This window comes from Pseudalkalibacillus decolorationis, assembly GCF_024609785.1.
Lineage (GTDB): Bacteria > Bacillota > Bacilli > Bacillales > Fictibacillaceae > Pseudalkalibacillus > Pseudalkalibacillus decolorationis.
Genome location: NZ_JANHJQ010000012.1, coordinates 57672 through 115342 on the forward strand (window position 1 = coordinate 57672; position 57671 = coordinate 115342).

General features: G+C 40.1%; 65 protein-coding genes, 1 tRNA gene and 1 pseudogene (2 of these 67 cut by a window edge). 52 read left to right on the top strand and 15 right to left on the bottom strand.

Features of this window, described 5'->3' with window-relative positions; genetic code table 11:
- On the top strand, positions 1-185 hold the 3' end of the coding sequence (locus NON16_RS12935; RefSeq protein ID WP_257349556.1) for a TetR/AcrR family transcriptional regulator. The gene continues 400 nt to the left of window position 1, outside the view; 185 of the gene's 585 nt are visible here — the last part of the coding sequence; its start codon lies off the left edge, out of view; its stop codon occupies positions 183-185.
- A 62-nt stretch (positions 186-247) separates the two neighbouring features.
- Here NON16_RS12935 and NON16_RS12940 read toward each other — a convergent pair whose 3' ends face one another.
- Both NON16_RS12940 and glpX read right to left on the bottom strand, forming a co-directional pair.
- Positions 248-520 carry a DUF3055 domain-containing protein gene (locus tag NON16_RS12940; protein ID WP_257349558.1) on the bottom strand — a complete coding sequence of 91 codons (273 nt, stop codon included), beginning with the start codon at positions 518-520 and terminating at the stop codon, positions 248-250.
- Between the two features lie 12 nt (positions 521-532).
- Positions 533-1501, bottom strand: coding sequence for a class II fructose-bisphosphatase (gene glpX, locus NON16_RS12945; RefSeq protein WP_257349561.1), 969 nt, complete (start codon positions 1499-1501; stop codon positions 533-535).
- A gap of 299 nt (positions 1502-1800) precedes the next feature.
- On the opposite strand from glpX, the gene NON16_RS12950 reads away from it, so the two are divergent.
- The 4 genes from NON16_RS12950 (at position 1801) to NON16_RS12965 (ending at position 4103) form a co-directional block, all read left to right on the top strand.
- Positions 1801-2370 (top strand): EAL domain-containing protein, encoded by a 570-nt coding sequence (locus tag NON16_RS12950; RefSeq protein ID WP_257349564.1) that lies wholly within the window; start codon positions 1801-1803, stop codon positions 2368-2370.
- The gene (locus NON16_RS12955; protein ID WP_257349566.1) at positions 2297-2740 is read left to right on the top strand and encodes an EAL domain-containing protein; all 444 of its coding nucleotides are present in this window, start codon (positions 2297-2299) and stop codon (positions 2738-2740) included. Before NON16_RS12950 ends, NON16_RS12955 begins: the two co-directional genes overlap by 74 nt.
- A 27-nt stretch (positions 2741-2767) precedes the next feature.
- Positions 2768-3214 (top strand): DUF86 domain-containing protein, encoded by a 447-nt coding sequence (locus NON16_RS12960; RefSeq protein WP_257349568.1) that lies wholly within the window; start codon positions 2768-2770, stop codon positions 3212-3214.
- A gap of 118 nt (positions 3215-3332) precedes the next feature.
- A complete protein-coding gene (locus NON16_RS12965; RefSeq protein ID WP_257349570.1) occupies positions 3333-4103 on the top strand; it encodes a TIGR01457 family HAD-type hydrolase in 771 nt (256 codons plus the stop codon).
- 214 nt (positions 4104-4317) lie between these two features.
- Here the strand turns inward: NON16_RS12965 and NON16_RS12970 are convergent, their stop codons facing one another.
- Entirely contained in the window at positions 4318-4830 is a 513-nt protein-coding gene (locus NON16_RS12970; RefSeq protein WP_257349571.1) for a phosphatidylglycerophosphatase A family protein, read from the bottom strand.
- A 322-nt stretch (positions 4831-5152) separates the two neighbouring features.
- On the opposite strand from NON16_RS12970, the gene yutH reads away from it, so the two are divergent.
- On the top strand, positions 5153-6172 hold the full coding sequence (gene yutH, locus NON16_RS12975; protein WP_257349572.1) for a spore coat putative kinase YutH: 1020 nt from the start codon (positions 5153-5155) through the stop codon (positions 6170-6172).
- Between the two features lie 116 nt (positions 6173-6288).
- Positions 6289-7269: a 2-hydroxyacid dehydrogenase gene (locus NON16_RS12980; RefSeq protein WP_257349574.1), complete on the top strand. Its 981-nt coding sequence runs from the start codon at positions 6289-6291 to the stop codon at positions 7267-7269.
- 345 nt (positions 7270-7614) lie between these two features.
- Here the strand turns inward: NON16_RS12980 and NON16_RS12985 are convergent, their stop codons facing one another.
- Positions 7615-7842: a NifU family protein gene (locus NON16_RS12985; protein ID WP_257349575.1), complete on the bottom strand. Its 228-nt coding sequence runs from the start codon at positions 7840-7842 to the stop codon at positions 7615-7617.
- Between the two features lie 120 nt (positions 7843-7962).
- Entirely contained in the window at positions 7963-9603 is a 1641-nt protein-coding gene (locus NON16_RS12990; RefSeq protein ID WP_257349578.1) for an FAD-dependent oxidoreductase, read from the bottom strand.
- Between the two features lie 243 nt (positions 9604-9846).
- On the opposite strand from NON16_RS12990, the gene NON16_RS12995 reads away from it, so the two are divergent.
- From NON16_RS12995 to NON16_RS13005, 3 genes are all read left to right on the top strand, one after another.
- Positions 9847-10083: a YuzB family protein gene (locus NON16_RS12995; protein WP_257349579.1), complete on the top strand. Its 237-nt coding sequence runs from the start codon at positions 9847-9849 to the stop codon at positions 10081-10083.
- 321 nt (positions 10084-10404) lie between these two features.
- Positions 10405-10527: a hypothetical protein gene (locus NON16_RS13000; protein ID WP_257349580.1), complete on the top strand. Its 123-nt coding sequence runs from the start codon at positions 10405-10407 to the stop codon at positions 10525-10527.
- A gap of 162 nt (positions 10528-10689) precedes the next feature.
- Positions 10690-11445, top strand: coding sequence for a reverse transcriptase domain-containing protein (locus NON16_RS13005; RefSeq protein WP_257349581.1), 756 nt, complete (start codon positions 10690-10692; stop codon positions 11443-11445).
- A gap of 44 nt (positions 11446-11489) precedes the next feature.
- On the opposite strand, the gene NON16_RS13010 is transcribed toward NON16_RS13005, so the two are convergent.
- From NON16_RS13010 to NON16_RS13020, 3 genes are read right to left on the bottom strand one after another with little or no spacing between them, the layout of a single operon-like run.
- Positions 11490-12503: a site-specific integrase gene (locus NON16_RS13010; protein WP_257349582.1), complete on the bottom strand. Its 1014-nt coding sequence runs from the start codon at positions 12501-12503 to the stop codon at positions 11490-11492.
- Positions 12490-13476: a tyrosine-type recombinase/integrase gene (locus NON16_RS13015; RefSeq protein WP_257349584.1), complete on the bottom strand. Its 987-nt coding sequence runs from the start codon at positions 13474-13476 to the stop codon at positions 12490-12492. The genes NON16_RS13010 and NON16_RS13015 overlap by 14 nt, the downstream gene beginning before the upstream one ends.
- Positions 13469-14704 carry a site-specific integrase gene (locus tag NON16_RS13020; protein WP_257349585.1) on the bottom strand — a complete coding sequence of 412 codons (1236 nt, stop codon included), beginning with the start codon at positions 14702-14704 and terminating at the stop codon, positions 13469-13471. The genes NON16_RS13015 and NON16_RS13020 overlap by 8 nt, the downstream gene beginning before the upstream one ends.
- Positions 14705-14853: 149 nt before the next feature.
- Here NON16_RS13020 and NON16_RS13025 point away from each other — a divergent pair, with 149 nt between their 5' ends.
- From NON16_RS13025 to erpA, 6 genes are all read left to right on the top strand, one after another.
- Positions 14854-15471 (top strand): reverse transcriptase domain-containing protein, encoded by a 618-nt coding sequence (locus NON16_RS13025; protein ID WP_257349587.1) that lies wholly within the window; start codon positions 14854-14856, stop codon positions 15469-15471.
- 873 nt (positions 15472-16344) lie between these two features.
- Complete coding sequence (locus NON16_RS13030) at positions 16345-17562, top strand: NupC/NupG family nucleoside CNT transporter (RefSeq protein ID WP_257349589.1); 1218 nt, start codon at positions 16345-16347, stop codon at positions 17560-17562.
- Positions 17563-17792: 230 nt separating this feature from the next.
- Positions 17793-18023 carry a hypothetical protein gene (locus tag NON16_RS13035; protein ID WP_257349590.1) on the top strand — a complete coding sequence of 77 codons (231 nt, stop codon included), beginning with the start codon at positions 17793-17795 and terminating at the stop codon, positions 18021-18023.
- Positions 18024-18041: 18 nt separating this feature from the next.
- Positions 18042-18917: a diaminopimelate epimerase gene (gene dapF / locus NON16_RS13040; protein WP_257349592.1), complete on the top strand. Its 876-nt coding sequence runs from the start codon at positions 18042-18044 to the stop codon at positions 18915-18917.
- A 123-nt stretch (positions 18918-19040) separates the two neighbouring features.
- Complete coding sequence (locus NON16_RS13045; RefSeq protein WP_257349593.1) at positions 19041-19220, top strand: aspartyl-phosphate phosphatase Spo0E family protein; 180 nt, start codon at positions 19041-19043, stop codon at positions 19218-19220.
- 56 nt (positions 19221-19276) lie between these two features.
- Entirely contained in the window at positions 19277-19648 is a 372-nt protein-coding gene (erpA, locus tag NON16_RS13050) for an iron-sulfur cluster insertion protein ErpA (protein WP_372508802.1), read from the top strand.
- Between the two features lie 388 nt (positions 19649-20036).
- Here the strand turns inward: erpA and NON16_RS13055 are convergent, their stop codons facing one another.
- Complete coding sequence (locus tag NON16_RS13055; RefSeq protein WP_257349594.1) at positions 20037-21032, bottom strand: NAD(P)/FAD-dependent oxidoreductase; 996 nt, start codon at positions 21030-21032, stop codon at positions 20037-20039.
- Positions 21033-21444: 412 nt separating this feature from the next.
- On the opposite strand from NON16_RS13055, the gene NON16_RS13060 reads away from it, so the two are divergent.
- The 5 genes from NON16_RS13060 to NON16_RS13080 all read left to right on the top strand — a co-directional run bounded on the left by NON16_RS13060 (position 21445) and on the right by NON16_RS13080 (position 24937).
- Entirely contained in the window at positions 21445-22644 is a 1200-nt protein-coding gene (locus tag NON16_RS13060) for an NAD(P)/FAD-dependent oxidoreductase (RefSeq protein WP_257349595.1), read from the top strand.
- Between the two features lie 195 nt (positions 22645-22839).
- On the top strand, positions 22840-23322 hold the full coding sequence (locus NON16_RS13065) for an NUDIX hydrolase (RefSeq protein WP_257349596.1): 483 nt from the start codon (positions 22840-22842) through the stop codon (positions 23320-23322).
- 140 nt (positions 23323-23462) lie between these two features.
- Positions 23463-23600 carry a YuiA family protein gene (locus NON16_RS13070; RefSeq protein WP_257349598.1) on the top strand — a complete coding sequence of 46 codons (138 nt, stop codon included), beginning with the start codon at positions 23463-23465 and terminating at the stop codon, positions 23598-23600.
- 158 nt (positions 23601-23758) lie between these two features.
- Positions 23759-24082 carry a YuiB family protein gene (locus tag NON16_RS13075; protein ID WP_257349600.1) on the top strand — a complete coding sequence of 108 codons (324 nt, stop codon included), beginning with the start codon at positions 23759-23761 and terminating at the stop codon, positions 24080-24082.
- A 156-nt stretch (positions 24083-24238) separates the two neighbouring features.
- Positions 24239-24937: a 3D domain-containing protein gene (locus tag NON16_RS13080; protein WP_257349601.1), complete on the top strand. Its 699-nt coding sequence runs from the start codon at positions 24239-24241 to the stop codon at positions 24935-24937.
- Positions 24938-25084: 147 nt separating this feature from the next.
- Here the strand turns inward: NON16_RS13080 and NON16_RS13085 are convergent, their stop codons facing one another.
- Positions 25085-25903, bottom strand: coding sequence for a cobalamin-binding protein (locus NON16_RS13085; protein WP_257349603.1), 819 nt, complete (start codon positions 25901-25903; stop codon positions 25085-25087).
- 16 nt (positions 25904-25919) lie between these two features.
- Positions 25920-26417, bottom strand: coding sequence for a divergent PAP2 family protein (locus tag NON16_RS13090; protein WP_308216609.1), 498 nt, complete (start codon positions 26415-26417; stop codon positions 25920-25922).
- A gap of 87 nt (positions 26418-26504) precedes the next feature.
- Between NON16_RS13090 and NON16_RS13095 the strand changes: the two genes are divergently transcribed.
- The 3 genes from NON16_RS13095 (at position 26505) to NON16_RS13105 (ending at position 30030) form a co-directional block, all read left to right on the top strand.
- Complete coding sequence (locus tag NON16_RS13095; protein WP_257349606.1) at positions 26505-26891, top strand: DUF309 domain-containing protein; 387 nt, start codon at positions 26505-26507, stop codon at positions 26889-26891.
- 102 nt (positions 26892-26993) lie between these two features.
- On the top strand, positions 26994-28499 hold the full coding sequence (locus NON16_RS13100; protein WP_257349608.1) for a leucyl aminopeptidase: 1506 nt from the start codon (positions 26994-26996) through the stop codon (positions 28497-28499).
- Positions 28500-28707: 208 nt separating this feature from the next.
- Positions 28708-30030, top strand: coding sequence for a Na+/H+ antiporter family protein (locus NON16_RS13105; protein ID WP_257349611.1), 1323 nt, complete (start codon positions 28708-28710; stop codon positions 30028-30030).
- Between the two features lie 161 nt (positions 30031-30191).
- On the opposite strand, the gene NON16_RS13110 is transcribed toward NON16_RS13105, so the two are convergent.
- Complete coding sequence (locus tag NON16_RS13110; protein ID WP_257349612.1) at positions 30192-31376, bottom strand: CapA family protein; 1185 nt, start codon at positions 31374-31376, stop codon at positions 30192-30194.
- Positions 31377-31475: 99 nt separating this feature from the next.
- Between NON16_RS13110 and NON16_RS13115 the strand changes: the two genes are divergently transcribed.
- Positions 31476-31769: a hypothetical protein gene (locus tag NON16_RS13115; protein ID WP_257349614.1), complete on the top strand. Its 294-nt coding sequence runs from the start codon at positions 31476-31478 to the stop codon at positions 31767-31769.
- Positions 31770-31848: 79 nt separating this feature from the next.
- Here the strand turns inward: NON16_RS13115 and NON16_RS13120 are convergent, their stop codons facing one another.
- Complete coding sequence (locus tag NON16_RS13120) at positions 31849-32709, bottom strand: alpha/beta fold hydrolase (RefSeq protein WP_257349616.1); 861 nt, start codon at positions 32707-32709, stop codon at positions 31849-31851.
- Positions 32710-32881: 172 nt separating this feature from the next.
- Between NON16_RS13120 and NON16_RS25480 the strand changes: the two genes are divergently transcribed.
- From NON16_RS25480 to yugI, 6 genes are all read left to right on the top strand, one after another.
- Positions 32882-33304, top strand: a complete 423-nt coding sequence (locus tag NON16_RS25480; protein WP_308216610.1) for a hypothetical protein — start codon at positions 32882-32884, stop codon at positions 33302-33304.
- Positions 33305-33562: 258 nt separating this feature from the next.
- Positions 33563-33838, top strand: a complete 276-nt coding sequence (locus tag NON16_RS13130) for a hypothetical protein (protein ID WP_257349618.1) — start codon at positions 33563-33565, stop codon at positions 33836-33838.
- An 88-nt stretch (positions 33839-33926) separates the two neighbouring features.
- Positions 33927-35309, top strand: a complete 1383-nt coding sequence (locus tag NON16_RS13135) for a class II fumarate hydratase (protein ID WP_257349620.1) — start codon at positions 33927-33929, stop codon at positions 35307-35309.
- 185 nt (positions 35310-35494) lie between these two features.
- Positions 35495-35650 carry a hypothetical protein gene (locus tag NON16_RS13140; protein ID WP_257349621.1) on the top strand — a complete coding sequence of 52 codons (156 nt, stop codon included), beginning with the start codon at positions 35495-35497 and terminating at the stop codon, positions 35648-35650.
- 373 nt (positions 35651-36023) lie between these two features.
- Positions 36024-37934, top strand: a complete 1911-nt coding sequence (gene asnB, locus NON16_RS13145; RefSeq protein ID WP_257349622.1) for an asparagine synthase (glutamine-hydrolyzing) — start codon at positions 36024-36026, stop codon at positions 37932-37934.
- Positions 37935-38120: 186 nt separating this feature from the next.
- Complete coding sequence (gene yugI / locus NON16_RS13150; protein ID WP_257349624.1) at positions 38121-38519, top strand: S1 domain-containing post-transcriptional regulator GSP13; 399 nt, start codon at positions 38121-38123, stop codon at positions 38517-38519.
- A 98-nt stretch (positions 38520-38617) separates the two neighbouring features.
- Here yugI and NON16_RS13155 read toward each other — a convergent pair whose 3' ends face one another.
- Complete coding sequence (locus tag NON16_RS13155; protein WP_257349627.1) at positions 38618-38848, bottom strand: DUF378 domain-containing protein; 231 nt, start codon at positions 38846-38848, stop codon at positions 38618-38620.
- 221 nt (positions 38849-39069) lie between these two features.
- On the opposite strand from NON16_RS13155, the gene NON16_RS13160 reads away from it, so the two are divergent.
- The 5 genes from NON16_RS13160 (at position 39070) to NON16_RS13180 (ending at position 45719) form a co-directional block, all read left to right on the top strand.
- Positions 39070-40233 (top strand): iron-containing alcohol dehydrogenase, encoded by a 1164-nt coding sequence (locus NON16_RS13160; RefSeq protein ID WP_257349629.1) that lies wholly within the window; start codon positions 39070-39072, stop codon positions 40231-40233.
- 117 nt (positions 40234-40350) lie between these two features.
- A complete protein-coding gene (locus tag NON16_RS13165; RefSeq protein ID WP_257349740.1) occupies positions 40351-41973 on the top strand; it encodes an SLC13 family permease in 1623 nt (540 codons plus the stop codon).
- Between the two features lie 234 nt (positions 41974-42207).
- Positions 42208-43398: an MFS transporter gene (locus NON16_RS13170; protein ID WP_257349631.1), complete on the top strand. Its 1191-nt coding sequence runs from the start codon at positions 42208-42210 to the stop codon at positions 43396-43398.
- Between the two features lie 139 nt (positions 43399-43537).
- Positions 43538-44884 (top strand): glucose-6-phosphate isomerase, encoded by a 1347-nt coding sequence (locus NON16_RS13175; protein ID WP_257349633.1) that lies wholly within the window; start codon positions 43538-43540, stop codon positions 44882-44884.
- A gap of 430 nt (positions 44885-45314) precedes the next feature.
- Positions 45315-45719 (top strand): YugN-like family protein, encoded by a 405-nt coding sequence (locus NON16_RS13180; protein ID WP_257349636.1) that lies wholly within the window; start codon positions 45315-45317, stop codon positions 45717-45719.
- Here the strand turns inward: NON16_RS13180 and NON16_RS13185 are convergent.
- Positions 45716-46471 (bottom strand): ion channel, encoded by a 756-nt coding sequence (locus tag NON16_RS13185; protein WP_257349637.1) that lies wholly within the window; start codon positions 46469-46471, stop codon positions 45716-45718. The two genes, NON16_RS13180 and NON16_RS13185, sit on opposite strands and share 4 nt — an antisense overlap.
- 88 nt (positions 46472-46559) lie before the next feature.
- Here NON16_RS13185 and NON16_RS13190 point away from each other — a divergent pair, with 88 nt between their 5' ends.
- From NON16_RS13190 to NON16_RS13265, 16 genes and pseudogenes are all read left to right on the top strand, one after another.
- On the top strand, positions 46560-46868 hold the full coding sequence (locus NON16_RS13190) for a YggT family protein (RefSeq protein ID WP_257349638.1): 309 nt from the start codon (positions 46560-46562) through the stop codon (positions 46866-46868).
- A gap of 249 nt (positions 46869-47117) precedes the next feature.
- A complete protein-coding gene (locus NON16_RS13195; RefSeq protein ID WP_257349742.1) occupies positions 47118-47198 on the top strand; it encodes a hypothetical protein in 81 nt (26 codons plus the stop codon).
- A gap of 74 nt (positions 47199-47272) precedes the next feature.
- Positions 47273-47980, top strand: a complete 708-nt coding sequence (gene chbG, locus NON16_RS13200) for a chitin disaccharide deacetylase (protein ID WP_257349640.1) — start codon at positions 47273-47275, stop codon at positions 47978-47980.
- Between the two features lie 84 nt (positions 47981-48064).
- Positions 48065-48141: transfer RNA gene (locus tag NON16_RS13205), tRNA-Ala, on the top strand.
- Between the two features lie 402 nt (positions 48142-48543).
- Positions 48544-49233: an N-acetylmuramoyl-L-alanine amidase family protein gene (locus NON16_RS13210; RefSeq protein ID WP_257349642.1), complete on the top strand. Its 690-nt coding sequence runs from the start codon at positions 48544-48546 to the stop codon at positions 49231-49233.
- Positions 49234-49536: 303 nt separating this feature from the next.
- Positions 49537-50225: pseudogene (locus NON16_RS13215) on the top strand (N-acetylmuramoyl-L-alanine amidase family protein).
- A gap of 123 nt (positions 50226-50348) precedes the next feature.
- Positions 50349-51221, top strand: a complete 873-nt coding sequence (locus NON16_RS13220; protein ID WP_257349643.1) for a PHP domain-containing protein — start codon at positions 50349-50351, stop codon at positions 51219-51221.
- A gap of 3 nt (positions 51222-51224) precedes the next feature.
- Positions 51225-51380, top strand: coding sequence for a hypothetical protein (locus NON16_RS13225; protein ID WP_257349645.1), 156 nt, complete (start codon positions 51225-51227; stop codon positions 51378-51380).
- A 178-nt stretch (positions 51381-51558) separates the two neighbouring features.
- Positions 51559-52260, top strand: a complete 702-nt coding sequence (locus NON16_RS13230) for a GntR family transcriptional regulator (protein ID WP_257349647.1) — start codon at positions 51559-51561, stop codon at positions 52258-52260.
- A 106-nt stretch (positions 52261-52366) separates the two neighbouring features.
- Positions 52367-52792 (top strand): phosphonate C-P lyase system protein PhnG, encoded by a 426-nt coding sequence (gene phnG / locus NON16_RS13235; RefSeq protein WP_257349649.1) that lies wholly within the window; start codon positions 52367-52369, stop codon positions 52790-52792.
- A gap of 14 nt (positions 52793-52806) precedes the next feature.
- A complete protein-coding gene (phnH, locus tag NON16_RS13240; RefSeq protein ID WP_257349650.1) occupies positions 52807-53403 on the top strand; it encodes a phosphonate C-P lyase system protein PhnH in 597 nt (198 codons plus the stop codon).
- Positions 53403-54536, top strand: coding sequence for a carbon-phosphorus lyase complex subunit PhnI (locus NON16_RS13245; protein WP_257349652.1), 1134 nt, complete (start codon positions 53403-53405; stop codon positions 54534-54536). The genes phnH and NON16_RS13245 overlap by 1 nt, the downstream gene beginning before the upstream one ends.
- Entirely contained in the window at positions 54533-55396 is an 864-nt protein-coding gene (locus tag NON16_RS13250) for an alpha-D-ribose 1-methylphosphonate 5-phosphate C-P-lyase PhnJ (protein WP_308216611.1), read from the top strand. Before NON16_RS13245 ends, NON16_RS13250 begins: the two co-directional genes overlap by 4 nt.
- Positions 55393-56238, top strand: coding sequence for an ATP-binding cassette domain-containing protein (locus NON16_RS13255; RefSeq protein WP_257349653.1), 846 nt, complete (start codon positions 55393-55395; stop codon positions 56236-56238). The genes NON16_RS13250 and NON16_RS13255 overlap by 4 nt, the downstream gene beginning before the upstream one ends.
- A gap of 61 nt (positions 56239-56299) precedes the next feature.
- Positions 56300-57511 (top strand): phosphonate metabolism protein PhnM, encoded by a 1212-nt coding sequence (gene phnM, locus NON16_RS13260; protein WP_257349654.1) that lies wholly within the window; start codon positions 56300-56302, stop codon positions 57509-57511.
- Between the two features lie 10 nt (positions 57512-57521).
- Positions 57522-57671, top strand: the 5' end (the start) of a protein-coding gene (locus tag NON16_RS13265) for a phosphonate C-P lyase system protein PhnL (protein ID WP_257349656.1). Its footprint extends 555 nt past the window's final position; 150 of the gene's 705 nt are visible here — the first part of the coding sequence; it begins with the start codon at positions 57522-57524; its stop codon lies beyond the right edge, outside the window.

Genomic DNA, 57671 nt, shown 5'->3' on the forward strand with positions numbered 1-57671 from the left:
ATAAAGCCATAAAAGATAATGAAATAATCAATGACATTAATGTGAGATCAACTTCAAGGATCATTATAAATCTGGTTGAAAATGCTGCAGAACGATTTTATATTAGTCAAGAGCAAAACGAATCTCTCATAGAATTTAAGGCAGAAATATTCGCCTTTCTAAAGAGATCGCTGTTAAGGACATAAAAATTGTATGGGGACAACACATGTAAAATAAAAACCACCCGTTATCACGGATGGTTTTTATTTTAAGAAAGCACTTCCTCTTCAAGAAATTCACACAATTCTTGAGCGTCTTCCTCATTAATATTATAAGCATGTTCGAGATATCCTGGTTCTTCAAGATCGTCGCTTCCGATTATAGCGAATCTTCCACTTTGGATGTCTAAGACGAGACACTTACCGAAATGCCGATCTGTTTTGATAACAACTAAATCGAACCTCTGATTCTCACCCATAAAGCTTACAAAACGTGTTTTTGTTTGTTCTGTGTCATCGTATAAATAAAATCGTTCTGACATTTAATGTCCCTCCTATTCCATTACTAAATTTGGCTTATGTTCTAAGTGATGTTGAGCCTTTATTGATCGAATCGTTTTTGTCTTAGCACGCATGACGATAGAGTCTGTTTCAACATGATCTCCTGAAAGGAAGCGGACGCCTTCTAAAAGTTCCCCAGTTGAGACACCAGTTGCCGCAAAGATTGCATCATCACCGCGTACGAGGTCATCAAGTGTAAGTAACTGAGTAGGGTCTTCTAATCCCATACGAATACAACGTTCTCTTTCTTCATCATTATCTGGTACAAGCTTAGCCTGCATTTCCCCGCCAAGGCATTTGATCGCAGCGGCTGAAATAACACCTTCTGGTGCACCACCTGTTCCAACAAACAAATCGATTCCCGTGTGTGGAAGAGCAGCTGCGATCGCAGCACTGACATCTCCATCACCAAACAGTTTAACACGAGCTCCCTTTTGTCGAATCCGTTCGACTAACTCTTCATGTCTCGGTCTCTCCTGAATAATTACCGTCAAATCGTGCAATCGTTTGTTGTTAGCCTCTGCGACAATATCCATTGTTTTTTCAATCGGGTCGTTTATACTAATCTTGCCTGCCGCCGCTTTTCCTACCACTAGCTTTTCCATATACATGTCAGGGGCATGTAAAAGAGTCCCTCGGTCTGCAATTGCGATGACTGCCATTGCATTAGGGTGTCCTTTTGCGACGATGTTCGTGCCTTCCAATGGATCCACAGCAATATCAACTTCTGGCCCATAACCAGTGCCAACTTCTTCCCCAATGTAAAGCATTGGAGCTTCGTCAAGTTCACCTTCGCCAATGACAACGGTTCCCTTTAAGTTTACAGAATCAAACATAGCACGCATAGCTGTTGTTGCTGCATGATCTGCCTCATTTTTTAGGCCGCGCCCCATCCATTGTGCCGATGCCAAGGCAGCTGATTCAGTTACTCGAACAATTTCTAGTGCTAACTCTCTATCCATTTTTCTCCCCCTATGTTTTTAATTGCTTTGTTTTTTTAAAAAAATTAGCGCTTTTCCTAAATAAGATGAATAATTCATCGATTAACAATAAGCCGTATAACACATAGCTTTCTATATGATAACAATAATTTGTCGAATAGAAAAATATTATCCGAATGAAAGGATTTCCAATTTTTTATGATAAACTAAAAGTGTACGGAATTGGTGCATGCAAAGGTAGGTGATTGGTTTGTTTACTGAATCGAAAAATCGAATGTTGCAATGGAAGTACCTATTTTCGTCGAATCGAAAGCTAGTGAGTGGACGTAATTAGTATCACTGAACGATACATAAGCGAGATCCAGAAGTATATCACGGCACATCTACACATTCCGGGAAATGAGTTTGAAGGTGATTATTTTCAAGCCGGGTATATGGTGTTGGAACTCAATTCAGAAACCCCGATTCAGTCATTACAAGATACATATCAGAAAGCACTTGCAATGGCGAAAAAGAGTCGCCAAACAAATTATAATCAAATGGTTCACGAAATTAGCGAAATCATCCGTACCGAAAATATCTCACTCCTTTCACAACCGATCATCAATGTAGAGGACCAAACGATCAGCGCAATGGAAGTTCTGACAAGAGGCCCGACTAATAGCCCGTACGAACACCCTTTACATTTGTTTAGTATGGCAAGGCAGACCAACCTTCTATATCCGTTAGAATTGATTGTCATCAAAAAAGCGCTTAACCAAATGGGAGAAACCGATATAACTTTTATTAACACATCACCACAAACGGTCGCCCATAATGATTTTCCTTCTGACATGGATTATATATTTAGCCAATTATCCGTCATTGGATCCTTCGCAATTAGTACTTGAAATAACGGAGTGGGAGTCTGTTCATCAATTCCCTCAGTTAAAAGAAAACTTGAAGAAGTTGCGACGAAAAGGCATACGTATTGCTTTAGATGATACGAGAGCAGGCTATGCAAGTCTAAATTCGATTTCTTTCGTCCTGCCTGATATTATTAAGGTAGATCGCTCATTGATTTCAGATATAAATGGGAATAAACTTAAGGAATCGATGCTGCAGGGATTACTACATATTGCGAAGGAAGCGAATGCATTAGTTGTTGCGGAGGGAATTGAAACCGCGGAAGAGGCATCTGTAATGGAACGGAATGGTGTCCATATGGTTCAAGGTTTCTTTTACGCCCGCCCTAGTTTAATTCCAGTTTCAGTGTTCTAAAGACATCATTAAAGTTAGGTGAATAGTATGTATTTTGTTGACCGAAAGAAAATTGAGGAATTAATTAGTTATCTGGAGACCAATTTACAAATTTTAAAAAATGAACCGTTCGGTGAAAATGCCAAAGAATCTCTCGCACTTGAGCGTCTGGCACATATGATTATAGAAACAATGATTGACACAGGAAATAAAATGATCGATGGATTTATTATGAGAGATCCGGGAAGCTATGAAGACATAATTGATATTCTTGAAGACGAAAAGGTTATCAAGGTAGAAGAAGCGATGGGGTTAAAAAGAGTAATTTCGCTACGTAAAGAACTTGTGCAAAATTATACGAACCTAAATCACAAGCATATAAAATTAGTTTTGAGTGATCATATAAATGAGTTGAACGCATTCCCAGATCGGATTCGTCGGTATTTAACCGAGGAGCTAGGTCCTGTTTCAGCATTTCTACCGAAAAACGATTAAAAGAAAGCTGCCCATTAGGTGGCTTTTTCTCATTTTACATATCTAATGGATCGTGTAAATTATGATGATTTACTGAGTTCTCTTTTGAAGACGTGAATAAGAAAAGGAAGTGTAAGCAATGAAATATGAAGGCTACCTAATCGATTTGGATGGGACGATGTATCGAGGTAAAGAGAGGATTGAAGAGGCTGTTATCTTTGTAAAGGCATTGGAATCCGAAAACATTCCATACCTGTTTGTGACGAACAACTCTTCAAGTACGAGGGAACAAACAGCAAAAAGGCTACAGAAATTTGATGTTCCTGCCACTCCTGACCAAGTATTTACTTCAAGCATGGCAACTGCAGAATATATTGTGCAGCAAAAGCCAAGGTCGAGTGTGTATATGATTGGAGAAGTTGGATTACAGGAAAGCTTGGAGCAAAAAGGCTTGAAGTTGGTAGAGGAAGAAAATCCAGACTATGTTGTGATGGGCATTGATAGAGGTCTGACATACGACAAGCTTTCAAAAGCATGCCTGGCTGTAAGAGGGGGAGCGATTTTCCTTTCTACAAATAAAGATGTTACTTTTCCCACTGATCGTGGATTCGTCCCAGGAAACGGAGCTCTTACCTCAGTTGTTTCTACTTCAACCGGAGTGGATCCCATATTCATTGGTAAGCCTGAGCCAATCATTATGGAACTGGCAATGCAAAAGTTAGGTGTTGCTAAGGAAAAAACTCTAATGATCGGGGATAACTACGATACAGATATTCTAGCGGGTTTAAATGCAGGGTTGGATACATTGCTTGTGCATACAGGTGTGACTTTGGAAAGCGATCTAGTACGTGTTCAGAGGATGCCGACCCATACAATTCAGTCTCTAAATCAATGGAACATTTTGGGGTAAGCGATGTAAATTACTCCTGAACAATACCTCCACAAATTATACTGCAAAAAAGAAAGGCTCCAGCGCCCTGTGTAGCCCAAGAAGGTCAGTTGAAGCGTGGCAGAACACTGAATTACTCCATGTTTATTCCCACGCTGGGCCGAACTTGTTTGGGCCGCCCCTCCTATCTGGCCTTCTAGTGACCTTGTGGCTGCCCCGGGACGCTTGCGCATTTCTATTCGGAATTTGCTTCACTGTGCGCCAGACGACTGGAGGCTGCTGCTGCAATTGCCCCTACGATATCATCGAGGAAAGTATGACACTCTCCGGTTGATTTATCATTTAATTTTTTTAAAATTCCTGGCTTTAATTTATCGATATAGCCATAGTTTGTAAATCCAATTGACCCGTAAATGTTAATGATCGAGAGGGCGATAATTTCATCCACCCCATACAGTCCTTCATCTTTACGTAATATATCCAGTAGAGGTTCTTCAAGATTTCCCTTTTCAGCCAGTACATCTAATTGAATTCCAGTTAAGATTGCATTTTGGACCTCGCGTTTTGCCAACACTCGATCAACATTGTGAAGACAAACCTCCATATCGAGTTCAGGGTGGTAAGGTTTTTGTAGAAAATATACGAGTTCTGCAATATCATTTTCTGTCACACCGCGCTCACTCAACCAATGACGGGCTTTTTGTTCAACGACGTGTTGATCACTTGGCTTTGGTTCTGGTTCATTCATGGAATGCTCCCCTATCTTTAGTATGATTTTGTGCTGGTTTCCTCAAGGACGTGGTATCTTTGATGCTTTCATATGGTGTGAAGTGCTAAGTCGATGTCTGGTAAACATAGATGAATCTAAGCTAAGGCTTGGCGTAACCAGGTTACCTTTAACAAAATGTATAAGTTCTAGGACATGGCAACATCCTTTTTACGCGTTAAGTTCTCTTAGTATATGGTATTTAGGTTATGTTATGAACAAAAAACAAAATTGCGCATATTTGATAAACACTCCTAATGTCTGTGTCATAAACTACTGTTAAAAGGGAGGGGAGGGAGCGCTTTTGTTAGAGCGTGAAATCTATCATTATTATCAATTGTATGTAGATAAACGACTTCGTATTGGGGAATACGAAGGGTTTCGAGCCCATGACAACTACTATATCGTTGTACCTTTACTTAACAGAGATCTTCAAACACTTCAGGATATGCAATATATGGTCAGCTATCTTAATGAACGTGGGGTAAAGGACATTCCGAAATGGATTCCTAACCAAAAAGGGAAATGGATCTCTCGTGTCGAAGGAAATGATATATTCTTGTTGCAATTGCCGAAGTTCGATAGAGAAAAAAGAGGAAGTATTGGCCATCAATTAGCGAGTTTTCATCGAGCCGGTGAACGGATTCCAATCTCTAATCAGGAAAGCTTGCGATATAACGAGTGGGTTCCATTATGGACAGCACGACTTGATCAACTGAAGGAACGATATGAGGAATTAAGGAGAAATGGGTTACAGAGCGAATTTGACTATTTGTTTGTTGACTCATTTCCTTATTATGAAGGGCTAGCCGAGAATGCCATTCAATACATTGTGGATTATGAATGGGATCGGAAAGGGAAAGAAGAGGGTAGTTATACAATAACCCATGAAAGGTTTCACTCAGAATCTTGGGTTCCGATTATAAAAGAGGATCAAATTTATGCGAAAATTCCATTGTTTTGGGTGATTGATCATCCTGTCAGAGATGTGTCTGAATATATTCGTCATATGGTGACACAAGAGGCATCAGGGGGACAGATCTCTGAATTTTTGAGTGATTATACCGAAACGAAACCATTAACCAGAGGAAGCTGGCGGCTTCTATATGGACGCCTGTTGTATCCATCCTCTTATTTTGACACGATCGAGGCTCATTCAACATCCAATCGTTCACATATGAAAACGGATTTAACGAATCGATTAAAATCTTTGTTATCATTGGAAGAAAATCATGAATCGTTTATGAAAAACTTTTTTTCCATAAGCGGAGTACCAGTAGAACACGTCAGTATTGAGCCTGTTGGTTGGCTAACGAAAACTTGAACAGAGATCACTTTTGAAAAAGAAAACAATTATTAATCAAGTGTGTAAGAGAGGTGTCTGGTTCTTTGGTGTGAATCAGTCACCTGTTATACATATTAGTACAGGAGGAAGTAAACATGGACAATCCCTATGTATTTATTACGAGAAAAATTCCAAATGAAATTCTTACCGAGCTAAAAGAACTGGCCGAGGTTTCCATGTGGGAGTATGACGATAAGCCTGTATCGAGAGAGCGTCTTCTGGAAGAGGCGCAGAAAGCTACAGCATTACTAACAATGTTATCAGACCCAGTAGATAAAGCGTTAATGGACCATGCACCTAAGCTAAAAGTGATTGCGAATCTTGCAGTCGGTTATGACAATATCGATATTGAGGCAGCAACGAATGCGGAAATAGTAATCTGCAATACACCAGATGTGTTGACAGATACAACAGCAGACCTTGCTTTTGGATTGTTAATGGCAACTGCACGGAAAATTACAGAGGCTGAACGCTTTATTCGAGATGGCAAATGGGTAAATTGGAGTCCGTTCCTTTTAGCTGGGTATGACATTCACCACAAAACAATCGGAATCGTTGGAATGGGTAGAATCGGTGAAACGGTAGCGAGAAGAGCAACTGGATTTGAAATGAACATTCAATACTACAATCGCTCACGTAAAAAAACTGCTGAAGAGAGTTTAGGGGCTTCTTATGTAAGTTTTGATGACCTTCTTCGAACTTCGGACTTTGTCGTCAACTTAACACCCTTGACAGCAGAAACGAAGGGATTATTTAATTACGAAGCTTTTCAAAAAATGAAAAAGGATGCAATTTTTATTAATGTAGGAAGGGGAGGTTCTGTTGTTGAGAAGGATTTAGTTGCAGCACTTGAAAACAAAGAAATTGTTGCAGCAGGTTTAGATGTATTTACCGAGGAACCGATCTCCGCTTCAGACCCATTGCTGAGTCACCCAAATACAGTTTGTCTACCACATATAGGGAGCTCCAGCATTGAAACTCGGATGGAAATGTGTCGCTTGGCCGTACGAAATATTGTTAAGGTAGTAAAAGGTGAGGAACCTGAAACTCCGGTTAATAAAAGAGCATTTCGTTAAATTCTAACGTTACTTTCAGGGCGGAAGGGGTGTAATCAACAGTTCGTAACAGAACTTTTTTGAGTTCACCGCTTTTTAGGTTAGTGGCTCAAGCGCTTACTAAGAAGAAAAAAGAGCTCTTCACCATACTGAGTGGGAGGTAACATTCCGCGGCAAAATCCACTTTATCGCGGCAAATCACCCGGGTTCCAGTGCAAACGACCTTTTCACTGCTATTTTCTGGTGAAGAACCGGGAAAAAATAATCTTAAACGGTGTTAAGGACGTTTTTAGTTTTCTTAACGTGCAAAAAAGGCAATCGCTACGAAAGCGTAGCAATTGCCTTGCTATTTCTATTTATATATATTTAGAATACTTGTTCTAGTTCGGTTACACCAGGTACTTCTTCCAGTAGAGCACGTTCAATACCTGCTTTAAGTGTGATTGTTGAACTGGGGCAGCTACCGCATGCTCCCATTAATCGAACTTTCACGATCCCGTCTTCGATGTCTACGAGCTCAACGTCGCCACCGTCCCGAAGCAGGAATGGACGTAATTTATCAAGAACCTCTTCTACTTGTCCGCGCATTTCCATTCTATCTACCCCTTTCTTACTTCCTATTATAATCATTTTAATCGAAAAATGCTATTGTTAAAAGCTGAAAAAGCGGATGTATTTTTACACATTAAGAAAGGTACAACAAAATAGTTATCCTTATGAACCATGGTGCTTATACATCCAAAGTATCCCTGATTTTAATAATCGCGGGACCCTTCCAGTCAACGCTGTGCTGCCCATTAATCCAAAGCCATGCTTTTTCCCAAGTGATCCGAGTACACCTTTCAACTTAATTTTCGGCAGTTCATTTAACGGTGCATCTTTCCATAGCTTTAACAGGACTTCAACAATTTGATCACCTTGACCTTCAGCTAACTGTGCGCTTGGTGCATGGGGCAAGCTTGCACAATCTCCAACTATAAAAACGTGCTCGTCATTCGGTAAATGGTGATGAGGAGAAAGGACGACTCTTCCGGAATCATCTTTTTCTACATCCAATTCACGAATGATTCGACTTGGTTGAATTCCGGCCGTCCACACGATGGCATCGCATGTAACTGCTTCATCGTTATTGTACAGTGTATTAGGCTCAACCTTCGTAATGTTCGACTTGTTGACGACAACGACACCGTGTTCAATGAACCAGTTTTGGACATAATTGCTTAGTCTTTTTGGGAAGGCAGAAAGAATTGTTTCACCACGATCGAATAGTTTAATCGTTAGGTCAGGACGGCTTTCACGCAGTTCACTTGCTAGTTCTACTCCACTTAAACCTCCACCAACAACACCTACCACGCCTTGAGGCGGTAGGTTGTTCAATACTTGATACGTTTCCCGTGATTTATCAATTGTTTGGATGCTCAATGTATGCTCGGGTGCACCAGGTACTCCGTGATATTTATCTTCACAACCAAGTCCTACGATCAGATCATCGTATTCAATGAAATCCTTATTATCAAAATGGATCTGTTTTCTTTCTAAATCAATGCTGGCTATTTCACCATATTTTACAATGACCCTCGAGTCTTCTGGAAAACTCACCCGGATATGTTGATCTGAAATCGTTCCAGCAGCAAGAGCATAATATTCTGTTTTTAAACAATGGTAAGGAAGACGATCAACAAGTGTAATTTGAACATCCGACGGTAAATCCGAAGAATCAAGCAAACCATTAATAATCTTCATTCCACCATAACCTGCACCTAAGATGACGAGTTTTTTCATTCTGTCATTTCCCCTTTTTTCTTGAAATCCTTTTATGCTAAAATCCAATAATGACATGAAACGATTGATGAGAACATCTTTCGAATCTCCTTCTGTTGAAGTAGACAAAACATAATGGAAATGGCTGTTACATATGACTGCTCCACGTTCTATATGAACCTCTTTCTCAAGTTCTCCTCTTAGTATTGCGCGATTTAGAATCTCAATCCAACATCTTGTTAAAGGGCTTTCCATTTTTAAAAATGTGGCCCATAAATCACGGGTGAATTCAGAATCCAGATCGTAGTATGCCAATAAATGCCTTACAATACTTTCTAATTGCTTATTCATTGGTTGTGATAGTATATACCCCTTATTGATAAGGATAGAAAGGGAATGTAATCGTTCTTCCGCAATATGGTGCATGAGTGCTTCTTTAGTTGGAAAGTAATTGAAGAATGTCCCTTTTGCAATGCGAGCTTTAGTTGTAATTTCCTTTACACTCGTGTTTGCATACCCTTTTTCATAAAATAATTCTAACGCAGCTTTTACAATTCGTTCTTCAGTAATAGTCCGTTTTTGCTCACGGGTCAAATACCGCATCTCCTTTGGTGACCGTGGTCATTTTTAGTATATCGAAAATGTGACAAATCTACAACAATCGTTATAAAGGAACATTGTAAATTCGATTCTTGATTTAAATCAAGTCCGAATATCCCCTAAACAGAGGATGTAGCAAAAACGATTTGTTGTAAACATTCGACAACAAAAAGTGCAACAGGTTGACGGGTAAGGATTTGAGGTTGTAGGATAGGATTGGAAAGAAGGTGGTTGAACATGAGACCGATCATCGAATTTTGTGTGAGTAATCTTGCAAATGGTTCCCAACGTGCAAGAGAAATACTTGACAGGGATCCGAATTTAGATGTAATTGAATATGGTTGTCTGGGGAACTGTGGTCTATGTTTTCGATCGCCTTACGCATTGGTAAACGGTGAACACGTATCCGCAGAAACGCCAGACGAACTTGTCGATAACATATATGAGTATTTAGAGGAAAACCCGATGTTTTAAGAACAAAACAAATTCGATATTTGTATATTCTGTATGTCTACCACAGTTGATGAAACTGTGGTTTTTTTGCACGTTGCGTGCCCAGCAAGCCGTTAATTGCTCGTTGGTGAAAGTCCAATCTGAGTAAGTGCCAAGACGCTCAGTAGCTGACAGACAGCTGGTGGAGAAATCCTAAGGTTGAAGCTCTGTGACAAAGCGTTTCCTAATGAAATGCGAGCGAATCAACAGACCGTAACATCAAGTGAATCCTGCCGCCTCGTCAATTACACCCCTCAAAAGAGGACAAATGGAAGTCGAGCCTAGAGCGTGGAGGCGAAGACCATGGACGGTGTGAAGAACTTGGAGACAACACTTAAGAATCCATCGGGGTATAGGGAGCGGTATGTTGAGAAAGTAGATAACGGAACTGGGGATATCCTCCTCATCACTTTCATGGGAAAGTAAAGCAGAAGCCTATAAGTGATCAACGAAATGGCGGATGGATGAGAGGGAGTCGGAGGGGGTCATAGTACCAATGATGACAACGACAACACAACGTTGTCTAGGGAAGGACGGCACAATGCCAATACCCTACTTTGTTCACATGTTAGAAGGAGGTAAGAGTCAGTGAATGCCAAGAAAATGGCTAACGACACCAACAAAGTAAAAGCTCAAGAACTCTGGAAAACATTATACCTTGGTGCCAAGGAAAGTCCAACTCGCAGGTTTCATGCGTTATATGACAAAATCTATCGTCCTGATATTCTATGGGAAGCATGGGAACGAGTAAAGCGAAAGAAAGGCAGTGGCGGTGTAGACGGGCAGACGGTTGAGAAAATCGTAATGGAATACGGAGAGAAGACATTCATGAATGAACTCTACTTGGAGCTAAAAGAGAAGATCTTTAACCCCAGCCCTGTCTTAAGAACCTACATTCCGAAAGATAATGGAAAGAAACGCCCACTAGGAATTCCAACGATTAAAGACCGAGTCGCCCAAATGGCAACAAAAATGGTGATCGAACCCATTTTTGAAGCTGACTTTCAAGAGTGCTCATTTGGATTCCGACCGAAACGCAATGCCAAACAAGCCATGGCAAAGATAAAGAAAGCGAGTAAGAAGTGTTTTTGGGTAGTCGACGTCGATATCCAAGGGTACTTTGACAACATCAACCAAGAGAAGTTGATGAAACTTGTCGAACAACGAATCAATGACCGTAGAGTCTTGAAGTTGATTCGTAAATGGCTAAAATCAGGCATTATGGAAGAAGGAAAAGTAAGGAATCCGATCACCGGTACTCCCCAGGGTGGATTATGCGAAGCTTTGCATAATCCACCTTATGCAAAGTACAATATTATGCAAAGTAATCAACTAAAACCCTAAGTTTATGGGATATTAATCCGATTTACTTTGCATAATATCTAATTTTATTTCAATTCAGCAAGCCATGAAAGTAGTTCTTTATCCTTGCTCCAGTCAGGAATGTTATTGTCAATGATATCTGGATAGACATTTTCAATTGCTTTCCTTTTCATTTCAGTATCTGCCCTAGCGTAAACTTCGGTTGTTTTTATATCAACATGCCCTAAAAAATCACGAATGTATATTAGATTTACACCAGCTTGGAGTAAGTGCATTGCCTTACTATGACGAAACATATGTGGAGATACATGTTCAGGGATTGATCGTGATAAAGGTTTTGCCATGGTTACATATTTATTCAATATATAGGCAATTCCCTCTTTTGTCAGCTTGTTGTGTTGGTTATTAACAAACAAAGGATATTGATTTTTCCACTGTTTAGATAAATCATTCTCTATTAAATAGCTTTGTAGTAAAGCAACTGTGTTCTTCATTAAAGGAACTCTTCTAACTTTATTTCCTTTACCAGTTAATACGATTACCTCAGGAGATTCAAGGAAGACATCGCAAATCTTGATATCAATTAGCTCCTGAACTCTGGCTCCTGTATCATAAAGCACGCTTAACAGCGTTAAGTCTCGTCTTCCTTTTGCAGAATATTTGTTAGGTTGTTGGAGTATCAACTTAACTGCTTCAGGAGAAAGGTGGCCTACTACTGGTTTCTCGGATTTTTTGACGGGAATAGAAATCACTTTTTGAAAATGGTAGATACCGGAAGGTTCTTCCCCTTGGACAAACCGAAAAAATGAATGGATTGAGGCTAATCTCTGGTTTCTGGTTGAGATACTGCATTTCCTCTCAGATTCCAGCCAGTTCAGGAAATCAGTAATTAATTCAGCTGAGAGTGTATCCATACTGATGTGTTCTATTGAAATACCTCTGACATCTTGAGAGTACTTCAAAAGAAGTTTGAACGTGTCACGGTAAGCAAGTATTGTATTCTTACTTGCATTTTTTCGTCCTGATAAATAGTTTGTAAAAAAATCAGTAAGATATTTAGCAAAATTAGTTGGATTCATAGGTGTCACCAGCTAATTCAGGAATCAAATCTGAATATATTGTCTCAAGTTTCAATGTGATTTCCGGAAATACATCAGCTGTTAGCCTAAGGTAGTAAGCTGTTTCGGCAAACGAATCATGACCTAGATAGACTCTGAGTATTGGAAGATAGACCATAAGGTCTTTTCCTTGGATAGACCATTTTTTTAGACAATGAACCGCAAACGAATGGCGGAAATCATGTATACGTGGACCAAAACCCCTACCTCCGTGTGAAATACCAGCGTTCCATAAGAATTTACGGAAATTCTTGTAAATATTCCCGAGTGTCATAGGTCTGTTTTCACTCATTGGAAAGTAGAAGTTTTCTCCACTAGAATGAAGATGTACCTGTTTTGAAAATTCACGACAACGTTCCGTGATTTCATCTGTCATCGCTACCAATCTACTATTATCTTTCTTTGAATTGTTAATAGTCAGAATACCGCTAGCTAAGTCAACATCCTCTACTTTGAGTAGACGTGCTTCAGATATTCTTAAGCCACAAGAATATATTATTCTGAAAAGGACAGGCATAATTAAATGACGGTATGGACTTTGAGAACTATATTTGCATTTATCCGTTTCATGAAAGAATCTCTTCAGTTCATCCCCTGTATATATATGAGGTACATAAGGTTCTCCAGATTTGAAATAACTCTTTGGAAGGATATAAGTGTCTACTCCAATGTTATCCAAGAATCTCCCGAACTGTCGGATTAGTGAAGCACGTGAGCATAAATTTTCCTGTTTTTCATAGGATTTTTTCGTACACCAGTCCATAACTATATCTTTCGATAGGTGTTTCGATGAACTGTATTTTCCCATTGTGAAGGTATCAAATCGCTTTAAATGTTTTGCTTCTGTAAGGTACTTATAGCCAAGCGACTGTTTTAGTTCTATAAATTCTTGGATATATAACTTAAATGGTCCATAGTAGTGATATTTATTCATAAACAGTATCCTCCTGTAAATCCAGAGGACATTCTTTCAGTTTTTCAATATCTACTTTCAAATAAACAGCTGTTGATTCCGTATTAACATGGCCAAGAATTTCTGATATAGCAGGGAGTGGTGTATCTTTTTCAAGTAGCATACTTGCCAAAGTGTGACGAAGGGAGTGCATTCCAACCTTTTTCTTACCCTTTGGAATATGTGCCATTTTCATATATTTAGCTATAATTTGGTGCAAATGATCTTCCTCAGAAAACGGAAGAAAGGGTGCAAGATGTCTAATAAAGACATATGAACTATCAACCTTCGGTCGTCCATATCTTAAATAATCGATTACAGCCCACCCAACATCCTGTGTTAAAGGCAGGGATAAGATGGTTCTAGTTTTTGATTGGACAAAAACCAGTTGTTTGTCCTCCCAACGGAAGTTCTCCAAGGTAAGTTTCTTGATATCACTACAGCGTAGGCCAAGGCGTGAAACTAAGAATATAATGGCATAATCTCGTTTCCCTGTAGGATTACCTCTGTCGATTGCGGCGATTAGCTTTTTAAAATTTTCTTCCGACCAGACAGAAGGAATTCTCGTCTGCTTTCTGGCCTGTATCATAGGGACCTTCAAAGAATAATCGTTGTCAGTAAGACCATTCAAATATAAAAATTTAAATAGTGCTCGAAGAGAACACAATATTTGTTCCACTGTTTTGTAGCTATATCCAGCTAGGGTTTTAATATAGTTGTTGATTACAGCAAGGTTAATCTCACTACAAGATCCTAAGGACTGGGAGTCAACAAAGTCTAAGAATTTTGCAGCTTGTTTAGAATAGTGACCGATGGTCACAACAGAATAATCCCTGTCTATACAGTAACGTTTGAAATTATTAATAACCTCAATAAAGTATGGATTATGAAGTATTTCTTTGTGCTTATAATATCTACGCAAAATTGTCCCATGTAGTTGAAAATCTCCCAACATTCGAATGACCCTTAGGTTCTGTACTTCGCTTTGGGTAAGTGTCCCATCAAAATCTTTTTCAAGGATATTGAAACACGTTTCAATAAAGTTGATTCCAAGGCGTTCCGTATAATAAAGTTCACCACAAGTATCCGCAAACTCAAGAAGCATCTTCCACCGTCTTTTATAGAAATTCATGCTTCCTTTGGTATATCCCAATCTTAGAAGTTCCTGTTCAAGATCAATCATTAGTTCCTTTAAAACTTTCTTTTGCATTACTATTTCTCCTAACCTTAAAAATTTGAAAACCAAGTTTTCTAATTTTAAGGTTGAGATATTATGCAAAGTAAAACAATTAAAACTTTAACAAATATAAGGAATTGTATGAGTTACTTAGCATAATAACTTTCTTTGCATAAGGTGGAGTGATTTCTCCCCTTCTAGCCAACATCTATTTAAACACGATGGATAAGCTGTGGGAAAAGAAATTCAAACACCTTGGTGAACTGGTTCGATATGCGGATGACTTTGTCGTGATGTGCAAAACGAAGAAACAAGCACTAGAAAGCATACAGGTGATTCGGTCGATCATGGGAAGACTCGACCTTTCGATTAATCGAGATAAATCAAGACTGGTTAACATCTGGAATGACACAGATGGGTTTGATTTTCTAGGCTTTCACAATCGAAAGTTTCCAAGACGTAAAAAAGGTGGAAAGACGTTCTATGTGATGTGGCACATACCCAAAAAGGGCGCAATGAAGAAAATGCGTGCAAAGATTAAAGCCTATCTTGAACCAAGAAAGAGGTTATACATGGATATTCAAGAAGTGGTGAAAGGGCTGAATAAGAAATTACACGGATTTAAGAACTACTATCTCCTTTCATCGTTTTCTAAGAGATGGCTAAATCGAATTGATTGGTATGTGATAGAGCGACTTAACCTGTTCAACAACAAGAAAAGGAACAAACGCAAGAAACATGGAAATGTCAATGAGGTAAGAAAAGAAATGGGTCCTATTCTGGTTAAACTAGCGAGTTAGATACCGTAAAGTCAAAGGAAGAAGAACATCGGAAAGCCGTATGAGGGAGAACCTCACGTACGGTTTGATGAGGAGGAGCTGAAAGTAAAAGAGAAAGCCAAGACTACTTAGCTTTCTCTTTGAAATCAGTTTCTTACTCTACAAGAAAGTATAAAATTTTGCTGCATAGATGTAATGTCCAGCTCCAACGCCCAGGTACTCGAGGTCGCTTCGATTCTTCCGCAAACACAAAAAGCGTGTTGTGCTGCAGAATCTCCAGCGCTTGCACTCGCAAGCATAAGCGCAACTTAGGCAATCGCCTTCGCTATGCTTGGCGCTGACCTAGTTTTCTTTATCATACCTGAACAGGGCGTTTACGCTTTTCTTAATTGAACATAACCAAAGCAATCAAGCTTTCGATACGATTTACAAGATTATGGATACATTTCAGTTGGAGAAGGAAACCTAACACTTAAAGAGGTTGTTCAAAAAGTCCGGGGAAATGCTAACGAAGAAAGCTTCCCCGGTGCAAGGCAGCAATGAGGTCTTCAAGTTAGTAGCCTTCCTCGAGATTTTCACGCCTCGGGCTCACAGGATGTGAGTCAGTTCAACGTTGTCACAGGAAGTGACGATTTTAGTTGAACTTCAGAAATTTCGGCTCTTTTTGTCCTCCTTTTGAACACGCACTTAAATGCTTTTAAAATGGCAGGATGAAAAAAGAATCCTAAATTTGGATAAGATTGCTTTTATAAAAGTAGAAAAATGTCTTGAGTTTTTATGGAATTCTGTTACATTTAGTAATGGTGAAACGTTAGATGTCAGACAACCGTACCTCGACATATAAAGAAAGCGTTTTCGTTATTTAAATTAAAACTTTTAGGGGAGTGAACACATATGCAATATTTGTGGGGGATTGCAGGAATTTTCACAATTCTACTTATTGCGTTTCTAATTTCGAACAACAAGAAGGGAATTAATTTACCAACGATTCTAGGTGGACTGGCTATTCAGATTGGTTTTGCTTTTCTCGTTTTAAAATGGGATGCAGGTCAAGCAGGAATAGCGTGGCTTTCTAGTCGTGTTCAGAACATTGTTAACTATGCCAATGAAGGAATTAAGTTCTTATTCGGGGGACTTGTTGCTGAAGATAGTGGACTTGGCTTCATTTTTGCTTTCCAAGTATTGACGATCATTATCTTTTTCTCATCTTTAATCGCAGTTCTATATTACCTCGGAATTATGCAGTGGATCATTCGAATTATTGGTGGGGCTATTTCGAAATTGCTAGGAACGAGTAAAGCGGAATCACTTTCTGCAACTGCAAACATTTTTGTTGGACAAACAGAGGCACCACTTGTAATTCGACCTTACCTTCCTAAAATGACAAACTCGGAACTCTTTGCAGTCATGGTTGGAGGACTTGCTTCAGTAGCTGGTTCTGTATTGATTGGTTACAGCTTGCTTGGTGTACCACTTGAATATTTATTAGCAGCAAGCTTTATGGCAGCACCAGCAGGATTAATTATGGCAAAAATTATTATCCCAGAAACAGAAGAATCTGAGACAGCAGGACAAATTAAAATGGAAAAAGACACAGATACCGTCAACGTGATCGATGCTGCGGCTCGTGGTGCATCGGATGGGTTGAAGCTTGCACTAAACGTAGGTGCGATGTTACTCGCGTTTATCGCACTAATCGCGATGCTAAACGGACTGTTAAGCTGGATCGGTGACTGGTTTGGCTTCGAGTCGCTAACACTTGAATTAATCCTTGGTTATGTATTTGCACCGCTTGCATTTATCATCGGTGTACCGTGGGATGAAGCTGTTCGAGCCGGTAACTTTATCGGGCAAAAGCTCGTACTGAATGAATTCGTAGCATTCTCTTCATTTGGACCGGAAATTCCTGAGCTAAAAGATAAGACAGTTGCAGTTGTCAGCTTTGCCCTTTGTGGATTTGCGAACCTCTCCTCTTTAGCAATTTTACTCGGTGGTCTTGGTGGAATCGCTCCTAATCGACGCGGGGATATTGCTCGCTTAGGTGTAAAAGCCATTATTGCTGGATCCCTTGCAAACATGTTAAGTGCAGCAATTGCAGGTATGCTCATCTAATAAAGGTTTTAGTAGAAGGTGGCTTTCAAGTCACCTTCTTTTTTATACTATAGAAAGTATAAAAAATACTTTCTATAGTATAAGCGCACTACGGCGATCACCTGCTCTAAGGCTTGGCGCAAGCCAAGTTTTATTGAACATTTTGTCACAGTATGAGTGTTTCCATTGTCAGGAAACGGAAAGGTGATTATACTAAGAAAATATAGAAGAAAAAGGTAAGGGGGTAAAACATGTCTTCATTTCGAACTACATGGCCCTATGAACGGATAATGAAGGACATTTATATTCAACAATGTCCGTATTGTGATGGAGAAAATATATTGACTTCTTTAAAAGAAGAAGATTTAGATAATGCAAAAGAAGGCATCAAAACATATTTAATTATGCCTTGTTGTCATTCGAAAATGACCATATTAAAAGCAGATGAGGATTATTTTTGGACGACGGAACAATTGCGGTGAATGGAGGAGAGTTGAGTAATGAAGCAAATTAACTTTACGAAAATGCATGGACTCGGAAATACCTATATCTATGTAAATCTTTTTCGAGAAACGATAGATGAGAAAACTCTTCCATCACTTGCTATTGACGTGTCAAACCCTCATACAGGGATTGGGTCAGATGGGCTCATACTAATTGGTCCATCTGAAAAGGCAGACGTGAAAATGCGTATTTTTAATAATGATGGTTCCGAGGCGAAAAATTGTGGAAACGGGATTCGTTGTGTGGCTAAATATGCTTACGAACATCGGATAGTGAACAAGACTACCTTTGCTGTCGAAACGCTAGGAGGAAATGTCCAAGCCACTGTTTTTCCTGAAAATGATGATGTAAAGATGGTCACAGTGAACATGGGGGAACCCCGCTTAAAAAGGTCTGATTTACCGATGTCAGGGGATCCGGATGCACGTATTATAAACGAAGAACTCGATATCGATCTACCGGAAACCATGAACCAATGCTGGAAAATGACCGGTGTATCGATGGGGAATCCGCATGCTGTTTTTTTTATAGAAGAGATTGATGAAGCCCCAGTGCAAACCTTCGGAACGTTTTTAGAAAAAAACCGAATTTTTCCAGAAGGGGTTAACGTTGAATTCGTCGAAGTAATTAACCGGAAAGAAATGCATTTTCGAGTTTGGGAACGTGGCTCGGGAATCACGCAAGCATGCGGAACAGGTGCATGTGCCGCTGTTGTTGCCGCTGTCCTTAATGAAAAAGCGGATCAAGAACAAGAAATCACCGTGCATTTATTGGGTGGTGACTTGCAAATTAAGTGGGCAGAGCAAGGTGACGTTTTGATGACTGGCCCTGCTGTCACCATTTGTGAAGGACATTACTATTATAACTATTAGTTAGGGTTTAAGTATTCAATAAAAAGCAACTTGTACGATATAAAAAAAAGAAACTGACTAAATGATCAGTCGTTGATATGGGAAGTACTCAACGATTACTCGTCAGTGCTCCAGGAGTGGACGATGATTAAGACATCGAATAGGGAACTGTTCAAAAAATATAATGAACAAATTGAAAGTTTGCGCAGTGAGATGGTTCGTACCGCGAGACTATTAGGGTTGAATCACCCGAAGGTATTGTATTATAGCCAAGAGATTGATCGAAGGCATAATGACCTATTGCGATTAAAACAAAACGTCTGAAGGAAATCGAGAAGGTTGAGCTTCACTTTGTTGCACTGTATACTAAGAGTAAGAGTATGAAAGGAGTGATACACGTGATCACTATCACAGAATCTGCTGCCAATCAAATTAAGGAAATGATGGCTGCTGAAGATGAGAAAAGCGTTTATCTTCGTGTTGGAGTTCAAGGTGGAGGCTGCAGCGGTCTTTCATATGGCATGGGCTTCGATTCCGAAGTACAGGAAAATGATACTAAATTTGACCAGCAGGGGATTGAAATCGTTGTTGACCCTGAAAGCAAGAAAATCCTTGAAGGTGTGGTCATTGACTATAAGCAAAACATGATGGGCGGAGGCTTCACCATCGACAATCCGAATGCGATCGCATCATGCGGTTGTGGCTCATCGTTTAAGACAGCTACAAATGCTGGTACTCCTGAGGAATGTTAAAGTTAATAGCTATTAGGGGTTAAGAAGGACTCATTCCTTAATGGAGTGGGTCTTTTTAGTGTTCTTAAATAGATAGGAGTTGTATTTTTTTAAAAAAATAATTTAATGCAATAACAGTAATGAAAAGTCCATAGTTCCGGTCATACTACTTATTGAAAGGAGTTGATCGCTAACATGGGTGACAAAACAGCACGTGACCGTAAAATTACGAATATCAATTACTTAACGTATGGAATCGTCTTGGGCGTTCCAATCCTCTGTTTAATCATATATATGATTTATATCTCTATGTGACAAAAATTGGAAAGCGATGCACTCGCTTAAGGTGTAATAATAAACCTGAGCGGATACTTAAGCTTTTTTCTCCACTCAGGTTATTAAAATGTTTTTAAAACAAGCTTGTACTGTGTTTTGGTTGAACTTTTGCGTTTGGATCGATGTATGACTTTGCATTGTTAATGGCTGTTGGTGCTTCACCGAATCCTGTAGCAATTAGCTTAACTTTGCCCTCATACGTACAAATGTCTCCTGCTGCGTAGATACCCGGGATGTTCGTTTCCATTCGTGAATTGACTATGATTGAATTTTTCTGGATGTCGATACCCCACTCTTTTATTGGACCGAGTGATGAAATAAATCCGTAGTTGACGATTACAGAATCACATTCAATTACTTCTTCTTCTGTTTCACCTTTACCTTGCTGCAGTACAACCTTATTAACTCCTTCATGATCACCAATCAGTTCTTTAATTTGATAAGGTGTCTTAATGCTAACTTTAGAACCCATTAATTGTTCGACACTGTGTTCGTGAGCACGAAACTTTTCTCTCCGATGTGTTAACGTTACTTCTTGTGCAAGGGGCTCTAGCATGTTTGCCCAGTCTACGGCAGAATCTCCTCCGCCACAAATCACTACCTTTTGACCGGCAAATGCGTTGATGTCATTTACAAAGTAATGAAGGTTATTTCCTTCAAAATCTTTGGCATTATCATGTTCTAATCGACGTGGTTGAAATGCTCCTACTCCAGCGGTAATGATGACAGCTTTCGAATAATGCACTTCTTTATCCGTCGTTAGTTTAAAAACATTGTCTTCCTGTTTGTCGACCTTTTGAACGGATTGCTCCAAGGCGACCGTCGGATGAAACTGAAACGCTTGTTCTTTTAAATTGTCAACCAGATCCTGTGCGAGTACCTTTGGAAATCCTGCTACATCATATATGTATTTTTCAGGATATAGAGCCGCTAATTGGCCACCCAATTGAGGCATACTTTCGATAATTTTCACCTTAAGCTGCCTCATGCCTCCATAAAATGCGGTGAACAACCCAGTTGGGCCACCGCCGATGATTGTTACGTCGTAGACATCGTGTTGCTCGGACATATGTATTACACCCCCAGATTACTGTTCCCTTTATTATAATCTTAATAAGGAATGAAGAAAAGGGAAAAACTATTCTATGTAAGGTTATTCAAAAAGTTCGGTAAAAATAGCTGTCGAATTTCCTCGTTATTCGGGCTCTCTGGTCCAAAGTAAGAGCATTTGCACCTGCGCCTACAAATTCATCTTCGTAGAAAGCTTTTTTGAACAAACATATCAAGTTTCAACTAAAAAGTTCTCGTGATTGGGTTGAAAAGTATTGAAAAAACGATTATGATTAATTGCGGAACAAAATGTATAATTTGCGATATTTTACGTCTGAGTACGTGAAATACGTAACAAACTTTTCGGAATTATTTGAACATATTTTTTATCCGAATATAACTATTTTATAAAAAAAGGTGGATGGGATCATATGAGCAGACCTCGTATTGTTATTCTAGGTGCTGGGTACGGTGGAATTATGACAGCTACTCGTTTGACGAAAGAATTAGGTTTGAACGAAGCTGAAATTACGCTTGTTAATAAGCATAATTATCACTATCAAACAACATGGCTACATGAGCCAGCGGCAGGTACATTGCATCACGATCATACACGTATGCCGATAAAAGACGTGATTGACTCTAATCGAATTCATTTTGTACAGGACACAGTGCTTTCGATTGATGACGCAACCAAAACAGTAAAGCTTGAAAATGGAGAGCTAAATTATGACTACCTCGTAATTGGTCTTGGTTTTGAATCGGAAACATTTGGTATTCCTGGAGTTAAAGATTATGCGTTCAACATTCGCAGTGTGAATACAGTGCGAAAGATTCGCGAACATATTGAGTATTTATTCGCAAGCTACAACAACGAACCCAATCCTGCTGATAGCATGCTAACGATTGTAGTTGCTGGTGCAGGATTTACAGGGATTGAGTTCATTGGTGAAATGGCTGAACGAATTCCTGAGCTTTGTGCTGAATTTGATGTACCGCGTGAAAAGGTTCGTCTAATCTGTGCAGAAGCTGCTCCTACTGTCCTTCCTGGTTTTGATGAGGAGTTAGTGGAGTATGCAGTTAACTTACTTGAGCAAAAGAGTGTTGAATTCAAGCTCAGCACACCAATCAAGGAAGTGACAGAAGAAGGTGTTATCCTTGAAAACGAGGAAATCAAGGCAGACACAATTGTTTGGACTACAGGAATTCGTGGGAATTCAATTGTTGAAAATTCTGGATTTGAAACAATGAGAGGTCGTGTAAAGGTTGATAAAGACCTACGTGCTCCTGGTAAAGACCATGTCTTCATTGTTGGAGATTGTGCATTAATTATCAATGAAGAAATAAATCGACCATTCCCTCCAACAGCTCAGATTGCGATCCAGCAAGCTTATACAGTTGGACGTAACCTAAAGGCGCTTATTAACGGTGGAAAGACGGAAACGTTTACACCGGAAATCAAAGGTACAGTTGCTTCTCTTGGTAAGGGTGAAGCAATCGGTAAGGTTGGAAACAAGAAATTATACGGTGCAACAGCTGCTGCCATGAAAAAAATCATTGATAACCGTTATCTCTTCTTACTCGGTGGCATTCCTTTAGTTGTAAAGAAGGGTAAACTTAAGCTGTTTTAAATAATGACTATAGATGGATGAATCATAAATTTTATAGATGATCAGTATAGTGACTCATTTTGGGTTGGACTTCTTTGTTAAAATAACATTTGTACGTTCGAAATGTTGGAGAAGATCGACCTTTGAATGGGTCATTTTTTTTTATAAAAAATGTGGTTGCTTATACTTAATTAATAGTCGAATGGAGGAGAAAGTATGGGAAAAAGGCCAAATGTGTGGTTGGCTGTATCTGGAATTGTTGAGGATAATGACCGGTGGCTAGTTGTAAAAAAGAACTATGGTGGATTAAAAGGAAAATGGTCGTTTCCAGCAGGGTTTGTTGAAGAAGGGGAAACCATCGATGAAGCGGTGAAAAGAGAAGTACTTGAGGAAACGGGGATTATTGCTGAGGTCACTGGAGTTGCAGGGATTCGTTCGGGTGTCATTAAGCAATCCATCAGTGATAATATGATAGTTTTTAAATTGAAGGTTGTAGGTGGAGAGCTTCAGGCACAAGAAGAGGAAATCTCCGAAGCTTGTTTTCAGTCGACACAGTCGTTATTAAATGACCCGGACTCTTCCTTAATGATTCCCTACTTTCTTGGAGATTCAGCAAATCAAGAAAGATTTTCAGTACAAGATCTCAATCCTGGCAATCACTTTGGATATTCAAAATATAAAATCTTCAACTTGTATTAAAATTGTTTGAAAAACAGAAAATAAATGAGGAAGAGCTTGTTGTATCCGTTTACATGAACGCACAGGGACTAATATCAGATTTTTCAAACAACTCGAAAACTGATATATTATCTGAAAATTCTATAAAAGAGGTGACTAACATGAATCAAAAGCAAAAACTAGGCAATCCTCGTACAGAAACTTGTCAGTATTGTAAGGGAACAGGATACCATCAGTTACTTCTAGGTGGCTCAGAAACCTGTGATCACTGTGGAGGAAGTGGGCGTAAACACACTTAAGAGAGACGAGGTTATCAGGTCCCTTCACCGTGTGAAGATATAAAAAGGTGAACTCTTTATGAACACTTGAGTTTTGGCGGTTACCCCCTTTCATTAGTCATTGACGCTTATGGTTGAAATAAAGTAAACTAGTCAATGGATAAAAAGGGGTGACCATTATGCCGTTAACTATTCCGACGTTGATCATTTCCATGTTGTTATTTATGGTATTGTTCTTTGGAATCGGCTTTTTGTTAAATATGTTACTGCGTATGACTTGGATTATGGCCATTATATATCCAATCGTTGTAATTACGATCGTTGACGATGTGCAGTTTTTTCAGTATTTTGCAGAACCAGGTGTTACATTTCCTAAACTCGCCGATAGTTTTGTTCTTTTGCATTTTTCAGATATAATCGTGCTTATTTTCGGACTCCTAGGTGCTATTCTCTCTGGAGTAGCTATTAAAATGCTCAGAGTTCGAGGATACCAGATGTTTTGAATTTAATAATGAAAGAGGATTGGCTCATTTTGAGTCAGTCCTCTTTTTACTTTAAGGGTGTCACGTTTTAATAGTCAGTATATTCCGAACCCTCTCGCCTGCCATGAATAATTGTTGGTTATTTTGGAAAGGATTAGGCATGAGAGGAGTGAAGAGATGCAACATTCTAAATCGATGGTCAAACGCTCTCTTATGACTTTCCTATTCGCGATTGCTTTGGTGACAACCATTGGAAAGTTATCTGGAGTTGAAGCTGCGGGAATTATACATTGGACGAATGAGAGACACATCACTATAGAGACGAAAGCATTTGATAGCGTCAAAAAGCAGACAGGCCTTATCTTTAAGTCTTTGTTAAATACAACCACTAAACCTTTGCAACTATCTTCCGAGACAATTTCACAGCCTAAAACATTGGGAGATACAGTAGATTGGGAGCAGTATAAGAAGGTGGAAGTGGTAGCCACTGGCTATACAGCTGGAATTGAGTCAACTGGTAAAACGGAAAGCCACCCTGCTTATGGAATAACAAAGTCTGGTGTTCAGGTTCGAAGGGATTTGTACTCAACGATTGCTGCAGATCCATCTGTTTTTCCAATTGGGAGTATATTGTGGATTCCGGGATACGGGTATGGAGTTGTGGCAGATACTGGGTCAGCTATTAAAAGTCACAAAATCGACCTCTATTATAAAACAGTAGAAGCTGTTTATGAAAAATGGGGGAAACAGAAGCTTGAAGTATATGTAATAAAAATGGGTGATGGCGATTTATCCGAAACCGAGTTAACTGCATTGAACGAGCAAGAATCCATGCAGGTATTCAGAGAGCAAATGTTTCCACCAAAGGATACGTAAGCTACCTGGAACGATTCTATAATATAAAAGAAGATAGAAGATAAAGGTCAGAAAGAAGTGGTTGTTTTAGATACATTTTAGCGGAAACTCCAGACATATCAACCTAATCCATATCTTCACTAAGATAGCATAAAACCCACTCCTAGATTAACCTTTAAGGAGTGGGTCTTTACTTTCGATATCAAATGCTGGGTATTTTTCAGGATGGATAATAGCCGCGACCTTTTGTAATCCAATTAAGAGTCTTGGAGAAGGTCGGCAAAAGAAAGGTTCATCTAGCACATGAACCTGTTTTTCCTGAAGTGCTTTCATTTCTCCCCATCCTGGCCGTTTCCAAACCAGATCAGGCTTTACCTTTTTCGTTTGAACGCCGACCCAGACGAGACATATATGATCTGGATCGCGATTCTTTACTGTTTCCCAGTCCGATTCAACACTAGCTTTATCAACATCCTGGAAACAATTTTCGGCACCAGCAAGGCTACTTATTTCAGTCAGCCAGTTCTTTCCACCAGGTGTGAAAACAGGCTTAGGCCACCATTCCCAATAAAGTTTTGGTCGCTCTGAAATGGTCTTCGAAATGTAGCGGTACTCTTCGATCAACTGTAAAAAATGTTCAGATGCTTTATCCCCGTGTTCTTCTCGGTCAGTCAATCTCCCTAGGGTTTTTAAATTATCAGCAATCTCTTCAAGAGAATTCGGATTAAAAACATAGTATGGAATGTTTCGTTCTTCAAGTCGTTCAACATTTTTCTCCATCCCAGGAACACTAAGAGATGCAAGAACCAGGTCAGGCTTTAAAGCTTCAACATGATCCATATCAATATCAAGGTCTAGTCCTAATCTTGGAAGTGAGTTGATCTCTTTAGGCCAATCCGAATAATTATCCACTCCGACTAGTGAAGAAACCAGACCCAAATAAGCCGTTAATTCTGTATTACTTGGGCAAATTGAAACAATGCGCATTTTCATCCTCCTGCTTCTATTTTCCTAATCCCAATCCAAAAAACAATGTTACGCTTAGTGTAATGCCTAGCAATGCGCCAAAAAATACCTCACTGGGCCGATGTCCAAGCAATTCTTTAAGCTCTAATCGTCTTTCTTCCTCATTTTTCTTAGGCCAATTCTTAATTTCTGTCGTCATCTTTTGGAAATCGCGGACAAGTCTGTTGATTACAATCGCCTGTTCTCCCGCATGCCAGCGAACACCTTTTGCATCATACATGACAATAACGCTAAAAACGACTGTCACTGCAAATAGAGGAGAACCGAGCCCTTCTACAAGTCCAATTGAAGTCGCCAAAGCTGTTACACCACTTGAATGTGAGCTCGGCATTCCTCCTGTGCTGAAAAATCGGCTCCATTCCAGCTTTCTTGTTGATATGAACATGATTGGTATTTTAATAAATTGCGCGAACAATATTGCAAAAATTGAACACAAGAGTGGAAAATTTGTAAGTAATTCGTCCAATGAGTGCAACTTCCTTTCGAGAATCGATTTATTTTAGTGTACCATATTTATAAATACCCAGTTTTGGGTTGATTTAAGCCATGGAGGGGAGATTCATTGTCTGTAAATTACCCACTTGAATATTATCAGTTTTTTGTTCATTTTAATGAAGGGGATTATTATACGTGTCACGACCTTCTTGAAGAGATATGGATGACAGACAAGCAGAATTTATTTTTAAAAGGTTTATTACAAATGTCAGTGGCGATTTACCATTATGAATATGGGAATGTAAAAGGGGCACGAATGATGTTTCGAAAGGCACACGAATATTTAAAGCCTTTTTTACCGAGATATTGGGGGCTAGACCTTTCTCAAACGATTACTTATCTCGAAGCGTGCCTGAATACAATTCCGTTAATAATCGATTCCGTACCATTCGAACGTGTTGATGAACTTCCCAAACTACCAGAATTATTTTTGTATTTGGACGTAGATGTTTAGATAATCGAAATAGTTCGATATAATAGAGAAGGTTTTAAATTAACGGTGAATGGAAAGTGCGTTAAAATTCGTAATGTCTAGGAGAAAATGAGGGGGATTTAGATGTTTACTGTACAAAGTGAATTGAATCTTAATGATAAGCTACATACGCTTTTGGTTGGTATTTTTCAAGATGATAAGAAGCCGACTGGCCTTGTAAAAGAAATCGATGGGAAGCTGAATGGTCAAGTTAAGGAGCTTTTTCTAAGTGGTGATCTTTCTGCAAAGTTAAAGAAGATAACGAAGCTTTACACGTTAGGTAGTCTTGGAGCGAAAAGAATTTATTTCGTTGGACTAGGACTGCGTAAAGATCTTACATACCGAAAAATTCGCGAAGCATTTGGAAAAGCGGCTAAAGAGTTGAAACAAAATAAACATAGTGAAGTAGCGGTTGCGCTTGATTCATTTATATCAGATCAAGTGGAAAAAGGACAAACTGCTCATGCGCTTGCCGAGGCTTTTATTACAGCAACGTATCAGTTTGAAGATTACAAAGAAAAGAAAAATGATAAACGATTTTCATTCGAGTCTGTAAACGTTTTCACGAACACAGAGGTTCAATCGATTGAAGATAGTCTGAATGAAGGGATAGCTTACGCTGCCGGAACAAATGTAGCACGTAATTTAGTGAACACTCCAGGGAATTTACTTACACCAACAGATCTTGCGGATAGTGCAGTATCAATTGCAAAAAAATATGATTTTGAATATGACGTGCTTGAGAAGGAAGATATGAAAGAACTGGGTATGGGTGCATTACTTGCGGTTAGTCAGGGTTCTGTAGAGGATCCGAAACTCATCGTTGTTAAATATAAGGCGAAAGAAAACTGGGATAATGTATTAACGTTTGTCGGAAAAGGCTTAACGTTTGATGCAGGTGGATATTCCTTAAAGCCGGCACCTAACATGCACGAAATGAAGTCTGATATGGGTGGAAGCGCAGCTGTTTTAGGTGCGATGGAAGCAGTGGGACGTTTAAAGCCTGATACGAATATCATGTTTGTTATTCCATCAAGTGAAAACCTAATCAATGGTGCAGCAATGAAACCAGGCGATGTGCTTACTTCAATGAGCGGTAAGACGATTGAAATTACGAATACGGATGCCGAAGGACGCTTGATTCTTGCCGATGCAATTACGTATGCGAAAGAGTTAGGGGCTAGCTATCTTGTAGACCTTGCAACATTAACTGGAGGTGTTGTTGTAGCACTTGGTGATATCGCAACGGGAGTTATGTCCAATGATGAAGAGTTTTTTAACTTGTTCAATGATTGTGCAGAAGAAACCGGTGAATATGTATGGCGACTACCGATGTTCGAGCCGTACACGAAGATTTTGAGAATTAGTGATGTTGCCGATTTTGTAAATTCAGCAGGTAAACTAGCCCACCCAGTTCAAGGTGGCGTATTCCTATCTGAATTTGTTGGTGATACACCATGGGTGCACATTGATATCGCTGGAACAGCTTACAGCAACAAGGCAAATGAACTTGGTCCAAAAGGTGCAACAGGCGTCATGACACGTTCACTTATTAAATTAACAGAGCGATTCGTAGCTAAATCCAACTAATAATGAGAGAGACTGCTTCGAACGGGGATGTATTTGTGTGAATTCTCCGTATACCGAGACAGTCTTTTTTTGTTTTATTGGTAAAAATAACAACTCGAGAATCCGTTGACAGTACGAAGTTTCCATGTTAAATTAATCAATATTTTACTACGTTAGTAATTTATCAGACTAAAGCAAAAGTTGTTTTTTCACAAGGGGGATATTCTTCATGAATGCGGTTATCATTGCGGTTCTAGTTATGCTTATTTTAAGTTTATTGAGAATTCAGGTTGTTCTCGCCTTAGCAATAGGGGCTCTAGTTGGCGGGTTAAGCGGTGGGTTAGGTTTCGATCAAACGATAACCGCTTTTACAGATGGATTGGGGAGCAGTGCTACTATTGCTTTAAGCTATGCACTACTTGGTGCATTTGCCCTAGGATTGTCTAGAACGGGTTTACCTGATCTACTTGTGTCCGGTGCTCTTAAAATTACTGGGAAAAAAGGTGATTCGAAAAAGAAGGCTCTATCTAAAGCCTTATTACTTTTTATCATCATTACAATATCGGTTTTTTCACAGAATTTAATTCCGATTCATATTGCATTTATTCCAATCTTAGTTCCACCGTTGCTTTTAATTTTTAATGAATTAATGATCGACCGTAGAGCTCTTGCATCTGCAATCACGTTTGGACTTACTGCTCCTTACATTTTGCTTCCTGTTGGATTTGGATTGATTTTTCATCAGATTTTGCAAGAGGAAATGGCGAAAAGTGGGTTAACGATTGATCTAGCAATGATTCCAAAGGCGATGATTTTACCTGTCGCTGGTATGGTGCTTGGTCTTCTTTTTGCTTTGTTTGTATCTTACCGGAAGTCTCGTCGTTATGAGAATGAAGAGATTGCAGATGAAAGGATGAATACGGGTCCATCGCACACAAAACAGTCAGTGGTTATTGCGGTTGTATCGATTGTGGCAACAGTCACCGTGCAGCTCATAACGGAATCTATGATTATGGGTGCTTTAACCGGTATGGTCCTTTTGTTTTTGAGTGGCTCTTTTTCGGTAAAAGAATCCGATGTCATTTTTACGGATGGTATGAAAATGATGGCCTTTATCGGATTTGTTATGATTACAGCAGCGGGGTTTGCTGAGGTGATGCGTGCGACTGGGGATGTTGAAGTGCTTGTCGAACAGACGTCTGGCTTGTTTGCCGGGAACCAGATTGTGGCAGCACTCATGATGCTGTTGGTGGGGCTAATAGTAACAATGGGAATCGGTTCTTCGTTTGCGACAATTCCGATTATCGCAACCATATTCGTCCCGCTTGCCCAGGAACTCGGATTTAGTACACTAGCAACGGTCGCGATTGTTGGGACGGCTGCTGCACTCGGTGACGCTGGGTCACCTGCGTCAGATAGTACACTAGGGCCCACAGCAGGCCTGAATGCGGATGGGCAGCACAATCACATCTGGGATACATGTGTACCGACTTTCCTACATTACAATATTCCGCTGATTCTTTTTGGATGGATCGCAGCGATAATATTATAATTGATCTTAAAACCCCATTGATGAAGGTGATCTTTCACTTCGTCAACGGGGTTTTTATCACACGTTAAGAAAGTATAAAAATACTTTCTATAGTATAAGCGCAACTAAGACGATCACCTGCGCTAAGGCTTGGCGCTAGCCAAGTTTTCTTTATATAATAATTATTGTTGCTGTTTATCATCAATATACTTAAGGTCGGGAATCATCTTCCGCATATGGGTTTTGATTTCAGTGTACATGTTTTGCTTGTCCGGTAAATTTATAAGCGGTTGAATCGTAAAGTTACGATCTACCCACGTCGGTAAAAACGATGGACTTTTTAATGTGACCTTTTCATTTTCACCTTTTACATGTTTTTCGATTTCAATCTGGACTATCCCCCCGATATCTTTATAATCCCCACGTTGACCAGACAAAAAGTTTCCAAGTGAATAAGCAACAAAGGTCCGACTGCCATCAGGTTGTTCAATCCATGCAGGTGGTTGGAGTACGTGTGGGTGATGGCCAATAATAATATCCGCCCCTGCCATTGCAACTTCATTGGCTACAAATTTTTGTTCATCATTTGGTATCCGGATGTACTCAGCACCAAAGTGCAGGCTGACAACGACGACATCTGATTTTGATTTGGCTTTTTCAATATCCGATTTAATGATATCAAGATCAATTAAGTTGACGAGGTAGGGCTTTCCTTCAGGCACCGGGATTCCATTCGTACCATATGTATAGCTGAGAAATGAAAAGACAATTTCATTTTTTTCAATCATTCGGAGTCTTGCCTTATCCTCTGGGGAACGGTAGGCACCTGTGTACATCATATCGATCGTTTCCCAATGTTCAAGGGCGTTTTGGATAGCCTTTTCACCGCGATCCAGGGTATGGTTGTTTGCGATGGTAACGATGTCAACACCAGCATCCTTCAATGCATCACCGACTTCAAACGGACTGTTGAAGGAAGGGTAGGTGGAAACACCAATCTCAGTGCCGCCAATCATCGTTTCTTGGTTGGCCATTGTAATATCAGCTGTTTTAAGATAGGGTTTAACCTTTTCGAACATCGGTCTAAAATCATATTGACCATTGCCTACTGAAGCTTTATTGTAAACCGTGTCATGGACTAAAATATCACCGATCGCCATCAGTTCTACACTAGTTGTTTTTTCGATAACAGGCGGTGGCTCGACTGGTGGAGTTTCAGGGGTTTCTTCTTGAGTCTCAGTCTCGGTTTGAGTTGATGGTCGGGCTTCAGTATTCGATTTATTTTCAAAAAATCCAAAGCTCAAAAACACCATTAAAAAAAGAATGAATGATACAATAGATAATGAGATAATTGTGACCTTTTTCATATTTAGTCCCCCTTGATTTACATTGTAAACCAAAAACCAAAATAAAATAGCAGGTAAATTTGTCGATTATCGTCGAATGGAACAAAAGAGGTGAGAATTTTGATACAAATTGGGCTAGGAGAATATTCGCATTGGGTATTTTCACAAATTAATGTTAATTTAATTGAGGAAAGTCATTGGAGAAACGTATATATAAGCTTTGAATTAGAAAAGGGCTCTATTCCTGAGGGATTATCAGATCCGTCGATTTTAGTTGTAATTGACGAAGATACAGTAATGGATATAGTGCTTCAGAACGAGGGCTGTGATTGCGAGTACAAATTGACTGATCTTGAAAAAGAACAGCTTACTAAATTATTAACGGAAAAGAAATTGCTCAACCCGACCAACTAGCTTTTATTAAGTGTCCCTTTTTGGGTTAGCAATAAAGAAAACTTGGCTAGCGCCAAGTTTTCTTTACAATGGTCACCCCCTACTTTGTTTCTGTTATAAACAAGCCAATTTCTTCACTAATTTCTTCAGGTATTTCTTCTGGTAATAAATGTCCTGCCTGTTCATAAATTTTCAACTGAGCGTTTGGTAAGTCCTTAACGAGTCTCTCCCCGACTGGTAACGGAATAATTCGATCATGCCTTCCCCATAGAAGCAAGACCGGATGACGAACTTCGCTTAGTTCCTCGGGTAACATATCCCCTTCACGATGCCGTAGTACACGAATTAACGCATAGAACATTTCTTTATCATCAAATGGTTTTCGATAGCCTTCAATGAGTTGATCGTCAATTATTTTCGGATTATGCACGACTGTTAAAAGGTTTTCTCGTACACCTTTCTTACCAATATATCTCTTTAAAATAAGGACGAAAAAAGGGAGATAAGAACAACGGACAAGTGTCGGATTTGGACGCTTTAAATACCCAGAACATCCGAGCAGGATGAACTTCTTTATACGATCAGGTGCCAATCTGCCAGCATGTAAAGCAATTTGCCCCCCCATTGAATGCCCAATAAGGATTGCGTTCTGAATCTGTAAGGCATTCATTAAATCAACAACCAATTGTCCATAATTTTTTAACGAGTAAAAAAATTTCCGTGATTTTTCACTTTGACCGAACCCCGGTAAATCGATTGCAACAATATGATACCGTTCACGTAAGAGCGGAATGAGTCGTCGAAAGCTGAAGCATGAACTCAAAAAGCCGTGAATCATTAACAGGCTTGGGGCATCATTTCTGATCTCACCATATTCTTCATAATAGACCTCAACATGCTGTACTTGAATCCTTTTTGATGGATTGACCTGTAATAGAGGTGAGGTTGTTGTTAATTCCATTCTTTAACACCCCATTTTTTGAAATAGATTGTTTTTATATTAGTTTTCCCATTCGATAAATCCTCATGTAGCCAATAATTGAAAAAAGGGCGCATTTCAACAGATATCCTCCTTCCGTTTTGCAGTGTTGGTACATATTTTATTATGAAGAACGATAAGGAGGTTTAGGGGAATGCCTCAATATTACGATAACGAAGAATTCGATTTCGAATCTAATGCGGAAACGTCTGATGCCGATCGACCATATGGCTGTTATCCAGATTATAAGCCGTGCCCTCCACCGCCGCCACCGCGGCCGCCTGGAGGTCAGCTTGCAGGAGCTCAGACTGCTCCAGCAGGTAATTTACTGTATTGTTTGCCTGTGGGTGGAAATGGTCAAGTAGCAGGAGTTCAATCACCGACGGCAGTTGCCGGTGCCCAAAGTCCATATAACATTTCACCATATGGAGGAGCTGGGGGAGCACCATTTTATCCACCTTATCCCATGTATGGCGGATACGGTGGTGGCGGTGGCTGGGTATGGGCAGTAGTTGTCATATTATTCATCCTACTGCTGATAAGCGGCGCATACTTCTGGTTTTGCCGTTACCGATAAACGGAGCTGTTACAAAAAGTGAAAAGAGCTTGATGTTGTTTCAAGCTCTTTTCACTAAACATAAGAAGTCATATACACTTGTGTTTATATGAAGGTTTTTAGTAACGAAAGGATTTGTAATCTGCTGCATTAAGCTTGGTGTTAACCATGTTTCTTTAGCCCTTTAGAAATTGGTACAAGCGCACAGATTAACGAACGAGTGTGAAACCCTAAATATGGGTAAACTGTTACATATCTATGTATTAATGGAGGTCCGGCATGCATTCTAGACATACAGTTATTTATATATGCGAAGAGTACCCAAGTGGAAATTGTTATTACTATAAAAGAGAGCTTATTACACATGATTCATGGCTCAATATAGACTCTATCGCTTGGTCCGCTCCTAGACCGATCTCCAAACGCACTTTTATCGAAAGAAAAAGAGCCGGTTATCGAACAGAACACCGGAAAATCCATCGACCACCGGCAAAAATATATCCTTTTCCCCCTGTTCGGAATGGTTATCCCGCTTTCCGTGCAACAAAATGGTAAGTAGATCCTCAGACTAATTGTTTTGAAAAACAGCTAACGTGGTATAAATCAAATAGTTGCAATTTATGGAAAGGAGCTACTGAGATTTATGGAAAAGTTTCGTATTGCAAGAGACACCCTAGGGGAAGTAAAGGTGCCAGAAAAAGCGTATTACGGAGCACAAACCCAACGTGCAGTGGAAAACTTTCCGATCAGCGGAATGCGTTTACCACGCTCTTTTATACGTGCACAGGCCATTATTAAGCGATCAGCGGCCATTGCAAATCGGGATACCAATCAATTAGAGGAAAAGAAGGCGAATGCGATCATAAAAGCATCCGAAGAAGTGATGAGTGGTCGTTTTGATAATGAATTCGTAGTCGACGCCTATCAGGCTGGTGCAGGAACTTCGCAAAATATGAACGCTAACGAAGTCATAGCATCTCGTGCATGTGAAATACTTGATGGTAAGCGTGGAGACTGGTCCATCATACATCCGAACGATCACGTAAACATGGCTCAATCTACAAATGATACGATTCATGTTGCCATTAATATCGCCATAGCCGAAGAGTTACAGCGAATATTTTATCCAGCAATAGAGAAAACAATTAAAGCATTAGAAAAAAAGGCTGAAGACTTTCATCCCTTTATAAAATCAGGGAGAACACACCTTCAGGATGCTGTACCAATGCGACTAGGCCAAGCTTTTGCTGGATATGCTCAGAGCTTGCGAAATGGGTATGACAGCGTTAAACAAGCCGAACCATTGGTGTATGAAATCGGTTTAGGTGGAAATGCCGTTGGTACCGGGATCAATGCACATGTGGAATATAGCGATAGGGCGATAATCGCGGTTGAAGAAACTACAGGTCTGCCATTTGAAAAACCAAAAAATCGGTTTAGTTTTATGCAAAATACCGGAGCAGCCATTCGTATAAGTCATGCTTTGAAAGAAGTGGCGATTCATCTCATTAAAATTTCAAGCGACTTACGTTTGTTGAGCTCAGGTCCACGAACGGGTATTGCAGAGCTTACATTACCAGCGGTTCAACCAGGGTCCTCGATTATGCCCGGAAAAGTGAATCCAGTCATTCCAGAAAACTTATATATGATTTGTTCTCAAGTTATTGGAAATGATTCCTGTGTGTCAACAGCTGGAATCGGAAGTCAACTTGAGATCAATCCGATGATGCCGATTATTGGTTACAACGTCTTACAATCAGTTACGATTCTCTCTAACGGGATGGATACCTTTACAGAGCGCTGTGTAAGGGGTATCCAAGCGAATGAGGAGCGAATGAATGAACTAATGGAAAAAAGCTTAGCACTGGCAACAGCACTAAATCCTAAGATCGGATATGAAAGGGCAGCTGAAATCGCCAAAGAGAGTTACAATAGTGGAAAAACAGTCAGAGAGCTAGTTCTTGAAAAAGGAATCGTAACCAAGGAAGAGGCTGATGAACTTCTTGATCCAGAGAAGCTGGTGTAGTGGTAAAAAGGGGAAGAGGCTAAGCTAAGTAGGCGATTATTCACTTTGATATCAAATATTTGTAATAGTATAAAGCAAGGGCCTTTAGGTCATCCCTTTAGGGACTAAGGTAATCGTCTGCTCTAAAGCTTTGCGATTGTACATATTAGAGACATTTCTGGAGCGATATAGCGTTAAAAGTAGCAATGACTGATATTCAAGGGTGTAAGAAAATCATATTTAATGAAAAACCAGCAGATTTAACAGCTGTTCTCAAAAGAATTCATCCGGAAAAATTGGAATTCGTCCGAAATGAGGATAATTCGTCTGGAAAACCTGGAATTCATCCGAACCGAGAATAATTCATCCGGAAACCATGGAATTCGTCCGAAATGAGATTAATTTCCGGAAGAACTACAGTACTTTAGCCTTTTTCTATCTCGTTTGTTCAGTCCGTAAATTCGCTACATATCCAGCCTCCTTCCCACATATTTCGAATCTTTTCACACTACCTCAGATGGTAATTTATCAAAACTTTCCACATCGACGGCATAATTTGGCAGTTGTTATCGAAACCTATATAGTAAATCGGAAATTTATGTGAACGTGTGTCGAAATTTATACGAATGCCCCTAGAATATCAAACGGGCAACCGTTATAATAAGGGGTATCAATTTTTTAAAAAATGTGGCTGGTTATATATATTCAGTCCTTTTACTATAGGAGGAAAGTCTTATGTGTGGATTTATCGGTTATATGACTGATTCGAAAAATCCGGTCGAACAACAAGAGGCTGAACAACTCAGAGAAATGACAAACTTAATCACACATAGAGGGCCTGACGATGAGGGTCATTATTATGATGAGTATGTACGGTTCGGTTTTCGCAGATTAAGCATTATCGATTTAGAAGGTGGCCATCAACCACTATCATTTGAAAATGAACGATATTGGATCATTTTTAATGGTGAAATCTATAACTATGTTGAACTTCGTGAAGGCCTTATTGAAAGTGGTTATGAATTTGAAACGCACTCGGATACGGAAGTCATTCTTGCAAGCTATGCACAAAAAGGTGTCGATGCCGTCCAGGATTTCCGTGGGATGTTCGGTTTTTTAATATGGGATAAGGAAGAAAAACAGCTTTTTGGAGCAAGAGATCCATTTGGAATTAAGCCATTCTTTTATCTGGAGGAAGATGGTGTTCTTTATTGTGGCTCGGAAAAGAAAAGCATTTTACGTACACGTGATGAGGATACGGTTGATCCTGAAGCACTTCATCATTATTTATCGTATCAATTTGTTCCTGAGCCAAAAACGATGTCTGAGGGGATTTGTAAGTTATCACCTGGCCATTATTTCGTGAAACGTCCTGGTGAGGAAATGTCGATTAAACCTTACTGGCAACCAACGTTTACTACAAAGTCAGCACCTATGGACCGTATCGTTGAAGAAATTCGTGATGTGATGAGAAACTCTGTAGAAGTACATATGCGCAGTGATGTACCTGTTGGCAGCTTTCTTTCAGGGGGGATTGACTCGAGTGCGATTGTGGCACTAGCAAGGGAGTTCAATCCAGCGATCAAAACGTTTACAGTCGGTTTTGAACGTGAAGGGTTTAGTGAAATCGATGTTGCTGTTTCTACAGCTGCAGCACTAAATGTCGAGAACATTCATTACATCGTTCAGCCTGAAGAATTCATTAACGAGTTGCCTAAAATCATCTGGCATATGGATGATCCTGTCGCGGACCCGGCAGCTATTCCACTCTATTTTGTCGCTCGTGAAGCTAGAAAGCATGTTAAGGTGGTTCTTTCAGGTGAAGGAGCAGATGAGTTATTCGGTGGATACACAATTTACAATGAGCCAAACTCACTCAGAGGGTACCAAACGTTGCCTTTAGGACTCCGAAAATGGTTAAAGCAGTTATCCACTATGATGCCAGAGGGAATGAAAGGAAAGAGCTTTATTGATCGGGGCAGCATGACGATGGAAGAGCGTTATATCGGAAATGCAAAAATGTTTACAGAGGGTGAGAAATCTAACCTTTTAACTGATTATCAGCCAGAATGGAATTATATGAATGTAACGAAGCCACTTTATGAGACCGCAGCAAACTATGAGGATGTCCACAAAATGCAGTATGTCGACATGCATACATGGTTACGCGGTGATATCCTGGTCAAAGCTGATAAAATGACGATGGCAAACTCGTTAGAGCTTCGCGTGCCTTTCCTTGATAAAGAAGTTTTCCGTGTCGCTTCACAAATTTCATCTTCAAGTACGGTTACAAACGGGACAACGAAGTATGCATTAAGGGAAGCGATGAAGGGCATTGTTCCTGACTCGGTGCTACACCGCCGTAAGCTTGGGTTTCCCGTTCCAATTCGACATTGGTTAAAGAAGGAAATGTACGATTGGGCAAAAACATTGATTCAACAAAGCCCAACAGACCGTTATTTAAATAAAGGCGTTGTTCTACAAATGCTTGAGGACCACCGAACTGGCAAACAGGATTATAGCCGTAAAATTTGGACAGTCCTTGTGTTCATGATCTGGCATCAAATTTATGTAGAGCATGTGTATGATTTCCAGCAATCTTTTCGTCAAACTGAAGCAGTTGAAAAAGAAGCAGTAACGAACTGAAAGTCTGAAGAAAACAGTAAGTGATGATGTCTAATAATCGGTTTTAATAATAGGGAAGAAGTCACGTTTTTAAGTCGATCGACACCAAAGTTAGAAGGTCTTAAGTTGGACTTCAGCCCCTTTTGTATAAAGAAGATTTGTGTGTTATACTGTTAAAGTTAAAAAATATTAGGAGTTGTTACTTGTATGAAATACGAAGTTGGAAGCACAGTTGAGGGGAAGGTTACCGGGATCAAGCCGTTCGGTGCGTTTGTTGCCTTGGATGACCAGCATCAAGGACTTGTTCATATTTCTGAGGTTTCTCACGATTACGTGAAAGATATAAATGATCACTTATCTGTGGGAGCTACAGTTGAGGTTAAAATTATGAACATCGAAGAAAATAGCGGAAAGATTTCTCTATCGATCCGTAAGACACAAGCTGCCCCTGAACCAAAACAACAACCAGCACCGCGTCCTCGTCGTAAGCGTCCAGCTCAAAACGATAACGCGCAAGGATTCAATACACTTGAAGAAAAGCTTAAGCTTTGGTTGAAAGAATCCAATGAGCGTCAAGCTCAGATCAATAAACGTTTAAAGAAATAATACGTTTTTTATGTAAAAAAGCAGCCAATTGGCTGCTTTTTTTGTTACAACACAAAAAGCGTGTTATGCACCTAAACAGGGCGCTTCCGCTTTCTTTTCTAGGTCATATCGGTACGGGGTTCGCGTTCTACCTCTTCAGATGGTTTGAAGAGTAGGGTTAAGCAATAAAGACCGCTAAGACCAATTAATCCATATACAATCCTAGAAAGTGCAGCTTCCTGTCCACCGAAAATTGCTGCTACTAAATCAAATTGGAAAAAACCAATAAGTCCCCAGTTAATGGCACCGATTATTGTTAATGCTAAAGCTGTACGTTGTAATCCGCTCATCGTAAATGCCTCCTTAATTATATAAAGAATCTACTTCCTTCTTATTTTGGAAAATTATCCTTAGAATTATTCATCAATCATTAAAAAATGGAATGAGACTTGCATGAACATATAATACCTATCATTTTTGCTCATTAACGTGGTAAAAACAGATTGCTTTACTTTGATTAATTAAATTGGAGATAATATAGGTAATTCGTTTGTAAGGAGGTACATTTAATATGGATTCATTTGAGTTTCGTAATCCAACAAAATTGATTTTCGGTGAAGGTAAAATAGATTCTTTAGCGACGGAGGTACCACAATACGGAAAAAATGTGTTAGTGGTTTACGGCGGTGGAAGCATTAAAAAAAATGGAATATATGATCAAGTGATGGGACAATTGAATAAAATCGGTGCGACGGTTATAGAACTATCAGGAGTTGAACCAAACCCAAGATTAACAACCGTTAAACGCGGGGTCGAACATGTTAAAAAGAATAATGTCGAGTTCTTGCTTGCTGTCGGTGGTGGAAGTGTAATCGACTGCACAAAAGCGATTGCCGCAGGAGCTAAATATGATGGCGATCCTTGGGATTTAATTACCAAGAAAGCTGAAGTCGAAGAGGCCCTGCCATTTGGAACGGTTTTAACATTGGCTGCTACCGGTTCTGAAATGAATTCAGGTTCAGTCATCACCAATTGGGAAACGAAAGAAAAATATGGATGGGGAAGCCCGCTGAATTTCCCTAAATTTTCAATCTTAGATCCAAAAAACACCTACTCGGTTCCAAAGGATCAAACTGTTTATGGAGCAGTGGATATGATGTCACACGTACTTGAATCCTATTTCCACCCAGCTACAAATACACCGGTACAAGAGCGTATGAGTGAAGGTATTCTTTCTACTATTATTAAAACAACACCTAAAGTAATTGATGATCTTGAAAATTATGAGCATCGTGAAACCCTGCTTTACAGTGGAACGATGGCATTAAATGGAGTATTACAAATGGGAGCACGTGGAGACTGGGCGGCACACAATATCGAGCATGCCGTTTCAGCGGTTTACGATATTCCTCATGCCGGAGGACTCGCAATTCTTTTTCCGAACTGGATGAAATACAATATTGATTCTGCAGAGAGAAAACTGAAACAGCTAGCTGTAAGAGTCTTTGAGGTAGATCCTTCAGGCAAATCAGACCGTGACCTAGCATTGGAAGGAATTGAACAACTTCGTACGTTCTGGGCTTCTCTTGGCGCACCAACTCGTCTTGCGGATTATGATATCGATGACTCGAAACTGGACCTCATTGCGGACCGCGCAATGGCACGTGGTGAGTTCGGAAACTTCCGTACATTGCAAAAAGAGGATGTACTCAAAATATTGCGTATGTCCCTCTGATCAAGCAATAAAATATGAATACAGCAGCTCATAGATTTTTCGGGAAACGATGGGATTGTAGCCAATTTTCTAAAAAGAATGGAGGGGTTTTGTTTGGAGCTTTCAGGATTTAGAAGTATGTGGGCTAACCTATGGAGGATGCATTATCAAGCAAAAGATCTAATGACGTTTTCGTTCATTAATAATGGGGAAGCCGGTGGGAATTCGAAATCAACGGAACAAACGGTAAATGATCAAAAAGATCCCAAACCTTCGTATGAAAAACGCCAACTGATTGGATTAATCCTTGGGCCACTATTATTCGCTATTACGATGTTGTTTTTCAAGCCTGAAGGATTGTCAGATGAAGCGTTAGCGATTCTTGCAAGTACGATTTGGATTGCTACTTGGTGGATTACTGAGGCGATTCCAATCCCTGCAACCTCTTTACTTCCACTTATTTTGTTTCCGCTTACAGGAGGATTAACGGGTGACTTAACAGCCTCGGCATACGGTGACAACACGATTTTCTTATTTATGGGTGGGTTTCTCATCGCCTTAACGATGCAAAAATGGAATTTGCATAAACGGATCGCCCTTTTTATTATTGCTGCGATTGGGACAAGTACAGAACGAATCATTCTCGGTTTCATGGTTGCGACCGGATTCCTTTCTATGTGGATTTCCAACACGGCAACAGCAATGATGATGGTTCCAATCGGGATGGCTGTCATTTATCAAGCTTCTGAACAATTGAAGAAGGAAGGCAAAGAAAAGTTTGATGTTGAGAACTTTAATTTCGGAAAAGCGATTATGCTTGGAATTGCCTACAGTGCATCTATCGGAGGCCTCGCGACGTTAATTGGTACACCACCGAACACGATTTTCGCAGCCGTCGTTAAGAAAACCTATGATATTACAATCTCATTTGCTGGCTGGATGATGTTCGGCGTTCCAATCGCCATCATTCTTTTAACGCTTACGTGGTTTTATCTTGTAAAAGTAGCATTTCCAATGAAAATACGAGAACTGCCTGGTGGAAAAGCCGTGATCAAGAATGAACAAAAAACATTAGGTGCAATGTCACCAGAAGAAAAGATCATCTTAACGGTGTTCACCTTGACCGCACTCGCATGGATTTCACGATCCTTTATTCTTGTAAATCTAAACGAAAACATAAACGATACGATTATTGCGATGACAGCTGCTATTATTTTGTTTTTAATCCCTTCTGTCAGTAAAAAGGGAGAATTTTTACTTGATTGGGAAACAGCTAAAGGCTTACCATGGGGGATTCTGTTACTCTTTGGTGCAGGGCTTGCCATTGCCTCAGGGTTCCAGGAGTCAGGACTAGACGAATGGATCGGCTCACAACTGACGATTCTAGAAGGCATCAACTTCTTTTTAATCCTTATAATTGTTGTTACACTTGTTATTTTCTTGACGGAAATTACGTCGAACACAGCAACAGCGACCATGATGTATCCGATTATGGCTTCACTAGCTGCAGCGCTTTCTGTTCATCCATATAGCTTAATGATTGGAGCCGGCGTTGCTGCAAGCTGTGCGTTCATGCTTCCAGTAGCGACACCCCCGAACGCTGTTGTATTCGGATCAGGTTATTTACGGATTCCAGATATGGCACGTGCAGGGTTTTGGTTGAATTTAATTTCAATAGTGATCGTGACATTGGCGATCTATTTCTACCTCCCTGCTGTTTGGGGTATCGACCTTACAAGTTTTCCAGATAAATTCAAGTAATGTTTCAGTGACGAAAGACGAAAGGTGGATCACACTTTTTGTCTTTCCTTTTTAACACGTTAAGAAAGTATAAAAGTTTGCGGCATGGATGTAATGTCCAGCTTCAGCGCCCAACCACTTGGATCACTTCAGTCCTCCTGCGGCGGCAACAGCCTCCTCGTCGGTCTTCCAGTGACCTTCGTGGCTAAGCAGGGCGCTTGCGCTTTTCTTAGAAGTTTGGAAGGAGTGACAGCAATGGACCCTGAACAAGATCAAACACGCTATACACCATCACATTCGGAATTTTGGCGGGTTTCAATAGCATTTATGTTCGCTTCACTCCTGATTTTTTCAACCCTATATGCCTTTCAGCCACTATTACCGGTATTTGTAAAAGAATTTCATGTATCTGTAACAGCATCGAGCTTGCTCGTTTCGTCCTCTGTTGTAACGATGATCATTGGGCTTTTTGTACTTGGATTTTTAGCAGATCGTTATGGAAGATTAACAATTATGCGGGTCTCCCTAGTATTGACCGTACTTCCATTGATGGTTATCCCGCTGATGAATTCGTTTGAATGGATTATCGTTCTGCGTCTGATCCAGGGATTTTTTATCGCGGGAATACCGGCAGCGGCAATGGGATACCTAGGAGAGGAAATAGAAGCCAAACACCTCGGAGTGGCAATGACCTTATACATTTCAAGTAATGCGCTAGGCGGAATGGGAGGACGTGTGGTGTCGGGCTACTTAACCGACCTGTGGAGCTGGCAAACGACCTTTTTTGCTTTATCTGGTTTTGGTGTTCTTGCTACACTTCTTTTTATAGTTTTACTACCGAAAGAACGTTTTTTTCGAAAGGAATCCCAATCCATCCGAACAGACCTCCGAGGAATGTTTGTTCATTTTAAAAGTAAAACCATGCTCTCACTGTTTTTGATGGGTCTCTTATTGCAAGTCGTCTTTACTGCAATATGGACGTACCTACCCTTCTATCTACATGAGGATCCGTTCAATTGGCCGCTGAAATGGATCTCCTTTACGTATTTTGCTTATGGCCTTGGTGTGATTGGCCCGCCACTTGCTGGAAAAATATCAAATCAATTTGGTTTGCCAGTTGTGATGTTAGGCGGATTGATGATATTGGCAATTGGCACATGGTTAACGGTCCTGCCACTAATTCCATTTGTTTTGTTGGGGCTCGCGATGATCTGTTCAGGATTCTTTGTCGCCCATTCGATGGCAGCCGCACTCGTCAGTAAAGCAGCAACCCATCATAGGAGCGGTGCATCGAGCTTTTATTTAATCAATTATTATGTCGGCGTCGCAATCGGAAGTACAGCAGTCGGAAAGCTGTGGGATCACTATTCCTGGATCGGCGTCATCAGCACAAGCTTCATCTTTCTTCTGGTCGTCTTTTTCCTTCCTGTTTTTAAAAAGTTGTGAAGCAGATTCCTGGTGATACTATTTGTACTGAAGAAAAATTAATTTGCGATGTATTCGCTTACATAAAATAAGTCGCTTGATTTCGATATTTTATTTCGATAAAGTGGGGAGAGAATAGGCTATGAGATGGAGGAATACGATGTCTTCACTAACTTTTGATTATACAAAAGCACTTTCGTTTGTCGGTCAGCATGAGATTGATCAGCTGAAAGATCAGATTGAAACGGCTCACCATGCGTTACATAACGGGACAGGAGCGGGGAGCGAATACATTGGCTGGGTCGACCTACCTGAAAATTACGACCGAGAAGAATTCGAACGTATTCAAAAATCAGCAACAAAGATCCAATCCGATTCTGATGTATTACTAGTAATTGGGATTGGTGGTTCCTATCTGGGGGCTCGCGCTGCATTAGAAATGCTTAACCACTCGTTTTATAATATGCTTGAGAAAAACGATCGCGAAACGCCACAGGTTATTTTTGTCGGTCACCATATGAGCTCCACTTATATTCAAGAGTTATTTGATGTTTTAGAGAATAAGGATGTCTCGATCAATGTTATTTCTAAATCAGGAACAACAACAGAACCAGCAATCGCCTTCCGGATTTTCCGTGCATTTTTAGAAGAAAAATACGGTAAAAGCGAGGCAAGGAAACGCATTTATGCAACGACCGATCGTGAGAAAGGCGCACTCAAAACACTCGCCAATGAAGAAGGCTACGAGACCTTTGTTATCCCAGATGATGTTGGTGGACGATATTCGGTGTTGACCGCAGTAGGCTTACTGCCAATCGCAACAACTAGAGTCAACATTGAAGAAATGATGAAGGGTGCAGCAGATGCTCGAAAACGATATAGCTCAGCGAACCTTTCTGAAAACGAAGCTTATCAGTATGCGGCTATGCGAAATGTTCTTTATAACAAAGGTAAAACCATAGAGTTAATGGTCAACTACGAACCAGCACTTCACTATGTCGCCGAGTGGTGGAAACAGCTTTACGGTGAAAGTGAAGGGAAAGACAACAAAGGAATCTTCCCTGCGTCAGCTGATTTTTCAAGCGACCTTCATTCACTTGGTCAGTATGTCCAGGAAGGACGACGTGACCTATTTGAAACGATCCTGAATGTAGAAAAGCCAAGAAAAGAAGTTACGATTAAGGAAGATGAAGGGAACTTGGATAAATTAAACTTTTTATCAGGGAAAACGATGGATTTCGTAAATAAAAAGGCATCTGAAGGAACGTTACTCGCCCATAGTGATGGTGGAGTGCCCAATCTCATCATTAACATTCCAGAGTTAAACGCTTATCACTTTGGCTACATGGTTTATTTCTTTGAAAAAGCCTGCGCCATTAGTGGCTATATTCTCGGCGTAAATCCATTCAATCAACCCGGTGTTGAAGCGTACAAGAAAAATATGTTCGCTCTGCTTGGGAAACCAGGTTTTGAAGAACTGGGCGAAACACTTAAAAAACGCCTATAAGAAGGAAACACTTCACGAGTATAACGTCAAATGGATCCATGCATAAGAAAAGCGCAAACGCCCTGGTTAGCCCCGAAGGTCACTGGAAGGCCAATGAGGAGGCTGTCGCCGCCGCAGGAGGACTGAAGTGATCAAGGGGTTGGGCGCTGGAGCTAGACATTATCTATGCATCCGATTTTTATACTTTCTTAACTTGTAAAGAAAACTTGGCTAGCGCCAAGCCTTAGCGCTGGTGATCGCCTTACTTGAACTTATACTATAGAAAGTATTTTTATACTTTCTTAACGTGGAGCAAAAATCCCCCGATTTACTGATTTCGGGGGATTTTTGCTCCTTCTAAAGTTATTAGTGTTCGAGATTTCTCTTTTTTTCATGAAAATCGTGGGAAGTGGACACGCTATGACTAAGTATGTATGAAAGGAGAAACGCCATGAAAGAAATCGTATCGAAACTAGAGGGAGAAGAGTATGAACTAAATGAACTCGAATACACTTTAAAGCCACTTGGATATGATATTGGCGGTGGTTGGGAGTATGATCACGGTTCCTTTGATTATAAGTTAGATGACGATGAAGGCTATATGTATTTGCGTGTTCCTTTTAAAGCGATAAAAGGTGAGTTAGAACGGCCTGGGTGTATAGTTGAGATCCAATCTCCATATTTACTGCACCACGTATACCAGATTGGGCTTGATGACAATGTTACAGCCGGAAATACAAGCGCAACATTGAACCAATTCTCAGAACCGCAAGATGCGGACGGATCCATTGATGAGAAATGGGTAGAAGCTGGTGAAAAGCTAGTTCGTGAACTGGAAGATCAGCTTTTAGCTTAATCAAGGTACTCGAAAAGTGTATTTCCAATAATATTTGATGCTTGAATGATCGTATCTGCACCAGCACGTTTGGCATTTTCATAATGAGTTGGAGTTAGGATTTCAACAATAACCTGAACAAGGGGTGAACACCCTTTTAGAGCGACTAATGTTAAAATCGAGTCCATATCTGATCGTTCCTCGCTCAGCTCGGAATTTGCAGTAATGATCACGTAACGTGCAGAACGTACGTTAGCTTTTGCGAGTGTTGCATCTTCATAAGGCTTTCCATTAATAAAATGGATCGCACCATTATGAAGAGGGTTTGTGTTCAATGTTCGATCAACTAAGACGATATCTAGCTCAGGCTGCTCACTTTGAAATTGATTAATCAATACTTTTGATCGTTCATTCCACCCAATCACAACAACGTGACCCTCATCCGTATAATTCACATTTCCTTCAACGAGGCGGGATTGGCGTTGTATTGTATAGCTGGCAACCTGTGAGAACAAGTATGTAATAAAAGTTGTGCCTATAAAAACCATCAAGATCGTAAGAACTTTCCCCGGCACGGTTTTTGGAACAAAGTCACCATATCCAATAGTCGCAATCGTAACAACAGCCCAATAAATCCCATCTAACACATTAGTGATGTTATTAGGCTCAAGAACATGAATGATTGTACCAAACAAAAATAGCACCGTAAGGACAATGATGAACAATCTTATAAGTGCTGGAAGTCGTAAATAGTATAAAGAAAGGGTCTTCATAATTGGATCACCTTTTTAAATAAGTTATGTCATCCTTACAGTATAACCAGATCTTATCTGTTAGAAACGTTGGAAAGGAGGGGAGATAATGCGACGAAAACCGTTTGGTGTATACATTGTCAATTTATTTATGGGAATTATCGAAGCACTCATATTACTGAGAATAATTTTAAAATTATTTGGGGCTAATCCCTACACCCCGTTCGTCCAATGGATCTACAACTTCACGATGCCATTGCTCTCTCCATTTCGAAACATCTTTCCATCTCCAATCTTTATGGACCGTTATGAATTGGAGTTAACCAGTATCTTTGCCCTGATCGTTTATGGAATCCTATCGTACTTCCTTGTCCAATTTTTTCTGATGTTAAATTCCGGAAATGATCCGAAAAGGTAGCGAAGTTGGTTTCTGGCTTCTCCTTCAAAAAAAGTTCCCTGCACTATTTATAAGTACAGGGATTCCTGTTCAAGGTAATTATTTTGTTTAGAGTAATTCTTGAGCTTGAAGTAATACTTTCTCCCCGTTCATGGTTCCATAGTATAATGAATTAATAATGTCCACCGTCTGTAAAAGTTATAAGTTTAGAAGTAGTACCAGCAGCTTTTTAGTATTAAGCAAGGTGATCCGGTTAATAAGCTTGTAAGAATTCGATATGCAAATGAGGAACCTTTACAATATGAGACTGCTTATTTACTATGGTCAAGAACACCTCATGGAACAACTTGAGTTGATCGGGCAAACTTTGTAATTGAGAGAAACTATACTTAACTTAATGTTCTTTTCAAAAAGGAGCTATGTAAATGATTCAATTACTAGTGAATGCAGATGATTTCGGGTTTTCAAGAGGGGTAAACTACGGCATTGTCGATGCTCATCGGTTCGGGATCGTTAATTCAACAACAATGCTCGTTAACATGCCAGGTACTGAACAGGCGGTTGAACTAGCAAAGCAATACAAAACGCTTAGAGTGGGGATTCATTTAACCTTGACTTGTGGAATAGCTGTTTCAAAAAATGTTCCCACCTTAACGACTGAGGATGGATCCTTTAAAATGAGGAAACATCTACAAGAGGATTTGACGGAAAAGTTAACTGATATAGAGAAAGAATGGGAGGCACAAATTCAGCGATTTTATCAAATGGGACTAACGCCAACACATTTTGACAGTCACCATCATGTTCATGCACAACCAGAACTTCTTCCAGTCGTACGAAACTTATCAAAAAGATTTGAACTACCGGTTCGAAACGTATTTGGAGATCAAGAACTAGACATCAATAGACTTACAGATGTTTTCTTATCGGATTTTTATAACGAAAATGTCGGCCCATACTATTTTGATAAATTGGAAGAAAAAATGGAAGACGGGGTTTCAGTTGAAGTTATGTGCCACCCAGCTTATGTGGATTACTTTCTAAATAAAAACTCATCCTATTCTGAGAAAAGGATCGATGAGTTGAATGTTCTTACCACCACAAAATTACCAAAGGGCTTTCAATTGGTTTAAGCTTGGCAATGATCGTTAATATAAACTTGTCAAAACAAATGAGCATATGCTATACTTTTTTCTGTTAACAAAGCTTTTTGGAATGGGGCATTAGCTCAGCTTGGGAGAGCGCTTCGCTGGCAGCGAAGAGGTCAGCGGTTCGAGCCCGCTATGCTCCACCATACATATAATATCGCAACCTTTTCAACGTCTTTATTACGTGAAGTAAAACGTAATAAGGCGTTTTTTATTTTCCTTTTTTAGAGACTACGTCTTAATTGATTATTGAAAGGGTAACCTAAAGCTGTTTTGATCTGTTCAAAAGAAGTGAAAGGTTTTCGTGGTATGGGGGAAAACGTTTGTGGTTAAATTATCTAATTTTATTAATTGCGTTTTTGTATTCTAGACACTTACATGGAACCTTTCCAACAGGCTATGCATATGATAAAACGATGCATAGTCTTTTATGATGCAGAATACAAGATTTTCTAGATGTGGACAAGTATCAAGAATTTTGTCCACTATTTAAATTTTTATAGGAACTCGGTCATTCAGTTAATGAAATGAGAAAGGTTGTGTATAGAATGGCTAAAATTTATTTGGATCCAGGACATGGTGGAAGTGATCCGGGAGCAACGGGCAATGGGTTACAAGAAAAAGATGTGAATCTAAAAGTCGGTCTAAAGCTAAGAGACATTCTTCTAAGTGAGTACAAAAACGTAGAGGTACGAATGAGCAGAACTACAGATACGTTCGTTTCCCTAGATGAACGTACAAATGACGCCAATGCGTGGGGTGCCGACTATCTTACCTCAATCCATGTTAATGCAGGTGGGGGCGAAGGTTTTGAGAGCTATATTTACAATGGGTCCTATTCTGGAAAGGCTGAAACTGACCGCTTAAGAAGTATCATTCATGATGCAATTCTTGAAGAAACAGGCTTCCGGAACCGTGGGGAAAAAGAAGCAAACTTTCACATGTTAAGGGAGTCAGCCATGAAAGCTGTCTTAACGGAAAATGGTTTTATTGATAATTCAGGTGATGCAGCAAAGCTCAAGATGGACACATTTTTAGATAAGATCGCACGTGGACATGCTGTTGGATTTGAAAGAGCTTTTAATTTGGAAAAAAAGCCTGTAATCTCACCCGATGATCTTCACCGCGTGATTGTAGATGGCAGACAAGTTGGCGCCTATGGAAATGATCAGAATGTGCTTGATGCGGTAGAAAGACATCTGAATACTTCGAATCGAATCGTCATTGAAAAGGTGTAGTGTTAATAAAACGATATTAATGGACAAGCTATTAATTAGTCTAGAAAAATGAAGAACAAATGAAGTGTAGAGCTATGCAAAAGTTAAACGCAGAGCCTACACTTTGATTTTTTTCCATCTTTCATTAATTTATAGTCTTATCGAGCATTTGCTGAAGAATTTGTGCCTCAAATGGCGAACTTTCATTAGCTGAAAATATCCTATTGATCATACATTGACAGACTTTTTATGCTTATACCAAGTATCCCATGTACGCTTCGTTTCGATAATATACAGGTAATGAAACGATAGGATGTGTATAAGATGACGAAAATTTATTTAGATCCAGGGCATGGTGGAAATGACCCGGGAGCAGTTGGTAACGGTTTGCGGGAAAAAGACTTGACACTAGAAATCGGTTTAAAAGTAAGGGACATCCTCTTACGTAATTATGAAAACGTTGAGGTCCGTATGAGTCGTACGGCAGATACAACCCTGTCACTTGACCAACGAACTAATGATGCAAATACTTGGGGAGCTGATTTTCTGATCTCGATCCACATTAATGCAGGGGGGGAAAAGGTTTCGAAAGCTACATTTACAATGGCTCTTATTCTGGGAAATCAGAAACCGAACGTCTAAGAACAATTGTTCATGATGCCATTATTGAAGAAACAAGGTTCATTCATCGTGGAAAAAAAGAAGCCAACTTTCATATGGTTCGAGAATCGAAAATGAAAGCAGTATTGACGGAAAATGGTTTTATTGATAATGCTACTGATGTTGCAAAACTAAAGCAGGATGCATTTCTTGATAAAGTTGCGCAAGGTCATGTGAATGGAATGGTTAAAGCACTCAAGTTGGAAAAGAAACGTAACTTCTCTGCGAGTGGTACCCATCGAATCGTTGTCGATGGGACACAAGTGGGTGCTTATGAAAATGATCAAAATGTAATGGATGCGGTAGAAAGACATCTTACTTCATCAAATCAAATTCTCGTTGAAAAACTTTGATTTCCAACATAATTAACACTTCCTTTACGTATTCATTATCTTTCCTTAACCTTTGCAACATGGTATCAAGTTACTATGATTAGTAGAAATGAAGTTTGCTAATATTTTAAGGGAGTGTTTTTTGTGAAAGTAGATTTGCATTGTCATACGAACATTTCAGATGGCTCGTTTACATTTGACGAGATTTTGAGACAAGCAAAACAGCAGGAAGTGACGCACTTGGCAATTACGAATCATGATACGACAAAGGGCTTGGAAGGGATGGTTGCTGAAGGGGTCAAGCACGGTATTGAAATTATTCCAGGTATTGAAGTTTCGGCTTTTGATTTTGAGCGGAATCGACGAGTACATATCTTAGGTTATTTCATCGAACCAGGGCACACAGCACTTACTGAACTTTGCACACCGCTTTTAGAAAAACGTCATCAAGCCTCGTATGAAATGGTCGGCAAATTGAATGAAGCAGGTTATGAGATTGATTGGGATCGCGTCGTGCAATTGGCTGAAGGCGGTACAGGTGTTTATAAACAACACATCATGCAAGTTTTAATTGAAAAAGGTTACACAAAAACCATTTATGGTCGATTATATAAAAAGTTATTCTCTCGTGGCGGAGTCGATCAAGAAGAACCGGGTATTGCTTTCGTTCCGCTTGAGTATGTCGATGCCAAATCTGCTATTCGAGCCATTCGTGAAGCTGGGGGAATTCCCGTTTTGGCACATCCAGGACAATATAAGAGCTTTGAAGCCGTGCCTGAGTTAGTGGATGCAGGCCTAGAAGGCATTGAAATCTGGCATCCACTACATGGTCGAGAGGAAGAGGCACGGGCGATTAATTACGCGATGGAATTTCACTTGGTTATGACAGGCGGCTCTGACTTCCATGGTGATTACGGTGAGGATGATAGCATTGTACTTGGCTGTAAGGATCCAGGAATCGATAGTGTGGATGCTCTAAAAAAGAGAAAAACAAGCCTTCTCCAAAAAGAGGTCTAACGAATGAAGCATTTAAACCATTCCCAAATAGATTTAGAGCTTTCAGAGGAACCTGTTTTTCACGGAAGCAGTCACATTATCAATAGTTATGCTGGAGCATGGACATCGATTGGTCCGAACAACAAGATCCTAGAATATGAAAAATCCCTGATCAAATGATGATCGGGGATTTTTTAACGTCCGTGAGAAAATCAATTGTTCCACGGCAAAATGATGATCTTTTTACAATTTCTTAACCGTCAGTTTATAAAGCTTGTTTACACTTAAAAGTAAATAACTGTCGAAATTTGCTCAGTGTGGATTATCGTAAAGACCTTACCAAAATGGGGGGACCAATATGTCTGAGGTCACTATGCTCGTTGACCAGATTCTTTTACACATTAATAAAGGTAAATTTGCAGCGAATCAAAAGTTACCATCTGAACACGAACTCGCTGATCAGTTTAGAGTGCCACGTATGATTGTCCGAAAAGCGTATGAACGACTTCAGGAGCTTGGCTATATCTATTCCATGCAAGGAAAAGGCAGTTTTGTGAAAGACAGAAAGAAACAAATCCCACTTGTCTTTTCGAAGGATGTCAGCTTTAGCGAAAAAATGAGAGAGCTATATAGTGATTATTATTCGGAAAATGTCGGTTGTGAGCCAATACCCTATCATACTGAAATCTATCCATCTCTCAGTACAGATAAAGATGAGCAGGTATATAAGATTCGTAGACTTCGATTCCTTGGAAAACTCCCGATTGCCTTGCATACATCCTACATTTCAGAATCGTTATTTCAGGATATTGGTGAATTAGGGAACACGATCACATCGATGTTTGAGTACTACAGAAGCAAGGGATATACGGATGTTTATTCAGAAAAAAGTATTTTAAGCGTCATTTTCCCTACGGAGTTTGAGCGAGAGATTTTACAATGCTCAAGCCTTGTTCCTCTCTTATTACTCGAATCGCGCTGTTTGGATCGAGAGACTGGAACGGTTCTTGAGGTCTCAAAAATACGGTATCGTAGTGACTGTTTTACCTATATAATCTAATCCTTTACATAACCACAACGCTTTTTACAAACTCTTAACTTTCATGAACTTGGCAACAAGGTAAATTGATAGCAACGGGTCATCAATCTTACATGGAGGCTTGAGGATGAAACGAAAAACAAGAACAAGAATTCTGATCAATGGGTCCAGTAATCTTTCGGAACAATTAGCAACGCAAATCACAGACCGATACGAGGTTCAAATGATAGAAGAACCAAACAACGGATTGGTAATGGTGAAAATGGAGGAAAACGCGAAGAAAAGCCTGTTTTATTTAGGAGAAGTATTCGTAACAGAATGCAAAGTCCAGATTAACGGACAGTTAGGCATCGGTATTTTAAAAGGTGATAAGCCAGAGCTAAGCTATTATCTAGCCGTTATTGATGCAGCGTATCAGGCAGAGCTTGATGAAGTAAAAGGCTGGATACCGCTTTTGCTTGCGGAGGAAGAAAACATAGCGGTAGAACGGAAAGAATTTGACAACAAAGTTCTCCAAACGAAAGTAAACTTCGAAAATATGGATGTTGAGTGAAGGGAGTGTCAACTATGCAATTGGATTTAGTTCATGATGTACAGTCTGCATACCGGATGCTCATCGATTCGATGTCTAGACCGGGTATGATTTCGAATTTAAGCGAGGAAGCACGAAAAGTCGATTTCCAAACCGAATGCAGCAATTCACTGATCGTGATAGCCCTGACATTGCTGGATACAGAAGTCACATTTAAAGTCATTTCGGAGCACGAAGCTGAAGTGACGCAGTTCATTAATCAACTCACTTATGCAAAATCAACGACAGCAGATCAAGCGGATTATATTTTTATTTTACAAGACGCAACTGATGAACAATTACAAAAGACCATTCAGATGGCGAAACATGGGGATCTCGTGAATCCGCAAGAATCCGCGACATTAATCATTGAAGTCGATGAGGTGACCGCTGGAAGAGAACTAATGCTGAGGGGACCGGGAATTAGGACAGAGGAGTACGTTCACATTAGTGCAACTGGAGATTGGATCGACTTGCGTGCTGAAAAAAATGGGGATTTTCCTTTAGGCATTGATCTGCTGTTTATCGATCTAAATCATAATTTATTGGCTATACCGAGAACGACTCAAGTAATGAAGCAGGTGATCAAATAATGGGATACGTTGCAGTGAAAGGCGGAACTCACGCCATTGAAGAGTCAATTCGACGGTTAAAATATGAACGTACGAAAAAGAAGTCGATTCTTCATGTCAAGAACATTGAAGCAGGTATGCGAGGCTTGATTGATCAAACGATGTCAGAAAGCAGCCTGTTCAGCGAAAAACTTGCCTCCATAGCAATTAAGCAGGCAGAAGGAAATCCAGAAGAAGCGGTTTTCTTACTTCGAGCTTATCGCTCAACCTTACCGAGAAAGCATTATTCCAACAAGGTTGTTTCCGAAGATATGAGGGTAGAACGGAGGATTTCAGCAAGCTTCAAAGATATTCCCGGAGGACAAATTTTAGGAGCGACAACCGATTATACCCATCGTTTACTGGACTTCAATTTAGCTACGGAAACAGATGAAGACCTGTTAAGCTGGGTTTCTGATTTCGAAAAGGAAGAAACTACCGATTCGGATGATACGGACCTAACAAAGCTTACCAAGGTGATCGATTATTTACGAAATGAAGGCTTGGTGCAAGAATGTGAGCGAAATGATCAGGAACCGGATGACGTAACAAGAAAAAGCCTGGAGTTTCCATCAAGCCGCAGTGAAAGGCTACAAATTTTAAGTCGAGGACAGACGGGGGCTGTTACGTCATTAGCCTATGCGGTCATTCGTGGATATGGATCCCTTCATCCAACAGTCGGTGAATTACGTGTTGGCGATTTGCCCATTTATATAAATAATCCGATTGATCCAACCGACGATGATGATAGCTATTTTATTGGTGAGATCAAAGTAACCGAAGCTGAAATGCTCATGCCGGTCACAGTCGAAAAGGAACATGGAAAAAAGGAAATAGAGTTTGAGATAGGGTACGGTGTCTGCTACGGGCAAAACGAAACAAAGGCGATATCGATGGGAATTCTAGATAACTGCCTTGAAAATAAAAATCCGGATTATCCAAGCCATAACGAAGAATTCGTGCTCTTTCATATTGACTCTGTCGAATCAACGGGATTCATCTCTCATTTGAAAATGCCACACTATGTGACCTTCCAATCGAAGCTCGATAGTGTTCGCAAAACAAAAAAGAAACATAGTGAGTTAAATCAGGAAAAGCAAGAGGTGAGAGTATGATGACCACAGCGACAGCCTATAATTTTGCTTTTTTCGATGAAGGATCGAAAAGAGAAATAAGAAGAGCGACACTAAAAGCCATTTCGATTCCAGGGTATCAGGTACCATTTGCTTCAAGGGAAATGCCGATCGCGCGCGGATGGGGCACGGGTGGATTGCAATTAACACTTTCTCTCGTCGGAAAAAACGACACGATGAAAGTGATTGATCAGGGAGCGGATGAATCGGTCAACGCAGTTAACATTAAGAAGTTGATTGAAAATACTACCGGAATCGGTAAGACAGATGAGACTTCAGAAGCAACAATCATTCAATCACGACACCGTATTCCAGAGGTCCCTTTGACGAAAGGTCAGATTCTTGTATTACAAGTTCCTCTACCAGAGCCACTCAGGGCTTTTGAGGCAAGTGAACTCGAAACGAAAAAACTGCATGCGGAAAAAGAATACAGCGGAGCTTGGTTGATGCTTTTTGAGCAGATCATGAAATACGGGAATATGGCAACTGATGCGGACCACCCCGTCATGGTGGAAAACAGATATGTAATGGCACCGAGTCCGATCCCGCGCTTCGATAATCCGAAAATGAATCATTCTGATGCACTCATTTTACTAGGAGCGGGACGGGAGAAGAAGGTGTACGCTGTGCCGCCATATACGAGAGTCGTCTCACTCGCGTTTCAAGATCATCCATTTGAGCCTGAATCGTTCGAAGGTGAGAGTTGTAAGGTGTGCGGAGCGAATTCCGTATTTATGGACGAGCTTGTTGAGGAAGAATCCGGTGAAACCTATTACCAATGCAATGATACGAGCTATTGCATTGAAAGGTTGAATCAAGCTCAGGAGGAGGGTGCGTTATGAATGAATTCGACAGTCCAATTTTATCCGTACGCCATTTAAATAAACAGTTTGGTAATGGATGTGAGAGCTGCCGCACCCAGAATCCTGAACAAATGCTGAAAAATTATTGCCCGGTATGCGGAACGGTATATGCATGTAAAGATGTATCCTTTGATGTGTATCCAGGAGAAGTCCTTGGCATTGTCGGGGAAAGTGGAAGCGGAAAATCGACTTTAATGAAATGTTTATATTTTGATCAAGAAGTAACGAGTGGAGTGGCTTATATTCACACGTATAAAGATGGAAAGAAGAACTTGTTCGAGGAGTCGGGCCAGTACAAGCGCTATATTCGTAATCATTTGATGGGGAAGGTGTATCAGAACCCCATTCTGGGCCTTAAAATGGATTTTTCCTCAATCGGTAACATTGCTGAAAAGCTGATTTCTGCTGGGGAGCGCCATGTCGGAACGATGGAAGCGAGGGGCATTGAATTACTGGATCACGTGTGTATACCCATTCATCGCAGTAAAGAAGCACCGAAAAACTTCTCGGGGGGTATGCAACAGCGAGTTCAGATAGCGAAAGCACTTTCGAATAAGCCACCTCTACTGCTTTTAGATGAGGTAACGACGGGGTTAGACTTGTCTGTTCAGGCAAGTGTGCTGGATCTTATCAAAAACCTGCAACGAGAATTGGAGATTAGTATTGTACTCGTTTCCCACGATCTTGGAGTAATACGAATGCTTGCTGATCGGACACTCGTCATGCTTGAAGGAAGAGTGATTGAACAAGGGTTGACGGACCAGATTTTAGAAGATCCGCAGCACCAATATACACAACAGCTTGTGCATTCACTGCTATAAAGAAAACTTGGCTAGCGCCAAGTTATAGGTGTTGGATGAATATCGTATTGGAGGAATAGTCGTGTATCTGTTAACGAACGGACGTATTATAACCGAAAAAGCGATTCTTGATGGATTTGATTTACTGATCGTCGACGAAAAGATTGAACGAATTGCCCCTAAAGGCGAGATTGAATTGGATGCAACAATCAATATCATCGATGCAGAGGGTGGATATGTAACTCCAGGCATAATCGATATCCATTCTGATTACATCGAGCATATGGCAGCACCAAGACCGACTTCGCTCATGAATTTCAATTTAAGTTTAAGAGAAACAGAGAAAGAGCTTATCACGCATGGTATTACGACGATGTTTCATTCCCTATCTATTTTAAAAACAAACGAGTATGCGTACAAGCCTATTCGGGAACCGGAGAATGTCAGGAAGTTCGTCGAGTTGATCGAAAAGTCTCACTATACGCCTCATTTGGTACGTCACCGATTTCATGCTCGATATGAAATTGACAACCTTGGGGAAATCGAAATGTTGAAAACGTTGATCATGGAACAAAAAGTACATTTGGTTTCATTCATGGATCATACACCAGGACAAGGGCAATATCGCCACTTAGAAATTTATCGAGATACAGTAAGAGGCTATAACAACAACTATAGTGATGACGAAATTGAGAAGATTATCAACCATCACAGGACGAAGGAAAAGTTGACGATTGAAGCCATTCAAGAGATTGCTAGTCTAGCGAAAGCAAATAACATTGCCATTGCCTCTCACGATGACGACTCGATCGAAAAGCTGGATTTGGTCCAGAGCTTCGGGACAGGTATCAGTGAATTTCCAATCACTTTGGAAATTGCAAAGAAGGCAAAAGAAAAAGGGCTATACACGATTGCTGGTGCACCAAATGTACTGCTTGGCGGATCACATAGCGGGAACTTATCGGCAACAGAAGCCATCCAAAAGGAAAGCATTGATATCTTGTGCAGTGATTACTATCCAGCTGCCATGCTCCACGCCATTTTTAAGCTTCATAACGAACATGGTATGAGCTTGTTAGAAATGTTTAAGCTCGTTACGATCAATCCAGCGCGTGCAGTCAAAATGGATGATGAAATTGGATCGATACAAGAAGGGAAGAAAGCGGACCTCCTCATTATCGAAGCAATCAATGAAGATTTTCCAGTCATTACAACGGTGTTTGTCGATGGAGAACTTATTCAACAAACGAATTACCGAATAACGAAACCAGCTAGAAAATTTGTGAATTCATGAGGGTGATCGAATGGAAAACATATTGAGCATAGAGGGGTTGTCTAAGTCTTTTACGTTACACAACCTTGGAAAACACATACACGCTATCCGCGATATTAATCTCTATCTAAGGGAAGGCGAATTTGTAGGGATAACTGGGAAAAGCGGTAGTGGAAAGTCT

Coding starts and splice junctions, on each gene's coding strand:
- NON16_RS12940 (WP_257349558.1), bottom strand. CDS start 520: ATGTCAGAACGATTTTATTTATACGATGACACAGAACAAACAAAAACA.
- glpX (WP_257349561.1), bottom strand. CDS start 1,501: ATGGATAGAGAGTTAGCACTAGAAATTGTTCGAGTAACTGAATCAGCT.
- NON16_RS12955 (WP_257349566.1), top strand. CDS start 2,297: ATGATTTTCCTTCTGACATGGATTATATATTTAGCCAATTATCCGTCA.
- NON16_RS12960 (WP_257349568.1), top strand. CDS start 2,768: ATGTATTTTGTTGACCGAAAGAAAATTGAGGAATTAATTAGTTATCTG.
- NON16_RS12965 (WP_257349570.1), top strand. CDS start 3,333: ATGAAATATGAAGGCTACCTAATCGATTTGGATGGGACGATGTATCGA.
- NON16_RS12970 (WP_257349571.1), bottom strand. CDS start 4,830: ATGAATGAACCAGAACCAAAGCCAAGTGATCAACACGTCGTTGAACAA.
- NON16_RS12980 (WP_257349574.1), top strand. CDS start 6,289: ATGGACAATCCCTATGTATTTATTACGAGAAAAATTCCAAATGAAATT.
- NON16_RS12985 (WP_257349575.1), bottom strand. CDS start 7,842: ATGGAAATGCGCGGACAAGTAGAAGAGGTTCTTGATAAATTACGTCCA.
- NON16_RS12995 (WP_257349579.1), top strand. CDS start 9,847: ATGAGACCGATCATCGAATTTTGTGTGAGTAATCTTGCAAATGGTTCC.
- NON16_RS13000 (WP_257349580.1), top strand. CDS start 10,405: ATGGACGGTGTGAAGAACTTGGAGACAACACTTAAGAATCCATCGGGG.
- NON16_RS13010 (WP_257349582.1), bottom strand. CDS start 12,503: ATGAATCCAACTAATTTTGCTAAATATCTTACTGATTTTTTTACAAAC.
- NON16_RS13015 (WP_257349584.1), bottom strand. CDS start 13,476: ATGAATAAATATCACTACTATGGACCATTTAAGTTATATATCCAAGAA.
- NON16_RS13020 (WP_257349585.1), bottom strand. CDS start 14,704: ATGCAAAAGAAAGTTTTAAAGGAACTAATGATTGATCTTGAACAGGAA.
- NON16_RS13030 (WP_257349589.1), top strand. CDS start 16,345: ATGCAATATTTGTGGGGGATTGCAGGAATTTTCACAATTCTACTTATT.
- NON16_RS13035 (WP_257349590.1), top strand. CDS start 17,793: ATGTCTTCATTTCGAACTACATGGCCCTATGAACGGATAATGAAGGAC.
- dapF (WP_257349592.1), top strand. CDS start 18,042: ATGAAGCAAATTAACTTTACGAAAATGCATGGACTCGGAAATACCTAT.
- NON16_RS13045 (WP_257349593.1), top strand. CDS start 19,041: ATGATTAAGACATCGAATAGGGAACTGTTCAAAAAATATAATGAACAA.
- erpA (WP_372508802.1), top strand. CDS start 19,277: ATGAAAGGAGTGATACACGTGATCACTATCACAGAATCTGCTGCCAAT.
- NON16_RS13055 (WP_257349594.1), bottom strand. CDS start 21,032: ATGTCCGAGCAACACGATGTCTACGACGTAACAATCATCGGCGGTGGC.
- NON16_RS13060 (WP_257349595.1), top strand. CDS start 21,445: ATGAGCAGACCTCGTATTGTTATTCTAGGTGCTGGGTACGGTGGAATT.
- NON16_RS13065 (WP_257349596.1), top strand. CDS start 22,840: ATGGGAAAAAGGCCAAATGTGTGGTTGGCTGTATCTGGAATTGTTGAG.
- NON16_RS13070 (WP_257349598.1), top strand. CDS start 23,463: ATGAATCAAAAGCAAAAACTAGGCAATCCTCGTACAGAAACTTGTCAG.
- NON16_RS13075 (WP_257349600.1), top strand. CDS start 23,759: ATGCCGTTAACTATTCCGACGTTGATCATTTCCATGTTGTTATTTATG.
- NON16_RS13080 (WP_257349601.1), top strand. CDS start 24,239: ATGCAACATTCTAAATCGATGGTCAAACGCTCTCTTATGACTTTCCTA.
- NON16_RS13085 (WP_257349603.1), bottom strand. CDS start 25,903: ATGCGCATTGTTTCAATTTGCCCAAGTAATACAGAATTAACGGCTTAT.
- NON16_RS13100 (WP_257349608.1), top strand. CDS start 26,994: ATGTTTACTGTACAAAGTGAATTGAATCTTAATGATAAGCTACATACG.
- NON16_RS13105 (WP_257349611.1), top strand. CDS start 28,708: ATGAATGCGGTTATCATTGCGGTTCTAGTTATGCTTATTTTAAGTTTA.
- NON16_RS13110 (WP_257349612.1), bottom strand. CDS start 31,376: ATGAAAAAGGTCACAATTATCTCATTATCTATTGTATCATTCATTCTT.
- NON16_RS13120 (WP_257349616.1), bottom strand. CDS start 32,709: ATGGAATTAACAACAACCTCACCTCTATTACAGGTCAATCCATCAAAA.
- NON16_RS25480 (WP_308216610.1), top strand. CDS start 32,882: ATGCCTCAATATTACGATAACGAAGAATTCGATTTCGAATCTAATGCG.
- NON16_RS13130 (WP_257349618.1), top strand. CDS start 33,563: ATGCATTCTAGACATACAGTTATTTATATATGCGAAGAGTACCCAAGT.
- NON16_RS13135 (WP_257349620.1), top strand. CDS start 33,927: ATGGAAAAGTTTCGTATTGCAAGAGACACCCTAGGGGAAGTAAAGGTG.
- NON16_RS13140 (WP_257349621.1), top strand. CDS start 35,495: ATGACTGATATTCAAGGGTGTAAGAAAATCATATTTAATGAAAAACCA.
- asnB (WP_257349622.1), top strand. CDS start 36,024: ATGTGTGGATTTATCGGTTATATGACTGATTCGAAAAATCCGGTCGAA.
- yugI (WP_257349624.1), top strand. CDS start 38,121: ATGAAATACGAAGTTGGAAGCACAGTTGAGGGGAAGGTTACCGGGATC.
- NON16_RS13155 (WP_257349627.1), bottom strand. CDS start 38,848: ATGAGCGGATTACAACGTACAGCTTTAGCATTAACAATAATCGGTGCC.
- NON16_RS13160 (WP_257349629.1), top strand. CDS start 39,070: ATGGATTCATTTGAGTTTCGTAATCCAACAAAATTGATTTTCGGTGAA.
- NON16_RS13165 (WP_257349740.1), top strand. CDS start 40,351: ATGTGGGCTAACCTATGGAGGATGCATTATCAAGCAAAAGATCTAATG.
- NON16_RS13170 (WP_257349631.1), top strand. CDS start 42,208: ATGGACCCTGAACAAGATCAAACACGCTATACACCATCACATTCGGAA.
- NON16_RS13175 (WP_257349633.1), top strand. CDS start 43,538: ATGTCTTCACTAACTTTTGATTATACAAAAGCACTTTCGTTTGTCGGT.
- NON16_RS13180 (WP_257349636.1), top strand. CDS start 45,315: ATGAAAGAAATCGTATCGAAACTAGAGGGAGAAGAGTATGAACTAAAT.
- NON16_RS13185 (WP_257349637.1), bottom strand. CDS start 46,471: ATGAAGACCCTTTCTTTATACTATTTACGACTTCCAGCACTTATAAGA.
- NON16_RS13190 (WP_257349638.1), top strand. CDS start 46,560: ATGCGACGAAAACCGTTTGGTGTATACATTGTCAATTTATTTATGGGA.
- chbG (WP_257349640.1), top strand. CDS start 47,273: ATGATTCAATTACTAGTGAATGCAGATGATTTCGGGTTTTCAAGAGGG.
- NON16_RS13210 (WP_257349642.1), top strand. CDS start 48,544: ATGGCTAAAATTTATTTGGATCCAGGACATGGTGGAAGTGATCCGGGA.
- NON16_RS13225 (WP_257349645.1), top strand. CDS start 51,225: ATGAAGCATTTAAACCATTCCCAAATAGATTTAGAGCTTTCAGAGGAA.
- NON16_RS13230 (WP_257349647.1), top strand. CDS start 51,559: ATGTCTGAGGTCACTATGCTCGTTGACCAGATTCTTTTACACATTAAT.
- phnG (WP_257349649.1), top strand. CDS start 52,367: ATGAAACGAAAAACAAGAACAAGAATTCTGATCAATGGGTCCAGTAAT.
- phnH (WP_257349650.1), top strand. CDS start 52,807: ATGCAATTGGATTTAGTTCATGATGTACAGTCTGCATACCGGATGCTC.
- NON16_RS13245 (WP_257349652.1), top strand. CDS start 53,403: ATGGGATACGTTGCAGTGAAAGGCGGAACTCACGCCATTGAAGAGTCA.
- NON16_RS13250 (WP_308216611.1), top strand. CDS start 54,533: ATGATGACCACAGCGACAGCCTATAATTTTGCTTTTTTCGATGAAGGA.
- NON16_RS13255 (WP_257349653.1), top strand. CDS start 55,393: ATGAATGAATTCGACAGTCCAATTTTATCCGTACGCCATTTAAATAAA.